Here is a 57,671-nt window from a genome sequence, read left to right on the forward strand (position 1 = left end):
AAGAGAATTTATATCATATTTGGGTTTATGCTAATTTCATACATTTGTTTGACTTAAAAATAATTTAAAGAACAAAAAATGAAACATACTGCCTTTTATGAATTACATAAAAATCTTAATGCTAAAATTGTACCCTTTGCTGGCTATGAAATGCCCGTAGAATATAGTGGTATAACAAACGAGCACCTCCAGGTGAGAAATAGCGTGGGCGTTTTTGATGTTTCGCACATGGGGGAGTTTTGGGTGAAAGGCCCCAAAGCTTTGGATCTTATCCAAAAAATCACTTCAAACGACGCCTCCACACTCACTATCGGAAAAGCTCAATACAGTTGTTTCCCCAACGGCAAAGGGGGAATTATTGACGACCTTTTGGTATATAAATATGAGGAAGAAAAATACATGTTGGTTGTTAATGCAGCAAACATTGAAAAAGATTGGAAATGGTGTGTTGAAAACAACACCATCGGTGCAGAACTTGAAAATGCATCCGACAACATTTCCCAACTTGCAATCCAGGGACCTAAAGCAATAGAAACACTGCAAAAATTAACAGAAATAAACTTATCTGAAATTCCTTATTACAGCTTTGTAACAGGAAAAATTGCCGGCATTGATAACGTTATCATCTCAAATACCGGATATACCGGATCAGGAGGCTTTGAGTTATATATGTACAACAAGGACGCGATAAAAATTTGGGAGGCTGTTTTTAAAGCAGGTGAAGAATTCGGTATATTGCCAATTGGGCTTGGTGCCAGAGATACACTTAGATTAGAGAAAGGCTTTTGCCTTTATGGTAACGACATAGACGATACCACATCTCCTATAGAAGCCGGCCTTGGATGGATTACAAAATTTACTGAATCAAAAAGTTTTATTGACAAAGACTTTTTATTAAATCAAAAGACAGAAGGTGTTAACAAAAAACTAAAAGGCTTTAAGATGATTGACAAGGGGATTCCCCGCCATGATTACGAAGTTATTAATGAACAGGATCAAGTAATTGGTAAAGTAACATCAGGTACCCACTCCCCTATTTTAAAACAAGGAATTGGGATGGCGTATATTAATACAGAATATACAAAAATAGGAACAGAAATATTCATTAAGGTTAGAAACAGAAAACTTAAAGCAGAAATTGTTAAGGTACCATTTGTATAGAATATACTAAAAATGACATTTATCAGAATTTTTACGATATTTTTATGATTGTAATCAGCTTTTGGTCACAACAACTCAAATGCACTATTTAACTATACTGCAGCACATTACTGCTTATACAAATATAGTTTATGCCCCAAATAGATAACCTATAGTTATAATGCATAACTATGTTTTATAAGATTTACTGTGTTTTAGTTGCATATTTTTCTAATTTTGCGAGTGTAAAACAAACAGTTCCGCTATTTAGCTATAGAATCACGGAATAACCATTGTTTACATGAATAATTATTAACGCATTATTAATAAAAATTCATTTTAAAAATTAGTAACCATTAACAATAAATTATCCTATTGGAAATGGCAATTATAAGTGTAAAAAATTTAATTATCTAACAAATGAAAAAGCATAATTTTTACGCCGGACCATCTATTTTACCGGAATACACAATTAAAAATACGGCAGAAGCTGTTGTGAATTTTGCAGGAACAGGTTTGTCTGTTATGGAAGTATCACATCGCTCCAAAGAGTTTGTAGCGGTAATGGATGAAGCTATTTCTTTAGTTAAAGAGTTACTTGATGTTCCAGCTGGTTATGAGGTAATTTTTGTTGGTGGTGGAGCCAGTACACAGTTTTGCATGGTTCCATTTAATTTATTAAAAACAAAAGCCGCATATTTAAATACTGGTGCATGGTCAACTAAAGCTATTAAAGAAGCTAAATTCTTTGGCGAAGTAGTTGAGGTTGCTTCTTCTAAAGATAAAAACTTCAACTATATACCTAAAGGATTTGATGTTCCTGCAGATGCTGATTATTTACATATTACTTCTAACAACACCATTTATGGTACTGAAATTAAAACAGATCTAGACCTGGGTGTTCGTTTGGTAGCAGATATGTCATCTGATATTTTCTCTCGTCCTATTGATGTTTCAAAATATGACGTGATTTATGGTGGAGCTCAAAAGAACCTGGCTCCTGCCGGAGTTACTTTTGTTATTGTTAAACAAGATGCCTTAGGAAAAGTGGATCGTGCTATTCCTACAATGTTAGATTACAGAACTCACATTGATAAGGAATCAATGTTCAACACACCTCCAGCTCTGCCTGTTTTTGCTGCTCTACAGACGTTAAAATGGTTAAAGAATATGGGTGGTGTTGCTGAAATGCAAAAGAAAAACATTGAAAAAGCTGCCCTTCTTTACGATGAGATAGATAGCAACAAATTCTTTAAAGCAACTGTTGAAGCAGAAGAAGACCGTTCATTAATGAATATTTGCTTTGTTATGAATGACGAGTACGTTGAACTTGAAAAGGACTTTATGGAATTAGCAACATCTAAAGGGTGTGTCGGCATTAAAGGTCACCGTTCTGTTGGCGGATTCCGTGCTTCTACTTACAATGCACTTCCAAAAGAAAGCGTTGAAGTATTAGTAGCTGCAATGAAAGAATTTGCTTCTAAACACTAAGATTTTTCTTTCTTTACAATAATGGCCGGAGCCTTTATGGCTTCGGCTTCACTTTCTATTCCTAAATATAACAAAATCAATTTATTATATCATGACTAAAGTATTAGTTGCCACAGAAAAGCCTTTTGCAAAGGCTGCTGTTGACCAGATTGAAGCAATTGTTAAAAACGCAGGTTTTGAATTTGCAAAACTTGAAAAATATACCGATACGGCAGATCTACTAGAGGCGGTAAAAGATGCGAGTGCGTTAATTGTACGCTCAGACCAAGTTACTGCAGAAGTTGTTGATGCCGCTAAAGATTTAAAAATTGTAGTAAGGGCTGGTGCCGGATATGACAATTTAGACCTGGAAGCATGTTCTGCTAAAAACATTGTTGCCATGAATACTCCCGGCCAAAACTCTAACGCTGTTGCCGAATTGGCTTTCGGAATGATGATTTCTATGGCAAGAAATGCATATAACGGAACTGCTGGTACAGAATTGAGAGGAAAAAAGATTGGCATCCATGCATACGGAAACGTGGGCTTATACGTAGCTAAAATTGCACAAGGAATAGGAATGGAAGTTTATGCTTTTGATCCTTTTGTAGATGCTGAAAAAATCAAAGCAGACGGAGTAACTCCTGTTGGTTCTGTTGAAGAATTATACTCAACCTGTCAGTATATTTCATTACATATTCCTGCTACTCCGCAAACCAAAGAATCAATTAACTTTGATTTATTATCAAAAATGCCAGCTAACGCTGTTTTGGTTAACACTGCTCGTAAAGAGGTTATCCACGAAGCTGACATGATCAAGCTAATGAACGAAAGAGCTGATTTCTCATATATTTCAGATATTGCTCCTGATAACAAAGATGAATACGCAGCGTTTGAAGGAAGATACTTCTTTACACCTAAAAAAATGGGTGCTCAAACTGCTGAAGCTAACATCAATGCCGGTGTAGCAGCTGCAAACCAAATTGTTGGATTTATTAAAGAAGGAAATGCTACTTTCCAGGTTAATAAATAAAAACTGTTTTAAGATACGTTAAGCTATTTTACAGATAGCTATAAAATATAAAAGGGAAACCCTGATGAGTTTCCCTTTTTTTATGCTCTTACACTCCTTTATAAATTCTTATATCAATCTACACTAAAACTATAAATCCGATTTTTCCTTGAAGCATCCAGCTCCTTCAAACCACATAATTCATATTCCGGATTTCTTTTCAACGTTTTATCTTTTATAATTACATAAAAAGAATCCTTTAAAGTCATTTTATCCCTTAACTCGTCATAAGTTATATTTTGCACTTTTCCATTACTATAAAACTGACTAGAGTAGCTCTTTTTACCCAGATAATAAAGCGGTCTATCCAACTCCCCTTGCGATTCTATAATATATTTATCAGTGTTACTGAATTGCTCTAAATTATTATTAACCATACCTAACACCAAAGCCAATGAAGCAAGAACCGGAACAATCAGGCTAATAATTATATTTGTTTTCTTTCTTCTAATCTCATTCCAATAATGGACTACCAACAATGCTATAGGAGGCATAACTGGCAATACATAAGTATGTATCAAACTTTTTGAAACCGTAAAGAACAACGGAGTAAACAACAACCATCCCGTTAAAAAGAAAACCCATCTATCCTTAATAGCAACCTTCCTGTTAATCCAAAGTTTTGAAATTACTATCTGTACCCAAGGAAAAGCCATTCCCAAAAGAAACAACCAAACTATCCCCAACGGCTGTTGCTTTGGAAAACCATATTTATCTCCTGTCCACGACGAATCAAAAAAGCGTTTAAAGTGCTCGCCTACTATAAAATAATCAATAAAACCCTCACTATGTTTTTCTGCCAAAATATACCATGGAACAGCTATCAATGCAGCAAGAGGCAATCCCAACACCCAAGGGATTCTTGAAAAAAGGTTTTTCCATTCCTTAAACCACAATACCCATACAAATATTGGTGGAACTGTTAATATCAACACAATAGGCCCTTTTGCCAACAATCCTAACCCTACCCCTGCAAACATCAAGTATCCCCACACATTAGTCTTTTCACTAATTATTTGTTTCCAAAAGCCTATCATTACTAATGTTATGGCCAGCAACAAACTTGTATCTGTTGAAACCACACCGGCATGAAGCATGAACTGGGGAAGTGTAAACATTACAAATGCAGAAACCAATAGACTCATCCCCTTATCCTTAACTGCTTTTCCTATTATTAAAACGATAAGAACACATAAGATAAATGCAGGAAAACGAACTGCAAATTCATTCACCCCAAATAATTTCATACTTAAAGCTGACAACCATGTATTTAAAGGAGGCTTGGCCCAAAAAGGAACACCATAATCAATCTGGGGAGTAATCCAATTATTTGTTTCATACATCAACCTTGCTATTTCTCCGTATCTTGCCTCTGTTTTATCCATTAATGGCAATATGGCATTAAGCAGTAAACGCAACAATAGTATACCAATAAGGCTGTTGCGGTAAAACTTCTTATCGTTTATCATTTGAGATAGTTTTTGCATTATATTTTTTGTTTATCTTATATAAATCATACCACAATTTTATTGAATAGGAAAATTTAACCTTGGACTCATCCTTATCAATCCACGCCTTCAATGGAATTTCCCGGGCGATTTTTCTCATTTTTTTTCCTTTATAATGATGCTTTATCCTAAAAAACAACTCAACATCAAACAACCACCTGGAAATAAAACTATCTTTAAAAATAAACTGAGCCAAATCTCGTCTAAACACCTTACATCCACATTGGGTATCATAAACATTCATATCAAGAATTATTGATATTACAGTTGCTATGCCTCTGCCTATTATGTGTCTATACAATTTTCTATCAATACGATTATCAATCTTTTGAATTCTTGAACCAAAAGAAAAAACAATGTTCTTTTTTATTCGCTTGCTTACTTTAAGGCATTCTTTTAAAGATGTTGCCAAATCAGAATCCAAAAAGGCAATTTTTTCAAAGTCAAGGTTTTGGTTGTAACAATACAATACTCCATCACGAACAGCAGCAGCTTTGCCTCCATTTTTCTTCAGGCAATTTATATACACCCTATTAGGGGCTGTCTCTTTAATTTCTTCCAGTACCTTAAGCGTATTATCCCTTGATCCATCATCAGAGAACACAATTTTACACTGACTTGTTTCATTTAAAAACCTGATAAAATCATTTTTGGGAAGTCTGGTTTCTTCATTATAACACGGAACAACTATCGCGATATTTTCATCCATAGTGTAATATTTATTCTCCTTAACTTTTAAAACCCTGCAAAAATACTAAATCATTTTAATTCCATAGGTGATTTTTCGCCAAATGACAGCATATGTAATTCTATCAGATAAAAGCCGAAATAAAACGCTTGCAATGACAAAAACATTTTATCCTTCAATTCAATAACCCATAAATTCAAAAGCACTCCGATAGGCATTTTTTTCATTCACATAATCCAAAAATGAGCTATAAAACGGATGCTGGCCAATTGTAGCACTATCTCCAATTACCACCAGTTTCTTTTTTGCCCGTGTTATGGCAACATTCATTCTTCGAATATCAGATAAAAACCCTATATCACCCTTTTCATTACAACGCACCAAACTAATATAAACAACATCCCTTTCCTGTCCTTGAAATGAATCGATCGTATTTACAGAAAGATTTAAATCCAGATACTCAAACTCTCCTTCTATATCTTTAAAACAATCCTGCATTAATACAACCTGAGCTTTATAAGGCGAGATCACTCCTACTGATATTCCTTTGCTAACACCCATATGTTCTAACGAATTAAAATAAATTCTGAAATGTTTCATCAGCACCTCGCACTCTTCCTGGTTAAAAGAGCTTTTGGTTTCAGAATCCATCTCCTCAAAATATCCACATCCAGCAGTATCTATAAACTCCATAGCCAAATCCTCTTCAAAAAGCTTCCAATCACCAACACAATCACTGGCAATCAATTTATCATCATAAAAATATCGACTGGAAAACATCATAATATCTTCGTTCATCCGATATTGTTCCCGAAGCATAACTCCTACATTGTTACGCTTTATAACCTTTTCAAAAAGGGTTTCTGCTAATCCGGATTGTGCAGCCTCATATGATTTTATGGTAGGAGGCAATTGAAAATGATCACCTGCAAAAACAACCCTTTGCGCCTTGGTTATAGGTATCCATGTAGCTGGTTCCAATCCCTGAGCCGCTTCATCAATAAAAACAGTTTTGAACTTCCTGTCGCGGATTTGATAATTTGAAGCTCCAACCATGGTAGATGCAATCACCTGTGCATTTGACAATATATCATTTATAATATAAAACTCAAGATGCTCAGCTTCTTTCTTTAGTTTTCCTGATTCTTGAAGCAACAGCCTTCTTTGATTCCTTTCCTCATATCCAAAATTCCGTTTGTATTTTATGGCCAATTGATAACATTCCTCGGCCTGCTTTTTTACAGCTTTTAAGTCCTTAAAATTATTATGATGTGCAATTTTAGCATCCAGTGTTTTTAAAAGATTTTCTTCGGTTACTCTTGCTGGATGACCAATCCGAACCACATTCAACCCTCGTTCACCGAGTTTTTCAGACAAAAGATCAACAGCTGCATTACTAGGAGCACAAACCAAAACCTGTCCTTCTTCTCTAACAGTATGACATACCCCCTCTACTAATGTTGTTGTTTTACCTGTTCCTGGAGGCCCATGAACAACAGCTACATCCCTGGCATTGACTATACTATTCAGAGCTTCATTTTGGCTGATATTTAATCCGGAAACAACAATTTTCTCCCTCACCAAAATCAAGCCCTCTTCCTCTCCTAACAAAATCCCTCTTAAATATTCCAGGCGTTCATCCTGTGGCTGCATTACTATCTTCAATGCACGCTCCATTTCTATATAGGAATTCTCGTCAAACAACAATTGAACACCAATATTGCCATTCCTCAACCATTTGGGTTCTTCATCCACATTTAGGGTTATCATCATCCAATGATCACGCACCTGATTTACAACCCCGTTAACTGCGTGTTGGTGCTCATTATTATTACCTGCATTAGAAAACAACGAAACCAACTTTCCAGACTGGAAAAGATGAGCTTGATGATGCTCTTTAGAACGCAAAACCTTAACCAACAACCTCTCACCTGTGTCAAATTTTGTACGTTCCACTTGTAATGGATACCAGCACACCCCTTCTTTCCTGCGCTCTACAATACTAGCGCCTGACATTTTAAGTTTATATTGGTTTAAGTCTTCCTGTTTTTCCAACTGAAGTAATGACAGTGTTTTTTTAAGACCCTCTATTATATGTCTCATTTAATATTTTTTTTGCGAATATAGGATTTTGATAATGAATATTGTAATTAATACAAATACATCCCTTCCGCAATAGAACATAGTCTTATTTTTAAATAAAAAAATATGAATACCCCCATTATACATTACCGTGTACTTTAACGCTATTTTCACTTTTATATGATTAAACATTGATATAAGACCATTACAAAACAATACAATGCAAAATATCTCATACCTGATATTCCATACATTCAAAATACATTACAATCTAACAATGTGCATCTTACACCCATTCTCAAAGCAACTACAATCTTTATATCAGCCAAAGTAAATGTTAAAAAATTTGCTATTAAAAAAATGTTATGTAATTTCGTGTTCGTTAACGGTAATATAACATACATATTTAATGATGGAATCAAAAAACTTTATTAATCCAAATTTTGTATTAGAAAGCAAAACTGCTCAGGAAATCTACCACAAATATTCTGCAGACAAACCAATCATTGACTACCACTGTCATCTTGATCCCAAAATAATAGCTGAAAATAAAAGCTTTCCCAATCTGGGAGATATGTGGCTCGGAGGCGACCATTATAAGTGGAGAGCAATGAGGATTAATGGAGTTGAAGAAAAGTTTTGTACTGGAAATGTTACAGATAAAGAGAAATTTTTAAAATGGGCAGAAACGGTGCCTTACACAGTTGGAAATCCTCTATACCATTGGACTCATTTGGAACTGGCCCGGTATTTTGATATATATGAACTTTTATCTCCCAAAAACGCAGATAAAATATACAACCAAACTCAGGAAATGCTTCAGACTCCCGAGTACAGCACCAGGAGTTTAATGAAAAAGATGAATGTTGAAATGGTTGGAACCACTGATGATCCGGCTGATTCTCTTGAATATCACCTCCAATTAAAAAAAGAAGGATTTGAAATTAAGGTATTACCTTCATTCAGGGCTGACAACGTACTAAAAACAGAAGATGCGGAAGCATTTAAATTGTATGTTGAAAAACTTGGTAAAGCAGCAGATATTTCAATTACAACATATGCAGAATTAATTGATGCTCTGGATAAGAGACATGAATTCTTTCATGAAGTGGGATGCCGTGTTTCCGACAGTGGGCCGGATCGCTTTTTCTTTGCACCATACACAAATGACGAGGCAAGCACTATCTTTAAAAAAGCCTTAGATGGTAAATCATTAACGATAGAAGAAAAAGAAAAATACTGCACAGCAGTAATGGCCGAACTAAGCAAAATGAACCATAAGCGAGGGTGGGTTCAACAATTCCATGTGGGTGCACTTAGAAACAATAATACCAGGATGTTTAATAGTCTCGGGGCTGATACAGGTTTTGATTCAATCAATGATCCACAGCCCGCTTTAAAGATGTCACAATTTCTGAATCACCTTGACAGCACAGATCAATTGGCAAAGACAATCCTATATAACTTAAACCCTGCCGATAATGAGATGCTATTGACTATGTGTGGAAACTTCAGCGATGGCACTACGTTTGGAAAAGTAACCTATGGGGCTGCATGGTGGTTCCTTGATCAAAAGACAGGAATGGAACGCCATCTGGAAGATCTTTCCGTATTAAGCTTAATAAGTCGCTTTATTGGAATGGTAACTGATTCAAGAAGTTTCCTTTCATACCCACGTCATGAATATTTCAGACGAATAGCTTGTAATTTTATCGGAAACCAGGTAGAAAAAGGATTAATACCTAATGATGAAGAAATCTTGAAAACAGTAGTGGAAGGGTTCTCATACAACAATGCAAAAGCATATTTTAATTTTTAATAATTATATAATAAATAAACAATGGCAAAAAAAGTAGTAACCTTTGGAGAAATCATGCTTCGCTTTGCAACTCCGGGGTACCAACGTTTTTCTCAGGCTACATCGTTTAACGCCTCTTTTGGTGGTGGTGAGGCCAATGTAGCAGTATCACTGGCTAATTACGGAGTAGATGTTTCATTTGTAACCCGTTTACCAGAAAACGATATAGCTAAAGCGTGCAAAATGGATATGCTTAAGCATTCCGTTAATATGGATAACGTTGTTTATGGGGGTGATAGATTAGGTACGTACTATTTAGAAACCGGAGCTGTAGCACGTGCAAGTAAAGTTGTTTATGATAGAGCTTATTCTGCTTTTTCTCAGATTAAACCGGGAATGGTAAACTGGGAAGAAGTGCTAAAAGATGCTGATTTCTTTCATTGGACAGGGATTACGCCTGCCGTATCTCAAGGTGCAGCAGACGCTTGTCTTGAAGCCATTCAGGTTGCAAACCGTTTAGGTGTTACTGTATCAACAGACCTTAACTACCGTAAGAACCTTTGGAAATACGGTAAAACAGCTAATGAGGTAATGCCTGAATTAGTTGCAGGATGTGATATTGTACTTGGAAATGAAGAAGATGCAGAAATGGTTTTAGGTATCAAACCTGAAGGCGTGGACGTTACCGGAGGTCATGTCGAAGCTGAAGCATACAGAAGTGTTTCTCAACAAATAATGGCTAAATACCCAAGAGTTAAAAAAGTAATCACAACGCTTCGTGGTTCAGTAAATGCCAACCATAATACCTGGTCGGGAGTGCTTTATGATGGCAAAACACTTTTTAAAGCCGCTGATTACAACATCACTCATATAGTTGACAGAGTGGGTGGTGGTGACTCGTTTATGGGTGGATTAATCTATGGATTATTAACCTATGAAGGTGACGACCAAAAAGCTTTGGAATTTGCAACTGCTGCATCATGCTTAAAACATACCATTTACGGTGACTACAACCTGGCAACAGTGGAAGAAGTAGAGAAGTTAATGGGTGGAGATGCATCAGGAAGAGTATCAAGATAAAAAATAAAAGCTGTTCAGAAACAAGGTTGAGTCAAGGTATATCCAAATATGTGTCTTATAAAAGTTTTTGAAAAATTTAACCGATTTTAATAGCGTAAACGTACCTTTTAAAATCAAATATATATTTGAAGCAACTTTTGTTTTTGAACGCTTTAATGATATTTCATTTTTTCTTTGATGGTAGATTGTTAGATATAATGTATTGGTGAAGTTTTCCGGGCACAAAAAAACTTTTTCATCAACACCTCTGGATTTAGATCTTCAATCTGCCATCTTTTATATTTTTAAAATAAACACATGGTAAATGGTAAGGGGAATAGATATTTCAATCATTCAGTTACCCAAACCTTTTATTTAAAAACCTAAATAAAATGGCTAAATATTCAAAATTAGAAGTATTTCAGGCTATGAAAGAAACAGGTGTGGTTCCTGTTTTCTTTGACAAAGATATCGATGTATGCAAAGCGGTGCTTAAATCATGTTATGATGGCGGTATCCGCGTTTTTGAGTTTGTAAACCGAGGTGATTTTGCACATGAAGTTTTTGGCGAATTAAACAAATATGCGCTTGAAAACCTACCTGGCATGATCTTAGGTGCAGGATCGATTGTAGAAGAAGCAACCACTGCCTTATACATCCAGTTGGGTGCAAACTTCATTGTTTCTCCCCTACTGAATGAAAACATGGCTAAAATCTGTAACCGCAGAAAGGTAATGTGGTCACCAGGATGTGGAACTATATCCGAAATCAACAAAGCACAGGAATTAGGATCTGATTTGGTTAAATGTTTCCCTGCTTCTGAGGTTGGAGGTCCGTCGTTTGTTAAAGCCGTTAAAGCTCCAATGCCATGGACGGATATTATGCCTACCGGAGGAGTGGATACTTCGAAAGAAAACCTGGAAAAATGGTTTGATGCAGGTGTTACCTGTGTAGGCATGGGATCCAAATTATTCCCTAAAGAAGTTATGGCAAATAAAGACTGGAATGCCCTAACTGAAGTTGTTAAGGAACTTATGGCTAATGTAGAAGCAGCCAGAAAATAAACTACTATAGATAAGAGATAATAAGCAAATGATCTTTGTTAAAACTCTTATCTATTGCATATAAAACTTATAACTATAAAACTACAAATAGCATAATATTGAATACCAAATCAATACAATGCTGTTTATTCATCGTAACAATATGATTCCCTTAAATTTAAAAGACAAAGTAGCTGTAATTACCGGAGGCGGTGGAGTACTATGCTCAACTATGGCAAAAAGCCTGGCTTCTCAAGGTGTAAAAACAGCAATTCTAGACTTGAACCTGGAAGCGGCTGAAAAAGTTGCATCAGAAATAACTCAAGAATTTGGAACAAAGTCAATAGGTCTTTCTGCCAATGTATTGGATAAAGCTTCATTAGAAAATGCAAAAGAAGAAATCAATAAAACATTAGGTCCTGTCGACTATTTGGTTAACGGTGCTGGAGGTAATGCAGCTTCTGCTACCACAAAAGCAGAGTTTTTAACAGAAGATCTATTTGACAAACTTGAAGACACCTTCTTTGGTCTACAGATGGAAGGTTTTGATAAAGTTTTTGCTCTAAATTTCCAGGGAACTTTACTTCCTTCAATGGTTTTTGCCAAAGACATGTTAGAGAAAAAAGCTGGATCGATAATAAACGTATCCTCTATGAATTCTTACACGCCTCTAACAAAAATCCCGGCATATTCAGCTGCAAAAGCAGCAATAAACAACTTTACTCAATGGTTGGCCGTTCATTTTGCCAAAACCGGAATAAGGGTTAATGCTATAGCTCCAGGATTCCTTTTGACAAACCAAAACCGCTTTTTGCTAATTGACGAAAAAACTGGTGAAGCGACCCCTCGTGGAGAAAAAATCATAAGAAACACTCCAATGGAACGATATGGAGAGCCTGAAGAATTATGTGGAACATTGATGTACCTTCTTTCTGATTGGTCTAATTTCATTACTGGTGTTGTAGTACCTGTAGATGGTGGATTTAGTGCATATTCCGGAGTATAATCATAAATGAAATAAGCATAAAAGCTGAAATAAGTGTTTTTTTTCTATTTTTATTGCCTTTGGTTATTATTATAGACAATCAAACTCTTGAAATCATAGATAACATTAAACAAATCAGTAGTTTCGACTATTGAATTAAGCTTAAAAACATGGCTATAGAACAAACGTGGCGTTGGTACGGTCCTAATGATCGTATCACGTTAAATGATATAAAACAGACTGGTGCAACGGGAATTGTAACAGCTCTTCACCATATTAAAAATGGTGAGATATGGACAAAAGAAGAGATTCTTGCCAGAAAAAAAATGATCGAAGAAGCAGGGCTTAGCTGGTCGGTTGTTGAAAGTGTACCTGTGCACGAAGACATAAAGAAACAGACTGGCGACTGGCAATTGTATATTGAAAACTATAAAGAATCAATTAAAAACCTTGGTGAGCTAGGCATTAAAACCATATGCTACAATTTTATGCCTGTCTTAGATTGGTCACGTACCAACCTTAATCATAGCACCCAGGACGGATCACTTGCCTTAATATATCAACAGAAAGTATTTGCTGCCTTTGATATCTATTTATTAAAAAGACCAAATGCAGCAAACGACTACACAGAAAAAATCCAAAAAGAAGCAAAAGAATACTTTGAGAACCTTGATGATGCAGGCAAAGAAGTATTAACAAATAATGTTATCAAAGGTCTTCCTGGCGCAGAAGAAAGCTACACTCTAGAACAATTTCAATCGGTTTTGGATGCATATGCTGATATTGATGATGCAAAGTTAAAAAAACACCTGGAAGATTTTCTTAAAGCAATTATTCCTGTTGCAGAGGAGGCTGGAGTTAGAATGGCGATCCATCCTGATGATCCACCATGGGGATTATTAGGTTTACCTCGTGTAGTTAGTACTTTAGACGATGCAAAAAATATTATCAACACGGTTGACTCTATTTCAAATGGAGTTACTCTTTGTACTGGTTCATGGGGTGCCGGATATTTTAATGATTTATCGGTTATGGCAAAAGAACTGGCTCCCAGAATAAATTTTGCCCACCTGCGTAACGTTAGCCGTGATACAGACCATAATTTTAACGAAGACCTTTTATTTGATGGTGATGTTGATATTTATGAAGTATTAAAAACAATTGTACTCGAAGAAGACAGAAGGAAAGCTGAAGGCAGAGGAGATTTCTCTATCCCTGTTCGTCCTGACCATGGTAACCAAATGTTAGGGGATATTGGTCAGCAAAACAATCCAGGATACTCCTTATACGGAAGGATGAAAGGGTTGGCGGAGATCAGAGGTTTGGAATTAGGAATTAGAAGAAGCTTAAAATAACAATCTGAATTAATTATTAATTTAACAAAACACAAATTGATGTCTACAAAACAAATTAAGGAGAATATGACGAAGTACAGATGGGCTATCTGTTCGTTATTATTCTTTGCAACAACTGTAAACTACATGGATCGCCAGGTGCTTTCGCTGACCTGGAAGGATTTTATAGCCCCTGAGTTTCATTGGACAAACAGTGACTATGGAAACATCACAGCTCTTTTTTCTGTATTTTATGCCATCGGCCTTCTGGTAGCAGGTAGGTTCGTTGACTGGTTGGATACAAAAAAAGGATTTATGTGGGCCATTGGCGTATGGTCAGTTGGTGCTGTATTACATGCCTTTTGTGGTATTGCCACTTCCGGAATTGTTGCAGGACAATGGTTCGTTGGATTTGAAGGAGCAAAAGAAGCCATTGAACACGTTGGCAACATATCCAAAGTAATAAACGTAAGTGTTGTGTTGTTTATATTCGCTCGTTTGGTATTAGCCATTGGTGAGGCAGGTAACTTCCCAGCAGCAATTAAAACAACAGCAGAATACTTCCCAAAGAAGGACAGGGCATATGCTACAAGTATCTTTAATGCGGGGGCAACTGTAGGTGCATTAGCCGCACCCATAACAATCCCGTTAATTGCATCAAAATTTGGATGGGAAATGGCATTTATCATCATAGGTGCATTGGGCTTCATCTGGATGGGATTTTGGCAGTTTATGTATAAAAAGCCACACGAACATCCAAAAGTAAATAAGGCAGAGCTTGATTATATTAATCAGGATCAAGCAGAAGAAAACAGCCATGTTGAATCAGCAAACGAAGATCTAAAATTATCTTTCCTTGACAATTTTAAATACAAACAAACCTGGTCATTTATCATGGGTAAATTTATGACTGATGGAGTTTGGTGGTTCTTCTTATTTTGGACACCTGCATACTTAAGTGATGTGTACGGTTTAACATCTGATAGTGGCATGGCTCAGCTTTTGTTATTTGCCCTTTATGCCATTACATTATTATCCATAATTGGAGGCTGGTTGCCAACATATTTTGTAGAGAAAAAGGGTATGAATCCTTATGCTGGTAGGATGAAAGCTATGCTTATATTTGCTTTCTTCCCATTATTGGCATTATTAGCACAACCTCTTGGTTCATATTCATACTGGTTCCCAATCATTATTATTGGTATTGCCGGAGCTGCTCACCAGGCATGGTCTGCAAATATTTTCTCCACAACAGGAGATATGTTCCCAAGATCATCCATTGCTACAATTACTGGTATTGGTGGTATGGCAGGAGGTTTAGGGTCATTCTGTATCAATAAGGGCTCGGGTGTTTTATTTGATTTTGCTGCAAATACCAATATGAAATTCATGGGTTTCCAAGGAATTGAAGCCGGTTATTTCATTATTTTCTCAATTTGTGCCGTTGCATATTTAATTGGGTGGGCTATAATGAAAGCTTTGGTTCCTCATTATAAACCTATCACAGCATAAAACATTATTTTTGCACGCCTGGCAAGAAAAATCTTGCCAGGCAATTATATTTCTTTACAAAAGTCACCAACAGAAAATGCCGACAAAAAAAACCAGGATAAAGGATATAGCAGAAAAAGCAGGTGTTTCAATTGGCACAATTGATCGCGTACTCCATAACAGAGGAGAGGTTAAAGCTGAAACAAGAGAAAAGGTGCTGAAAATTGCCAAGCAAATGAACTATCAGCCCAATATAGCTGCCCGTGCTTTAAAATCTCCAACCTCATATAAAATTGCCGTGATGATTCCTCAAAGCTCCGGAAATAACCATTTCTGGAATATGCATCCTCTTGGCATTGAACAGGCTCTTGAAACTGTAGCTCCTTTTATAGTTAAGGTAAACTATTTCAACTACGAGATGCACAGTGCTATGGATTTTATGAAGAATGCATCTCAATTGGTAGAATGGAAGCCTGATGGCGTTATATTGGCACCAATATTAAAAAACGAAACATTGGAATTGTGTCACAAACTAGACGACATGAATATCCCCTATGCATTTATTGATACGAATATTCAAAACACAAATGCACTTACTTTTATTGGTGAGGACGGCAGAAAAGGAGGTCGTGTTGCTGCAAGCATTATGGATGTTGGCGTAGATACGGAAAAGGATATTTTGATTGTTAACATTGCAAAAGACCTTGATAACGTAATCCACCTTAACCTAAGAAACCAGGGTTTTATGAGTTACTTCATGGATTCTGGTAAAAACAAAGGGCTAAAGATATCGGTTGAAGTACCCAGTGGCGATAAAAAAGGGATTTACAGCAAGCTTGACACCGTTTTCAACAACAACAAAAACATAGGTGGAATAATGGTTTCCAGTGCCCGAACTTTTGTTATTGCTGAATACTTAAAAGACAGAAAGCTTGAAGATAAATTTTTAATTGGATACGAAGTATTCGAAAAAAACGCACAGTATTTAGAAGATGGGATTATTGATTTCTTAATTAGCCAGCGCCCTATTGATCAAGCTGAGAAAACCTTTAAGAGATTATTCAGTTATCTGGTTCACCACACTGTTCCCGAAAAAATGGAATTTCAACCCATTGATATTATTAATAGGGAAAATCTTTTTATATAGTATTAACCATGTCAATATTTTTTTTTGCAGGGCGACCAATACTTTTTACCTAACCTTCATTCTATTTTAAGAAGTTTTCATCCAAGAATTTTTGAAAAGTATCTTTATACTGATCACTAATTGGTATATAAACTTTATCATCAAATATAATCCGGGCTCTTTCAATTGTGGTGATCTTTTTAAGGTTGACAATATAGGAACGGTGAACCCTCATAAAATCATCGGCAGGCAAAAACTTTTCCATTTTTTTCATTCCCATTAAAGCCATTACAGGACTTTGATTTTCAAGGTGGATCCTCACATAATCCCTCATCCCTTCGATGTACTTAATTAAGCGAAACTCTATTTTAACTATTTTGTACTCTGATTTTATAAAAAGGAACTGATCATTATTTTCAATGGTTTCCACCGCTTTCTTCGATGTAAAATACCTATCGCGAGTTTTATCTACCGATTTTAAGAAATCAGAATAACTAATAGGCTTTACCAGATAGTCAGCTGCGTCTACCTTAAAACCCTCGAATGCATATTCTCGATAGGCTGTAGTAAAAATCACCTTTGGAGGATTGGATAAGGACTCAACAAATTCCAGCCCGGTTAAATCAGGCATGTTAATATCCACAAACATCAAATCCACCGAATTATCCTGAAGAAATTCTAATGCTTTAATGGCGTTCGAAAACTTATCTACTAACTGCAGATAAGGAGTTTTTTCTATATATCCTTCTATTTGTCTTAAAGCCAATGGCTCATCATCAATGGCAATACATGTAATCATAATGGTACATTTAAATTAACCGCAAATAAGTTTTCATCAGGCAATTTACCTATTTCCAGTTTGTAGTTATTTCCATATATCAAATCCAACCTGTTTTTTGTATTTTCCACTCCTACACCTGAGTTGCCGACGTTTCCTTTACGCTCATATATTTTATTAATAATATCAAAAACCATCCTCCCTTTGTCAAACGAAAAGGAAATGCGTATAAAACAATTTTCATTATAACTAATTCCATGCTTAAATGCATTTTCAATATATGAAATGGTTAACAATGGTGGTATATTAACTGCAGGAAGTTTATCAGGAACATCTAATATAATTTCAACAGTATCTGTAAAACGGATTTTCATTAACTCAATATAGCTTTTTATAAAATCCATTTCCTTTTGCAAAGGTATTTTTTCAGTTTTTGATTCATAAAGCATATACCCCATCATCCTGGAAAGCTTAATTATGGACTCCTTAGCTTCTTCTGTATCTATATCTACCAATGCATGAATATTATTAAGGGTATTCATAAAAAAATGTGGACTAATCTGATTTTGCAGAAACGCCATTTTATTTTCTATGTTTTCTTTTTCGAGCAAGGCTTTGTTTTTTTCTGATATGATCCATTTTTGAGAAAAAACCAGTCCGGTATCAAAACCCAAAATAAGAATTGACAATATCAGAATGTTAGCAAATGGAAAGGCAAAATTCCTATGCCCATCTTTTTCATGATGTAAAGGTGGCATAATTGATTTACCGTCAAAAACAGGTGGTTCCCTGTATTCAAGAGGGGGTCCTTGTTGCGGGATTTCCCTGCGCACTTCTTTAAAATGCTTAAAGTTTGAAGAACTAACCAAATATAACGTATAGCTCCCACAAAGAAAAACAAGTGCCAATGCCAATGCATAAAAAAGTCTTTTACCTTTAAACAACAGTTTTGGCAACAGCAAAAAACGGTTAACTAAAAACATGACAAAAACCAATGCATGCTCTTTCCACATTTTAAATATAAGATCCCAGTTTGTTTTGTCCTCAAAATCACCTGCTAACACAGGAACCAGTATTACAAGTAGCCACATGCATACCACAATAACTAGTTGTACATTCCATGAGCGGTTTTTGATTTTCTTTTTTATTTTAAATATCATAACTGAATCTTATAGTCTAAACTTTGTTTGATGTATAAAAACCAACACAATGCATTAAAAATGCATTGTGAAGTATAATTTATAAAAACTCCGAAATATATTAATGAAAATTGGATTAATAAATACTGGTTACAATATTTGATATTGTAAATTCTGTATAAACCGATCCCGGAGTATAGTTTCCACCCTCGTACAAGCCATCTGTCTCTGTTCCGGTTGAACTTCCACCTGTATAAAGTTTATACTGTACTCCTTTTTCGAGTTTGGGTGATGAAAATACAATAGATTGAAACGACTTGGCTGATTTATATGTAAAGATACCTTCGCCAGACTCATCCTCTATATGAAATACAGTTCTGGCTGACTGCGTATTCCTGAAATTGACTTTTACACTATACTGCGACGATGACGAACCAGGTGCTTGAGCCATACCTGATGAACCAATAGCCAAAAGTGTACCACCACTAACCTCACAGGTACGGTCATAATCCAATGCCCCATTTCCATTTGAAGTTGGTCCATTAACCAAAACTGTACCACCTGTAATATAAATATTTCCGTTTGAATCCAATCCATCTCCACTAGCATTTACATAAACATAGGCCTCATTATTTATATTTAAAGCATACTCACTTTCTGTAACACTTGTACTTTTGCGTCCTCCAAAGCCCGAATCGCCTCCTGCCGAAACATTGATACCATCATCACTGGATACCACGTTAATATTACCTCCATTTAAAGTGATACTACCAAGGGAACTTTCAAGTCCTTCATACGATTTTGTAATAAATATATCGCCATCCTCAATATCCAAATCATAATCAGAATGAATACCATCATCACCGGAGGCTATTTCAAATACGCCGGCATATATTTTATGGAAACCATTAGAATGCATACCATCATCGGCAGCATTTATTGATAAAACGCCATCATAAACCAATGTGCTTACTCCTGATTTTATCCCTTTAGCAGATTCATCATATCCAAGAGAAGCACTGCTCCCTCCACCTGTGGTTATATTAATTTCTCCTCCAAAAACCAAAACATCTGTTTGGGCCTGGATACCATCCCCACCAGCTTCTATTTCAACCGTTCCACTTTCGATTGAAATATAACCTTTGGCCAGGCTGTTTTCATTATCTGACTTTATTCCATCTCCCTGCGAATTAATATTTATATCCCCTCCTTTTATTATAAGATAATCCTTTCCCCGAATCCCATCATCAACTGAATTAACCGTTATATTACCATTACCAATAATCAACCCATCTTTACTTGTAATACCATCATTATACTTCCCATTTACCACAAGGGCACCATTCCCATAAATAGATAAGTCACTCTTACTAAAAACTGCTGCATTAGCATCTTCTTCCGCAGAACTATAAGAACTGCCATCTGTAATATAGTTTGTCGTTTCTTCAGCCAGAATTATTACAGTTTTTTCTGATTTTTGCACATAAAGCGCTGCATTGTTTGAACAAGTTATGTCAACGCTGTTTAGTATTAAACGAACAGTAGATTCATCCTCTGTATTTACTATAACCTGTCCGTTATCCAGATCTCCGGAAATATCATATGTACCTGCAGAAATAATAGTTACCACACTACCATTAACTTCAGCTCCTTCCCCGGTTACTGTAATGGTACTCCCATTTAACACAATAGAATTTACATCGTTGATATCCCAGGTATAATCCGCCTCATCTTCATGCCCCTCCATATTTCCAAGATCATCCAATACCAGATTGCTATCATCTTCATCCTCGTCATCGTCATTATCAATATCATCATCATCGTCAATTGATTCAATATTACCGCTTATTGAATCGGCATCTCTATGGCAACTATTTAAAACCAGGGCCAAAGCAATAATAAGGCCTATTAAAAAATTATACTGTTTCATAATTGTAGATTTTATTTTTTTAAAACTTTAGTTTATATCCTATACTAACTATGTGTTTGTTCAGATATTCATTGTTGTAATAATCAAACTTATAATCAATTCCCACAGAGTTCTTTTTAAATAACTTATAATCAAACCCTAAAGCAAAGCGATTTTTATACATTTCAGAATTTGAAAGCTGCTGAAATACCTCCCAGGCTACAAAAGGAGTTACCTTACATTTTGGAATATCATATTTCAAGGAAAGTTTGTATCTCATAAAATCATTTTCCTCCCCATCATCATCCGAATAGTTGCTATAGCGCAAACGAAATGACGTCTCAAACTTTTTGATTTTCTTCTCCAGAGAAGCACCCAATGCATACCTGTTAAGATACTCGGTATCTTTAGTTTCGCGCTGATTGGCTATAAACCGGTAAGAACCGGAAAAAGTAAGCATTTTCATAGCTTTGTAACTTGCTTCTCCTTCAATCAACGATTTATCTAAGGCATAATTCTCGTCAAAACGAAATTCGGGAGTTATACTAAGCTTTACTCTCTTTACAGGTTTAAATGCAAGTTCAAACGCAGTACGTGTTTGATATTCATTCTCTACATCCTGTGCAAAAGCAATCACATTAATGAATAGAATAGCTATTAAAAATAGCATCCTTATTTTTTTATGAACTTTATCCATTTGTTTCTATAATTTAGTCTTAATACCCTGTTCTACTCAGATAACTTCTTATCTTTTCCATTTACATTAAAATACAGTATGATTTCGGCCACATCCTTTAAGAAGTCAATCTTTTGTATTTCGTAACGCTTAATATTAATTCCGGTTCTTTCTTTAAGGTCAAAAAGCAGCTCTTCACTTTTTAGTGCATGGATGTTTTCAATCTTTTCATAGATCAACCGTATAGAGCCTTCTTGTTTTAACATCAACCGTTTTTCAAGAATCCATAAGCCAAAAATGATTACCGAATTGGTTATTATTAATTCGGCATAACTAACTTTTTTATTTGCCAGTGCGTTAATTACAGAAATACCAATAACAATAAACAAATAGGTCATTTCCTTTATAGGAATAGCATCTGTTCGGTAACGAATAATGCCGAAAATGGCAAAAAGGCCTAATGCAAAACCCAATTCAAGTTTTACACTATTGAGCAGGAAACTGAGCAAAAATACAATAACACCAATTGATAGATAACTAAAATAAAAGTCCTTTCTTCTACTATTTTTGGCATACATAAAGTGCACCACTACAAATATCAATAGGGTATTGAATACAAAACGCACCAACAATTCTGTAAAATCTACCACATTAATAACTTTTATGTCTAAAAACCGGAAGCCATCTTCCCAAAGTTCTAGTCTGGTTGGCACTGGCTGGTTTACAATGCTATCTTGCAAACTACTTGTTATCAAATTAAATCCCTTCATTTCTTATGGTTTTAAAGTTTAGAAATGCCTGGTTATTATTATTACCATTGGTATAAAACACGACACTCCCAAATACTCCTGTTAATTATATAGATTATTAGCATTTAACACTTTCTCGATCTGCCTTACCTTTCCTTTAAAGGCATTCCTCTTTAAATCGTTATCTGTAACTGTTCTACCAATACAGTATTTGCTGAAACCTGACGTTTTTATTCGCTGCGAACGTAAAGCCTTTTGCAAAGGAGAGAGTTTTGACCGGCCATCTGACTTAATTTCTACAATAACTAAGTTATTTAATACCACATTTGTGTCTTCACTTTTAAAACTCAGGTTCACATCTATAGTACACCGCTCTTTAAAGTTTTTATTAACCAGGGTAAGCCGGTAAAAATTGTTGGCAAGAGAACTTTGCAGATCGTGATGAGAGTATGGGGTACTTTCGTTTATAAAATCCTTGTCGCGATCAGAAAAACTATTGACCCCGAATTCTGAGGACACACGCTTTTTTATAGTCCGCCCTTTATTATTTTTGAATTTTACTTCAAAAAAACTTTTACCTGATGAAACATAACTACGCCTTCTGATTTTATATCGATTTAACTTACCATTATGATGTGCTGTGTACATCTCGTTTTCTATAGTATCATAATACACAGTGGAATATGGCAGTAAACTTTTACCATTAATATTTAGCAAATAATATTTATTGGCAACAGATTCAATTGTAGAGGAAAGCTGTTTCGAATGAAACCAGTATTTTTTGTCTATGCGGTTCATAAGCTTTACCTGATCCATATCTTCCAGGCCAATCGACTCAAATAAGTTAGTATTAAACGCTCCCATGTATTTATAAATTGATTATTAAAAGGCTAAGCATAACTTGCCTATACTATTTTTCCTGTATATTATCTGTAACCCATCGTTTGTTTACATGTTAAAAATATATGTATTGCTTGCGGTAAATAAACAGAATCGACAAATGAGAAGGTTTTATAGACAAACCCAAATATTTTACATATTTGGTTCAATTGGTAAAAATGCTCAGCGCATAAAAAAAGGTAGCTATAAAGCAAAAAACTACTATAGCTACCTTTTACAACATATTTAATTTAAACCTCTGTCCATATATTCTATTCAAAAAAAGGAGTTTTGCCTTATATATAAAGCTTTCTATCTCCTTGGAGGACCTTTTCTTTGGTGCTCTTTTAAAAATACATCATATTTAGCCATTTGTTCTTCTGACAAAACAGATTTAACTTTCTTTTCAAAATCTGATTTTTGTTGCTCCATATCCTCCCTTGATGGTCGCTCTCCTTCTTCCATTTGAGTTTTTACATCCTCAAAATGCGCCAAATATAATTCCTCTACCCTACTTGTCTGTTCTTCGTTTAAACCAACCTCTTCAGCAAGTTTACTAACCATTTCTTTAATTTCCTTTTGATCCGGAAATCGGGGTGGCCCATGCTGTTCTCTATGCTGATCATCCCCTAATGGCTGCGCTTTTATATTTATACCAAATGCAGTAACAACTGCTAACATCAATAAATTCAATAATGTTTGTCTTGTTAATTTTATCATAATGACGAATTTAAAATTAGATTTTAATATTGTACAAATGCGTAATTGACTACATTAAAATATTGTTTTATTATTACGCTATACAAACATAGGGTTGTACAAACTATTATTTAAATCCAATCGACAAACGGAATAAATCTATCGACAAAAACCTGATTAAACAATCATTCCCGACAGGTAAGAAAACAACACGATCACCAAATAAACTGTAAGAACCAAAACTGTGGTTAATCTCTTTCCTAAAAACTTAAACAGCATAATAATCGATGTGGTGCAAATAGCAGTAGCAGAAAGGGAAAACCCAATAGACACGCCTAAACCTAAATCAGTAAACCTGAGAAGTGGAGCCAGAAATAAAACATCTGCCCCATTGCACATATAAATAAATGTGCCTATCAGTGTAAAAATAAGCAGCGATACAAAATGATCATTAAGTGGCAATTGCTCTATCACTTTTAAAGGCCCGGAAATTTCAAGTATTAAACCTAAAAAGCCGGCAATAAAAACATACGGTGCAATTTCAAAAACCATTTTCCATGTTTTCATATACACATCCTCTCCCCTTATAGCACTACACACTTTTGGGCGACAACTGTTATATACACCAATTGCATTATTTCCCATTTTCTTATGGGCAATCTCCATAACAATACCTGTAATTATAGAAACAACAAAGGCGCCCAAAATCCTTAATACACCATATTTAAATCCTATAACTGAAAATGACAGATAGATTACATATGGATTTAAGATAGGCGCTGACATAACAAAACTTATAATAGTGCGCATTTTCAAACGCCGTTTCATCGACTCTATTAATGGGATGGCACTACAAGAGCAAACAGGTATTAACGAAGCATAAAAAAAGGCCGTCACCTGATTTTGGGGAATAAGCTTTTTATATCGTTTAAAATATTTTTCTGTAACACTACCCGCAAAGGCTCCTGCTATTACAACCATAAACAATTCAAATAGATATTCATAAGTCATAAACAACCACCTGGGCATAAATTTATAAATAACACACTTTTCCCTGGTTTGGAGGTTTATACCATACCAGGTAGAATAGATTGTATCAGCCACCAAAACCAATAATACAAACCAAATAGCCAATTTACCTATATTGATATCACTATTTTGTTTCTTTGAAACACTTGCTATATTACCACTTATCATTCTATAAGTATTTAAAAAATCACTTTGCAGGCTTTAATCATTTGCTTTTAAAAACCGCTGTTTCAACAACTTCACCTTTATCTGTTTTGCGATAAGCAGTAAGCTGAACAGAGCCGCTCTTCTTCGCTTTTAAACCAAGGCAAACTTGTCTATGCCATTCCGAAGCCGATGTTTGTTTCCAGAGTCCTTTTTCCAGGATATTTAAACCTTTTACATAGAGTTTAACCTTATGAACACCCTCTGCACAATACTTTCCTTTTTGAATTACAATCAATGTGCATTTTAATACATCACCTACCACATAACCATCCTTTACACCTTCCGAAAACTCAAATTTCAGTGTAATATTATCGGGAGTCACAGCATAGCAATTCAACTCATTAACAAATACAAATGCCATCAACAAGCTCAAAACAATCCGCCACATTCTATTCTTTATAACAGTTATATCACCCTCTACTTATAGCTCCATAAGTACATACCTCTTCACATTTACCACATAACATACAATTAGTAGTATTAATATTTGCAGGCTCAAAATCTACATTTATAGCTGCCTGAACATCGCATTCCACAACACAATCGCCACAAGAAGTACAAACACTATTATCAATGCTTGGATTTATAGCTGTTTCTTCATTCACTATTATTGCATCATCATTACAAACATTAAAACAATCACCACATTCGGTACACTTATCCTGGGATATATAGGCTACCAATTCACTAGTAGTGCCTGATGACGATTTTAATACGGCATTCTCAGTACATACGCTATAGCATTCTCCACAACTTGTACATGATGCTGCATCAATTTTTACATAGGCATTAGATATGGCATTATGCCTGCATGCTGATAAACATTTACCACACTTTTTACATTTACTCGTATTAATACTGGCCTTACCATTTACAGAAGAAATTGCTCCATAACTACAAACTGAAGAACAATGAGAAGTACAACCATGACATCTTGAAGTATTCACGCTATAGCTGGAAACAACATATGAAATAGCCTTACCTTCATTTTCACATTGACTGATACAATCACCACATCCAACACAATTGCTTGCCGAAATAGAATATGAATTTGTTTGTATTGATGAAGGCGTGATGGTTATTGCTTGCTCAGGACAAGCCGTTTCGCACTCTTCACAGGCAGAACAATTATCTTTGTCAATGGTATATGATATTCCGGGAATGGTTATTGCGTTTACATCGCAAACATTTAAGCACGATTTACATTCATCACATTTATCAATATCGATGCTGTATTCAGCTAAACTATCCAGCTCTATAGCAGAATAATAACAAACATCAAGACAATCTCCACAAGCTGTGCAACGAGATCGGTCGACTGAAAACTGATGATTGGAGATATCTGAGCATGATTGAAAAACATGTGTACTTAAACCATATCCTGCAACAAACAATAATGTTTTTTTTATAAACTTTCTTCTGTTCGATTTATCCATCTTGTATATTTTTTAAAAGAAAACCCTCAACTCCAAACGGGCAAGTTTGGCATATTCTTCCATATTATCAGACTTCATTAACCCAGATAAAACAGTTGTTCGCAGCTTCTTATTAAAAAAGTATTTCCCAACAGACATATCAAATTCGTGCATATGTTTGCCTTTTATCTGGCGTGAATATTGTATTTTAAGACTTAACTTCTTATCTACAATTTGATGTTTAGCTATTAGATTCACCAAGGGCATGTCTACTACATCCATTCTAAAAACCTCACCTAAAAACAAATTTGAAAAACGAGGACTAGCCAGTGCGCCATCATCCAGATCAAGTTTTCCAATATACCCCAAATGAAGTGTGGATAAATTTCCTGTTTGCCACTCTATCACTTTTTCTGCATCAACTGAATACAAAACCGCACTATTCTCTTTAACTCCCTGGTACACTGTCTGTACAGACAAGAGGGCATTATTGAACAGTAAGAAATTGGCATGAAGTCCCAGATATATATCCGGGTTATCATAATACCCCCCAAATTCTGAATAAATTACCCCACCATATGATTCGAGAGAAGGATAGGTAGCTTGAGAGACACTTTCAAAATCGTTAAACTCATCATATTCATTATCACTTGCTGATTCCTTTTCTCCTTTAGCCTTTTCAAAAGAAACAAATGCAAAATTGGTATCTCCAAAACTATTGCCTAAAGGTTGATTCCGAACAGGGGTTATATCATAAAGAAAACAATTTGCACAAAAACTGCCATTTCTGGCAACATCTTTTGTTACTGAAGCCATAGCCCCTGAAAACCGATATAATCCGGACTCCTTGTTAAAACTTACCCCCCAGCCTCTCTCATTCAACAAAAAGGAATTTGGCAACTTAACCTGTTGTAATCCAATGCCAAGACTAAAATCCGGGGTAAAATAATTATAAGATACTTCACGAAGGCCTGTTTTCCATTTTGAAAAGTTTATATTAAGATCGTAATCATATTTATTCCAGGCCTTTATTCCCCCTTCAAAATAAAACTGATGGTTGTTATGCGAGTAATCCAATCCCAAAAATGCCATTCCATTTGAAATATTAGTATTTGATAAGTAGCCGGATGAACCAACTATTTCTCCAGCCCAGTTTATTGCTGACGTAGCGTATACTGGTTTCAGATGTCCTGACAAATTACTTCTACACTCCCATTGTGCAAAAACCATCATATTGAGTAATAACATGACTCCAAGCAATACAATTCTTAACCTTATAGTTGTCATTACCTTTGATAAAAGACCTTTCTTTTTTGCCATATTTATTAAATCTACTTTCATTTGTTGATTGCCTTAAATGAGCATACATCCAAACAGTCGCCGCACTGAATACACTCCTCATTAATCACAAAGCGTTTATTAACATTCGACACAGCCCCGTAAGCACAGTCTTTTTCGCAGCGGCTGCAAGACTTGCAATTTTGATTCACAGTTAGTTTATATGCACCTGGAATTCTTGAAACCCATCCAAGGATCAACCCTACCGGACATAAGGTTTTACAAAATGGACGATAAATAAATAGCGAACTCAACAGTAAAATGCCGAGAAGTATATAACCTGTAACATTGGAAGAAAACAAGTTAAACACTACCCTAAATGGATCAATTTTTATATACAAATTGGTTCTGGTAAACACTATTTGCATTACCAATGCAATGATTGCTACCACCCTTATAACTTTTAAAACCTTTTGCACTTGAGGTTTCAAGCCTTTCTTTGCTCTTTTACTCCTATATATGAATTCCTGAAGTGCCCCAAGGTGACATACCCAGCCACACCATATTTTTCCAAAAAAATAAGTAAGAAGCAAAAGCCCAAATATCCAAATTAAGTTTAGCCTATTTACACTATCACCTAACAGCAACAATATGAGGTTTTGAAAGCTGGATATCATACAAGGACACCCTCCACTAATAAACCCCAAATAAACTAATGAACTTAAAAGCAATAAAGAACGAATGGCATATATTCTTTTATAGCGGAACAGCAAACCGGCGAAAAAGGTGGCCATCAATGCTATGCATGTTCTCAATAAATTATGTTTATCCCCTTCTGAAAAACCTCCTTCAACTGTAGGGCTAACTCCTTCATCAAAGGTTTCAAATTCTTCCAGCTCTGAAAAATCATCAATTTCTGAAGCGTTTTTTAATGATAAATCTGTATCCACTTCATATAAAGAAGTTACTATGCTATCATTGTCACGAATGGTTACATAGTTAGAATCACTTGTAGTAACAAACTCACCAGTACCATAAAAATCCTCACCTCTATAATCAGATTCCTGTGCTACTTTGAATATTATTCCTGCAAACAACAATACGCCCAGAACCCAAAAAAGAATAATCTTCCTCTTTCTTTTAAATACCAATAAAATAATTATAGCTATAGAAATTAATACAAAAGGGAATTCATTAAATGGTAAAGAAAACAACATTCCTTCTCCGGAACATTCATTGCAGTTACTACACATATAACTTGACTCAGCATCACCCACTGCATCATTAATTATCAACTCTTCAGTCAAGGGTTCAAACACATCTTTTTGCCCAAAAGAAATTATACTCACGAACAATATCCCAAGTATAACCCATAACCGTATTATCCATCCCATGTTTATCACCCTTTTTTCAGAGTTATTTTAGCTACCCCTCCTTCTTTTTCACAAACCCGCTGACAAATAATTTCTATGTCATTTTTATTATCATTCGTAACCTCAATTTTCAATTTTCTACTGTAAGTATTAGGTTGTTTTTTCTCCCATTTTGTTGCACCCACAATTTTTGCCCCAATTGCTTTAAACTTTGTTTTTGTTATGTCAACATGACAATTTCTATGATTTAAAATAACAGAAACTTCAACAACAAGCTCATCTCCTATACGATAGCTTTCTTTCTTAAATTGATCACTAACTTTTAGATCAATCTCACAAGCCATACCTAGGGTGGTAAACAAAAATAAAAACGTAAGGAGTCCGGATCTAACAACAGATTTTTTATTCATCACAAAATATTATTGTATTTATTATATGTTTTTACAGTTTAACGAAACTAATTACAATCCACATTAACCATAAATCCAATCGACAAACAATCCTATTTTATCGGCAAATGGCAATAAAAGCATATACAAGTTCTCAAAGCTGACAACAACAACCTGTTTCTACATACCATACCCATAATCAAAACACCTGGAAACCTCTTTTTCTGAACGTTAACAACAGTAAACAAAGACGCAACAATTATACATTCCTGTTTGCAGACAAAAAACTGAGGTTTGTCGAAATAAGTTTATCAACAAAACTTAATACGTCAATTTTGAACCAGAAATTACAGGAAAAACACCTTCCCGACTATGCTCACACATTATTAATAATTACTAACAATTAAAAAACGGACCATGAAGAAACTATTACTAATTGCATTGGCTTTACTGCTGTACCAGCAGGTTCCTGCTCAGAACTACAAATTCCAGGCACTGTTCATTTTTAACATTGCACAGCGCATTGAATGGCCTTCAATTGCAAATGAATTCATTATTGGTGTTGCTGGATCCAATGAAATAATGCAAGAGCTGGAAAATATCTCAACAAAACGCCAGCTGTTTGGGCATAAAATTAAAATTGTGCAATTATCAACATCTAACCCCAAAGTGGACCATTGTCACCTGGTATACCTTGGCAGATCATCCTCGTCTAAAATTGATAACATGATCCCAGTCATTAAAAACCGGCCTATATTATTAGTGGGTGATAAAAAAGGCCTAAAGGGTGCCCATATCAACTTTCTTGACACGCCGGGCAAAATTGAGTTTGAGGTATATCCTAACTCCATTAAATCACAAAAATTAAAAGTTGCCAATTCGTTGTACGAACTCGGAATTGTAAGACACTAAAAAACACTAAAACATAAAAAAGAACTAATGAAAAACGTATTATTCAAGTATATGGTAGCAGTTATGGCGCTTGGAATATTTTCAAACCACATAAATGCACAACAAGAAAAACCAATCATTAATATAAACGAACTCACACTGGAACAAATGAAGAATTATACGCAAGATGATTTACTTCAGTTGCCGTTTGAGGATTTGATAGCTTTGGTTAAGAAATTCAAATTATCATCTGTACAGGAATTATATAATTTATTGCTAAATCCAACGCAGTCAACCGCATCAAAAATGGAAGAAGATGTATTCCAATCTCCCTTAGCAACAACTGTGATAACTGCTGATGAATTAAAAAAATCAGGGGCCCGTTCAATTCCAGAAGCACTTAAATTGGCTCCAGGCTTTATTGTAAGGGAAAAAACAAATGGGAATTACGATGTTCATATCAGAGGAAATGATTTTATTGCTCCAGGATCTGACTTGTCAAACTCTGTAAATTCTACCACATTAGTAATGATAGATAACAGACCCGTATATAACAGTTTTTTGGGGGCTACATTTTGGGAAAACCTTCCAATTTCGGTTAATGACATTGATAAGATAGAAATTATATATGGCCCCTCCGCTGCATTATACGGTCCTAACGCAGTTTCAGGTGTGATACACCTGATCACAAAAAAAGCAGATAAGGATGGTTTCCAAACCGATTTTGATATACAGGCAGGAAATAACAATACGAAAATTGCCAGTGGAGCTTTTAACTACAAAAATGAAAATTGGGCCTTTAACCTTTCTGGTAATTACACCAATTCAGATCGTTTTCAAGATACTTATTATATTCCCCAGCTTAATGAAGAGGTTAGCGGAGAAGAAGTAGGTGCTCAAAACGCCATAAAGGACACCAATTATATTGCATCAGAGTTTACAAATGACTATTCCCTTGCCAAGGATCAGGGAGCTTTTAATATTGGTATAAGCTACCACCCTTCCGATAATATAGAGTTAACTTATAGGGGATCATATCAGGCTTCAACAATTCAAACTGCCTATATGGATGTAGGTTCAGTTATTTCAACACGAAAATCGTCTTCATTCAGCAACAGTTTGAACCTTAACATTGGAAATTTCGATGGTCATTTCTCGTTACTTTCAGGAAATCTTAATGCTATAAAAGGAATGCCTGGATATGAGTACGACTACAAAGAAGCAATAGGTAAAATGGGTTATAACTTCAAATACAAGAACCTTGTGGTAAGGCCTGGAGTTACAGCGAACTATGCGTATTACTCTGATGAAGATTACGTTGATGTAGAAGCCAACACTGGTTTATTGAATGGTTCAGCAGAGCTGGGAACAATACAAGGTAGCCTTCGCCTTGATTATACTGCCTTTGAAAGACTAAGGATTGTGGGAGCCTGGTTACAGGGATATTTTTATAAGCCGGAACGCAGCTACAACTCATACCAGTTTGCATCTTCTTATAAGGCAAGTGACAAAACTTTAATACGTATGGTTGCTTCTAAATCAAATTCAAGTCCTTTCGTGCTGAATACTTATATGGATAAGTCAATACAAATGTTTATGCCAGCAAATGAAACCAATGAAGAGGGCACAAGCCTATCATTAAACATGGTTGGAAATGAAAATCTAAAACCACAGGAAATGAACATGTTGGAATTAGGGGTGCGTCATAACTTCATGAAAAACCTTCATGCAGATGTTTCAGTATTCTACAACAAATCTAAAAACTATTCACAACTGGTTTCTGAGCAAAGAAATCCCGGGGAACAAGAAACTGGAAGTGCACCTGAAGAAGAAATAAATCAGGAACCAGGCAGCTCAATTACAATAACAGAATCGATGCAGAACATGGATCTGAAATCATCGCAGTTTGGGGTTACAGCCAGCTTGAAGTATGTTATGAGCCATAAATTTAACGCAGCTATTTTTGCCACATACCAAAAAACCGACCTTGACGATTTTAAAATCAGCGATGCAACCGTTTACCAGGAATTAACAGGAGAAGCCATTGATCCTATGACCTTAAACCAGGATCCGGCATATATTTCCATGGAACACCAATATACGCCAAGTTTTTTTGGAGGAGCATCTTTTAATTATGCCCCCTCTAAGAAATGGAATATTAATACTTCTGTGTATGGTTATAGCAAACAAAAATCGTTTTACACCGAAGGAAGGTCATTTATGAATGTAGAGATTGATCCAAAAATTTCTTTTAACTTAAAAACATCATACCAGGTAAACAATTGGATGCAGATATATGTCAATGCCCGTAATTTAACAAACAATACCAACCGGGAATTTATGTTTACTGATAAAACAGGTGGAATATATATGGGAGGTGTTAATATAAAACTATAATACGTTTTTTAATTTAGATAAAGAGTCCGGCAAGTTAATGGCCGGGCTCTTTTGATTTTAATTCTTAAATAAATACTAACAATAGTTCGTTAGTTTTTAGTCATTGGTCATTAGTTTATTTGTCAATAGCTTGGATTCCAATATCTTATATAAAATTCTTTATTAATATTAAAATCCTAAAGATTAAACACTTACAAAAACTTAACGCATTAATGTACTAAATAACCCCTACCCTATTACAATTTAATCTCAAATAAAACCCTGATCCCAAAATCTGGAACTCCCTGAATGGATTTAGGAGTAACCCTCCATACACCTTCTACCCTGAAGAAACGAAAAACATTTTCTAAGCCCGCCCCTACTTCTAAATAAGTACCGTCTGCAGACCCGGCTCCAAGGGGTAAGGCAATCCCTTTTAATTGTTCACTGCTTAATGTCCCAAACATTCCTTTAGCAGAAACCACTTCTCTTAGTCCTAAACGTTTTAATAATGGCAAGCGATTAAAAAAGAAACCATTCATATGATAATCCAAATACGTATGAACATAGGAATCGTGGATAAATTCAAGATAATTGATTAAGTTAAAATCATATCGGTAATAGCCATAAGTTTCATTACCCCTAGGTATTTCAAGCATGGTATAAGGTAGCTTGCCAAATATCTTACCGGCCTCAACCGCATAATTAAAATAAGTCATACCAAAATACTTGCGGGCTTTAATGGTTGCATGAATCTTAGCATACCAATCACTAACATTTCCGTACTCTACCCTGCCCACATTGGCTGCCATATTAATTATCGGATAATCTGTTGACACATAGAACCTCATAAAACCATCATCAATAAACGATTCCTTCCATGATAATCTCAAGTTAAGACCAGCTTCATATGCTTTTACAGAACTTACAGGTTCACCATCCATAACAAATGGATAAAACTCCGGTGAGTGTTGTTTTTTGTAATCCAAATTGAATCCGGTACTAATTCCGGTACGCCACTCATGATCATATGACAAATGAATCCCTTGCTGGCGATATAGTTCATCAAACTTGTCCCTGGACAAAATACTGGATACCAGATTCGTTTCCGAAGGGCTAAGCATATTTTCGTACAGATACAGAATTTTCCTGTTTTCTCCCATACGAATATACCTATCGTCATATTCTACTTTAAAAACCCGTCTATTGGCTGTTTTAAACCTATAGCCAACGCCACCTCTTCCCGATATCTGTTTGGTTTTTGTACCATACCCCATACCCCCAAACAACATCCAGTTTTCACTAATTTCAGAACTTGTCCTTCCTCCAAAATAAAAACGATACCCCTCAATTTCATTCGACTGAACAAAGTCAGTATAAGGGCCTATTTCATATTTACCAATATCCAGATAACCATTCAAACCCATCTCAACCAAATCATTTGCTAATTTAACCTGGGGTATCTGATTCACTGAATCAATTATCGCATATTTATTCAGATCTTCTTCCGAAAGTTTATTATGCCTGTATTTATCCCAATAAGATGCATCGCGCTTACGGTAATCCATCTGTTTTACAGATTCATAATTGATACTCTTAGTTGTTAATACGATCTCTTCCTTTGGCTCTATAGTAACCTTATCATATGACGAAGACTCACTAAAAATCAATTCAAGGCGCTGCTTTGTGGAATCCCCCTGAACCGGTAAATAATCGAACTCAGCCTGTAGTTTATTGCTTTTATAAAACACTATGGTATCATTAATTACCTGATAATCGCTGACAACACTCATATTCTTGATGAAGTTAAGCTGGTTCCCTCCCGACAACCTGGCCTCAACCCTTTGAATAGCAAATCTTTTGTCGTCAACAACCATATATCCTTCAAAAACATTTTCACCCTTTCTACGTGGATAAAACAACACTTTGTAGTGTTTTATTCCATTAACCAAGGTGCTATCACCTAAATAGTAGCGGTAATAAAACCAACCATTGTTTGCTGCGGGACTTACAAAATTTTGCTCGTAATACTTAATATAATTATCGTAAAAATTATGGCTTACATTTAATCCACTGGTGTATCCACTAAACTCATAACTGTTTAAAACTCCTAAACCTGAAGTTTTGTCGGCCAATACGGTAGATTTTTGCTTTTCTGGTTTTCTCTGAAATTCATTATAAACTAATTGCTCAGAGAAATATACAGGCAAATACAAACTTCCATCGCCAGCTTTCTGGAATAAATGTTGATGATTTTTAAAAACGTTTGAATTAAGCAAACCCTTTTGGACATTGTTTAACACATAATCCCACTTGGTATATTTTTCATATGAGTAGCGGTTGTATTTCTCTGGGTTATTGCGCTCTTTATTTGCCGTTAAGTTTTTAAGCAACCAACGAACACGCTCATCAGATGGCTTTACATTTACCTCATTAAGTTCCACTGTTTCAGGCGCAAGACCGATATTAAAACCGCGCTTGTTTCCATCTATTCTAAGTGTTTGTTTTACATACCCTACAGCAGATACTGTAATTGAATCACCAATAAAGGCAAACATAAACAAACCCGTAGTATCAGTCATGGTACCCTGAGTTGTCCCCTTTACATATATGTTAGCAAAAGGAATTGGTTCCTTTGTTTCTATATCTTTAACAGTACCTCCGATGGATTTCTCCTGAGCTACAGCGAGACTGGTAAAAACAAAGAAATATATAACAATTAATAAATTTCTCATATATTTTATAAGGTATAAAACCCTGGCACAATTAATAAAAGCAATCAATTATTAATACCACGGTATAACACCTGTTAGTTCAAATTTGTTTCACTTTCTTTCATGACAAAGAAAACACATTCAACACTTACTTTTATTTTTATTTTGCTGAAGAATGAATTATTATTATTCAATTAGCAAAAATAAAGTATTAACATGATGTTCTGTTATTTTTTTGATCCCCACTAAAAAACGAACTGTTGTAAGCACTAAAACGCCTTCAATAAACAAATATTGACAAATATCATATTTTACCCCTAGTTTTATAGGGGCATTTATGATTTTAATATATATTTGCAACCGCATTACCATAATATTTACCACCTATGTTGCAATTTTTATACACTATTTCATTGGGATTAGTATGTTTTGTTATATGGTTAGTTTTAAAAAACAAAAAACTAAAAGAGCAAAACAATGTACTTGAGAATTCAAAAGAAAATGATGAAAAAGAAGATCTGAATCCCACATTTGTACAGCAAAATACCAAACAAGCTGAAATGGAACGCCTATCCATTGTGGCAAAACAAACTGACAACGCCATTATGATAATGGACCCGGAAGGGAACATACAATGGCTCAATGATGGTTTTACCCGTATGTATGAGTATACATTTGACCAGTTTATTAAGATAAGGGGAAACAACATTCTTCAAACAAGCTTTAACCCTTTGGTTCAAAAGTGTATTGAACAATGCCTGGAGACCAAAAAACCTTCTTCCTATGAGGCCATTAACGTTACACCTTCAGGCAGGGAAATATGGACACACACTTCATTGTCACCTGTTTTAGACGAGAATGGAGAAATTATCCATCTTGTTACTGTCGACTCAGATATCAGCAGGAGAAAAGAAGCTGGTGATGCTTTGATACAACGTGTTGATAAATTAACCAGAAAAATATCTGATCTTTCGCAACAGCAGATGGATCTTACTAATTTTACCAACAGATTAATGCATGAAGTAGGCCGGTCCAACGAAAAAATTGGAGAAACAGACCAAATTGTAAACTTCATTCAGGAAATGTCGGACAAGATTAAGATAATGGGTATCAATGCATCTATCGAAGCCCAATATGTTGGTGAAAAAGGGAGTGGCTTTAAAGTAATATCAAGCGAGATTGTGCAGATGTCGGATGAAACGAAAAGATACTCAAAGGAAATTTCCAATATCGTAAGGCATATCCAAAATTCATCGGAACAGTTAAATTCAGGTAAAGAATTAGTAGAGGAAGCTTCGGTAAAATACCAGCAGGCAGTTGATGCCCTAAAACTTGAGGTCAGACTAGTTGAAGATGTTGTTGAACGGCTAAATTAGCATTAGAGTTTCAATGTTTAAAGCATAAAGCAGGATAAACCCAGGTTAATACTACATAAAAAAGAGATTACCCGTATGGATAATCTCTTTTTTATGCAGTAAACTCAAATTTTAGAAAGCACCTCGTTGCACCCCTAAAAATCTGCAGGTTAATATCTCCTGTATATGGGTTCCGTTCCTTTTTTTGTTTCAACTACAAGAACCCCATTTTGTGCCTCATCACCATATAACTCAACTGCTTTCGAGCCCTTTATTACCCTGATAGATTTTATATTAAAGTATTCCAAAGTAGTAACCCCTGTCACTTTTTTCTTATCAATAACAAATAAGGGTGCCCTATCATTTAAATAAAAAGGCTTAATCTGTTGTGCTATCAACCGGCTTTCGTCAGAGATATAAAAATGTACAGGTAAAGTAACTTTTGTATGAACCACTTCTCCATTAACCACTCCAGGCTTCCATTTATCTAAAGAATGTATTACCCTCAGCGCTTCCTTATCAATGCTTTCATAAAGTCCCTTAACCAATTCTACATTAGCTAACTCTCCATCCTTGGTAACCACAAACGAAACCAATACTTTTCCTTCAATTTCTTTCGCCAAGGCATCCACCGGATACTTCAACTGTTTTGCAAGATATTTCTGTATATTTCCGCGGCTCTTTTTATAAACCGGCACTTTATCAACGGTTTCATAGATACTATCGTTCTCAAACAATAAGTTATTAGTATCAGAACTATTTACTTTATTATTTGCACAAATATTTATTGCAATTAATAAAGTAAATACTGCTAAAAATGATTGAATTCTTGTTTTCATAGTCAGACAATTTACAGGTATACAACCACATACCCAACAAATACCATGCCCAATCAACAAATTATCAGCTCCTACCCCTTAACTTATCAATTTTCTCCATTGCCTTCCTGATATCTTCTAATGATTTCCTTCTGTTTTCTACTGAATTAATCTTCTCTTCCATAGCTTTTGAAGAACTCATTCCCCTTCTGGATCTTGCTCCTATAAAAGGAGGTTCTTCTTCAAAGCTTTTCACTTCTTTAAATTCAACAAACTCAAGACTATTGAGCAATTCTTTAAAAAACCTGGCTTTTTCCTTAGCAACCTTTACCTTAAAATACTTCATTTTTAATTAATTAATTACAACATAGAATGTAGCTCATATTTTTTGTGTTCATAAGGTTTTGTTTCAATTGATATACCTATGATTCTATAATATTAAATAGGTCAGAATCCAAATATACTGGAAATTCATCTTTAAATGAATTTTTCTTGTTTATGTCGATAGAAATTTTTTCGGAGATCATCATGCTCTCATCCATATCCAAACACACATCACCCTTGAAATCAATCAATTTAGACCCTCCTGAATAAAAGATCCCTCCACCAGTACCGATCCGGTTAACTCCTATAACATAACTCTGGTTTTCTATAGCCCTGGCCCTTAACAGAACATCCCACACTTCATGCCGTGATCTGGGCCAGTTAGCCATATAAATAATCACATCATAATCATTCTGATTACGGCTCCAAACCGGGAATCTTAAATCATAACATATCAAAGGTAATATTTTTACGCCTTTATATTCAATAACCACACGTTTATCTCCTTTTGAAAATCTTTTGGATTCACCCCCCATCCTGAACAGGTGCCGCTTATTATAGGTAAAAACTTCTCCCAGAGGATTCACAAACAATGCGCTGTTATATACTTCATCTCCTGTTTTAACAGCCAGACTACCCATTATGGCCACACCTTTTTTTCGGGCACATTTCTTAAGCCACCTTACCTCATCTCCATCTTCTTTTACGGCAATACGGTTTACATCCATTGAAAAACCACTCAAAAACATTTCGGGTAATAAAACCAGATCCACACCCTCTTCACAATCGTTTATTAGTGATTCAACTTTTCGCTGGTTAGCATCAAAATCTTCCCAATCAATGTCTAACTGAATAATGACTATATCAAGTTTCATCTCATTGTAATTTATAACTCCAAAGGTATTCTATGTTTAAAAAGTAGTATCAAGGCAAACTTACCTGGTTTGATGAATTAAATTTTGAACAAATAAGCTTTTATAATATAATCTAAAATTAATTATTGTGCTAATATAAATTCAGCAGTACCCATTCCTGTCCACCGACCAATTCCCCCATTAATATTTGAACTGGTACTTTTATTTATAAACGAAAATGGGTTAGATGAATTTTGTTGGTCCATATAAATATCCGACAATACGTTAAATGAAGCCTGATCCAAAGCTGATATCCTCAACCCTATTGTATCTGTATCATAAAACTCATATACAGGAAGGTTTCTGGAAGAATCAGAGCTATTAAGCCCTAAAGGATCCGGCTCTACACTCCGGTATATATTTTTAGTAAATACTTCCCCGTTTTTCCCAACATCATTAAACAAAGGAAATGCAGAAGAATGGAAATTTCTATCCACACCAATAATTTTTATTTGCGAATAATAATAATCCACTCCACCACCATCATCTTCCAGGTCGGCTGATATGTACATAGTTGTATCTGAACTCTGGTGCATATTAACCTTTAATATTTTTGGCGGATCGGGTATTGAAGTGTTGCTCTCTATCCTGTTACCTTCCACCTCAATGGTTAATTGATATTCTAATCCTGCTTCACCTTTCATTTGAACAGACCTATAAACAAAAGGAGGAAAAAATTCTTCCCTTCTGAACAAAGTCAAAATTTCTGACTCCCCTTTAGAAGAAGTTAAGGTAACCTTGGCATAATTTAAAAACGTATTTCTAATGGCAGCAGAATCGTAATTCGTTAAAAATGGAGAACTCTTAGTCAGTATAACATAGGCATAATTATCACTGGATATCCATCCATCAACCACAACTTTAGACTCATACCCGGGTTGTTCAATACTAATTTCCTTTGAGCAGGATATTAACAAAAGCAAAAAACCAAATACTATAATACTTCTACCCATTGCTAAAATTTAAATTTCCAACTTATTGAAGGTAAGATAGGGAATAACGACACCTGACGGGCACTGATATCAAGATCATAACTCCCTTCGCCAGCTAAAACATCATAATATATAAAATAAGGATTACTCCTGTTAAACACATTAATTACAGAAAAATTTAACACTGACTCCTTAAACACATCTGATTTAAGCTTATAATTTACAGACAAATCAAATCTTTGATATCCAGGCATCCTATAATTGTTGATACCTTCATAATCATTGGCAATATCCCCCATCATCCAATATCTACCAACCGGTAAGGTTGTTTTATTACCTGAAGCATAAACAAACACGCCGCCTAAATCAATCCGGTCATTTATCCTGTAACTACACAGCACATTCAGGTCGTGCCTCCTGTCATACTTAGCATCATGCCACTTCCCGTCATTAAGTTCATCAAACCGCTGCTGCACCCAGCCCAGGGTATATGATATATTTGAATTAAATTTACCGTATGATTTTTTTGCATAAACCTCGATCCCATATGCCTTACTTTCCCCTTTAAAGAAATTATCCTCAAAGTCCACTATTTCATCGCCCTGAAAATTCACGTTCAACATCAATTGGTTCTCCTGCCACCTTGAATAACCCTCTATTCCCATTTCAACATCCCACTTATCTATTTCTTTAAAATATCCTAAAGTCAGTTGTTTCCCGTTTTCCTCAGGCACTTTACCTGTAGCCGGCATCCAAACATCAGATGGCAACGGTATAGAAGCAATTGAAGTTAAATGAATGTTTTGGGGCACATACCCTACAGATCCTTTAATTGACGAATGTGATGTAAGCAGGTAAGTAAAGTTAACTATGCCTTTAAACATAAACCTTGCTTTATCCAAAGCCTGACTATAGGCCTTGTCATCAGAAAAGCCATTGGTCAATTTATCTGCATGTTGATACAACTGCACTCCTCCACCAAAATACACATCTAACCGAGGTAAAACACGATATTCGTCGCCCGCATAAACCTCAAAAATACGATGCAGGTACTCAATACGGGCATCATCAACACCGCTCCCCAAAGACAGATCCAGACTATGCGGCATTATTTGCCGGCACTGGGCAGCTAATCCAAATCTCACTACATGCTTATCAGCATCGTAAACAAAACCGGTTTGTGCTTTAACATGACTATATCTATTATTAAAAGAAAGCTTTTGTTCGAGTATACCCAAATTCAAGTCACTTTTATAACCAGAGTAGGCCAGACTAGAATTCATTGAAAACCGGGATCCAAACAAATGCTTAATTAGAACCACAGCACCCTGGTTTCCCCATTTATTATCCAAAGCAATTTTGTTTCTATTTTGGGCAAATTCAAAAACATCACCACCCGAATACCATGCCAATGTAACACTACTCTGTTTTCCCTGATACTTTATCTTTCCATTAAAATCGTAGAAATTAAATTTATTACTGGTGAAATAATTTTCTTCATCCTCAATAAACTGTTCTGCCACAAATCGGATGCCTTCAAGGTAACTCCTCCTGAAACCCGCATGAAAAAACCACTTATTATTCCGGGTTTTACCCTGATAACAAATATTCGATGTCAGATTACCTATGTTTGCAACCCAATTATAATCGCCTTTTTTATTATCAATAGAATTAACAACAATGGAAGATGCCAGCCTATTATTATAATCAACCGGGGCATTACCCTTATAAAAGGCAACATTATCGACTAAATAAGGGTTAAATACCGAGTAAATCCCCATCAGGTGAGATGGGTTCATTAACTCAATCCCATCAAATAAAATATAATTCTGGCCTGGAGACCCACCTCGCACATAAATACCAGAATTGCCTTCATTAACTGACTGGATACCTGGAAGCAATTGCAATGATCTGACTATATCCGGTTCTCCCAGCAAAGCAGGGGTTATTAGTATTTCTTTTTGCTTAAGCACCATTTTTCCGGGAACACTTCCCCGCACCAACGATTCATTAGTGGCACGGATCACAATTTCCTGTGTTTGATACTGTTTCTCTTGTAAAAACACCTTGATCAAGTCTCTGTCAGCTGCATCCAAACCCATTTCCAGCATTTCAAAGGCTGTATGAAAAAAACGCAACCTCACTCCTTCCCTATCGATAAGATCTATCTCAAATTTCCCTTCCGCATCCGTAATAGTTCCAATATTTGTACCCACAACCAAAACATGTACATTCACTACAGGCTCAAGCAACTCTTTATCAAGCACCTGACCAAACAAACGATAGGAACGATCCTGCCCAAACACAGCAATATGAACAATCGACAAAAGAAGTAAAATATTGATTTTTATATAGCTCATCAAAGTATTTTCCCTAAAAAACACAAATAACAGAATAATAAACTTCTTATACAATCCCCTGTAAATAAATTACTCCGCCTTACAAACAAACATTCCTCTCTATTATTTAAAAAATATTATCTACATCCACCCTATAACCTTTACAAACCTCTTCCGTAACAAAGCACTAAAACACAATTTAAATAGTATTAGGCCACTATTTACACACAATTAAATTTACTAACAAATGAAAAATTTTTTGAATTTAAACATTTGGGTTGCTGCATTTGCAGTACTATTTTTTGCCAGTTGTGAAGATGAAACCACAACTGATGAGCTGCAAGATGTTTTTGAATCAGAGTATTCGGAGCTAACTGCTGAAGATTCGAAACAAGATGTTGAAGATGCAGGTATTGCCCTGGTTCAAAACATTGACCAGCTTGAAGACGAAGAAGCTATTGATGTTTTAATGGAAATGGCTAACCTTTTTGGCGGATCAGCGGACGCTCCTGCCGGTACTTACAATGTACCTTTAAAGGCTGCATCTATTATTGCCAACGACTCAAAAAGCTCAGCTGAAGTATTTGGTTTATTAAAAGCTACTACAGAACAAGGGTTAGCGCTTAGTGATTCTTTTGCAGCTCAATGTGCTACTTACGCATATGATTTGACTTCCGGGGAATTTATTAAAAGCGAAAATGCAGATGCCATTGTTATCCAATTCCCAGGAAAAGAAGGTGATTTATCAAACACTGCTGAAATTACCATTGGTAGTTTTACCGTTAAAGAAATTACTTCACCAAGAGAAGAATTTTCAATGTTTACTTCTATAGAAGTTCCTACTGGTTTAAAAGCTACATTAAAGTATGAGGGCAGCGAGATAATGGCCTATACTTTAACAGCCGACTATGCCGCTGACGGGACTCCTACTTTGCTTGAAAACGTATTAGAAATTGGAAGCTTTTCTTTTAACCAATCTCTTACTCATTCTATTAACAAGAGTGCAAGTTTTGATTACAGCTTTAAAAATGGCAGCACTATCCTAATTGCTTTCGGAGCAGAAGCCAATGGCGACTGGTCATCGGAAAATATTGCTGACAATACTTATGTAAATGAATACTTAGATAACGAAACAGACGTTGAAGAGATTATCAACAACTCAAATGCTTATATTCAGTTTATGAATTTAAAAGCTGTTGGTGAAGTTGATATCAAGGCCATTGTGGATGCAGAACAAGCGTTTGAGAAAGCTCATGAAGCTGACGAAGATGAGTGGGGTAATTATCCTGATGAAATCAATAAATTAGAAACAGAAACCCTTGTTGAAGCAGTAAAAGAAAACGCCAGGTTTGTTCTTGTTTACACAGCAGACAACACAATGATTGCATCTCTTGAACCATACACTGTTGAAGATCCTTACAGCTATACAAGGGATGGAGTTACTTATACAGAAAATGACTACTATCTTGATTTCAGGATGATTTTTAAAGATGGCTCACCTGTTTCTATGGAAACATTTGTTGAAGATGAGTTAACAGGTTTCTTTGATGCCTTAAATGACTTCATTATAACAATCAATGGAAATTACAACACCACTATTGAACCAATAGATCTTTCTGACGAGGAACCTGTTCTGTAAATTAACATTTCAAGACATTAATAATATCAAGAGGCTGTTCATTTGAGCAGCCTTTTTTTATGACTAAACCCTCCTCGCTACAAATATTTTAGTCAATAATTTTTTAGTGTTTGTAACACAAGCTGGCAGAAAGTAATGACATCGCTACAACAACAGCAAAAACTCACTCATCACATACCCAAGATAGGTACCAATAGCATAACCAATAACCCCAACTGTTATTCCGTGCACAACAATCTCTTTATTTTTGATTGCCCCGGCTACTACCGGCACAAAAGGAGGACTACAAATTAATGACACCGAAGTAACCATAACTGTATCAACATCTACATGAAATAATTTAGAAAATGCTATATGTAAGAGGGTTGAACCAAAAACAGCAAACCCCACATAGGAAAACAAAGTTAAATCAATATTGCTCAGTTCCGAAATATTAAGCTTTGATGCTACAACAACACTAAAAACCAAAATAAAATACATGCCCAAATCATAGGTTTTAGGAATGTCACGCACCTTATTATTAAAAGACAGCATTATGGCCAATGTAGTAATTGTAAGTATAAAAACAGCCATTTGCGACTTTTCTGCAACCAGCATCATTAAAACGCCCCCAATTGCAACAATAACAAAAGTAAAGCCAAGGGCCATCAGCAGTCTCTTTCTATATTCATTTTTTAAAATACCCCCAAATAATTCTTTTCGCTCTTCTATTTGATGAGCCACTGGTACATTTAAGCCAGATTTAAAAGCCGGTAAAACATAACCCAACATCTTTTTTCCAACAGCAATAATAAATAACAAGTGCAAAGTAGAAAACAACATATCATAAGTGTGTACCGATATATAGGTTGGGGCATCAATATCCAAAGCCATCTTTAAGGCAGCCAGATTCGGAGTTCCACCTGTATATACACCACATAACAAACCAGCTACTTTATGCAAAGATTCCACTCTACTGCCACCAAACAAAAAATAGCCACCAACAATAACAATCAACAAAGCCAATAGGGCAGCCACCAATGAATAGAATGTATTACGCGCCAGCAAAAGTGATTTTTTAAAATCATTTGAAAACAATAACAAAGGTATTGCCAATGGAATACATAAGGACATCATAAATTCCTGAAGCCGCTCAATTTCTTCTCCTACCAACAAACCTGAAGAAGCCATTAAAATACCCAACACATAGGCTATCAGAACCGATCCTGCCTTATTTACCGATTTATATTTAAAACACAGCCACAGTATCCCCAATGGTGCAAAAAAATATACTAATCCCAACACAATAATCCACATCATCTTTTTTCTCTATCTAAATACTACGTTCTTCCTTTATTTTATCAATATCCTTGTAACCAGGTCATCCAATTCTCCCCTTATAATTTTTGTTTCAACCAGATAATTATTTGCTAATACACAAAAGGAACATACTTCGTCGGAAGCCAATGTTGCGTAGCCACAATACCCCAATACACCTTCCATCGAACCACTCTTTCCAATGATTTTACCTTGTAAATCAGGGTGTTTAAATACACTTTTTAAAGTGCCATTTACACCACCTACGGCAAGGGATGCTTTAAACACTTCAAAACAAACACTTTCCCTTTTCATCCAGGAAAGCAATTGTACCATGCCCTTTGGTGAAATTAAATTTTTCGGAGTCAGACCACTACCATCGCGTAATCTAAAATACTGATCGAACTCTATTTTATCTTTCCAAAACCCACGGATGGCAAGAATCCCGTTATCCCAACTTGCTTTGCCGGTATACTCTTTTGCCAGGACTAAAAACAAGGCATCTGCAAACAGGTTATTACTTTTTTGATTTGTAATTCGAATGATTTCAGAAAGATCTGGTGAGAAATAACTGAATAAGTCAGTTTCCTCTTCCTGGGCTTTAAAATCCACCAACATCTCATTTGCTATTTCAATTCCATGATGAATTAAGTATTCCGAGAATTCCCGGGCAAATACCCTTTGCGGATCGGGCATCGCTGCCTTAATTTTAAAGGCTGATCTATGGGACGGGATAGATCCTTCTATCCACCATTTATTGATTTCCGGAACTCCATAAACATAGGCACTATCTTTACTATGAGAGGCTGCAACAACATCACATTGCAAGGCATAAGGATAAATATCCGGATCAACAGATTTAACCACGCAAGTTTCTCCAACTGCGGATGAACTTAATACCACATTCACCGTATTGTCGCGCCAGTTAAAACCATGAGGAAAACCACCATAGTAATTACCAATATCTTCCCAAAGCCTTGGCGAAGAATACCCGGGCGAACTGGATTCAACCCTTATGATTCCTTCAATTCTGGTTATCCCTTCCTTTTGGAGCCCTTTACTCAGGGCTTCAAAAAAGCATGAAGGCTTTGTTTCTTCAAAATATTTAGAACCCAAAGTAGGGTCTCCACAAGCTTTTATTACAATATCTCCGTATAAAACATGATTAGATACGGTTCCTGAATAACACACCTTTGTTTCAAACTGAAAATCAGCTCCAAGAACTTCAAGAGCCGTAGCTGTAGTTACAATTTTAGTTAAAGAGGCTGGGATCAACTTCTTTTCTTCATGATATGCAAAAACGGTATCTGTATTTGACAGATTATATACTAAACCGGAAAACAAAGCCCCTGAATCAGAGATGTATTGGGCTTTTATATATGTACTAAAAAGAATAATAGAGAACGTAAAGATATATCTCATACCACAATGTTTTAACCTAACCAGGACCAGTCCATTTCATCTGTTCATTTTTTTGTTTTTTAAAAAAAATAAAATCTCTACTAACCCCAAACAATCAACAAATAACTAATGAATAATAACTAGTTCCTGTAAGAAAACTCATGATTCCTACGCTCACCCTTTGATTCCCTAAAGGGGAAAACTCCAACGCACTGTGCGGAAGCAACTTCCCCCTTAGAGCCTGTTCCGAACTTGTATTCGGGAGACTGAGGGGTGTGGGTGGGCTAACAAAAATTTCAGCAGTTTTCTTGCAAGCACTAACTAATGACTATTGACTAATATTTACTCACCATCCCCAACTTGAATTTTTAGTTCATCCAATACTTTTAATCTTTGGGTCATATAAACAGAATATAGCTTCAGCCGTTTTTTCTCTACATTAACCTGTCCACCAGACGAACCCGACAAAGAACCAAGACCTTCATTTATCCAGTAATTAGCCGATTCATAATCACCAAGTATTTCAGAGGCCAAAGCTAAATTATATGCAGCACGGGATTTAACCTTTGTTTTGGCATGGTCGAATACATATTTCCATACTTTAATGGCTTCCCCCCAATTTTCTGAACGAACATATTCTGTCGCCTGCATAAACTGAATATTTCCGGAATTGTAGAATCCCCTCTTTTGTTCCTGCCAGTATGGTGCAATATCATCAGCAGCCTTTTCGCCCATATAATTTGCCAGATCAGCCAAAGCGCTTTTAAGAGGCGGCAACTGGGCCGCAATATAGGCCATTGAGCCACCGTAAGCATCCCACGAAATAGTATCCCTGTGAATCTCTTTATATTCCACCGTACGGTTCAAACTATTATAAGTCCTTAAAAGCACTGCGGCGCTGGCATCCATCAATGCAAAGAGGTTACCATCATGTACTTTTTTTACTTCAATTTTTGTATGGTACAAATAATCGTCAACAGACACAACTGCTTCGGCATTGTATTTTTTACAGATGGCATCAATAATTTCCCAGGTAATATGCCCCTTAACCAAACCACTCCTTTTTAACGGATCCGGATGAACATATACAGAATCGAAAAAACTCCTCTGTTCCAGCTCATATTTCAAACCATCCAACGCTATCTGAGCAAAGTCATCTTTCCAAATGGTATCTACTTCATACGATTCTGATGGTAATATGATTTCATGGATTTTCTCCCCCCTGAACAAAAGCGAATTATCTATCAGCACCACCGATTTTATTTCCGGTTGAAGGGAATGTTTTGCCGGAATCAACACATCAATACTCAGAGGTTCATATGTTGAACAGGACACAAAAACTGCCACTGCTGAAATTATAAATAGATACGCTCGTTTCATCAATAAAAGTTTGAAAGTAGCAGCTTAAAGGAAAAACATAACAGTAATTCCCTTTAAGCCATAGTATTTTATGATATTTTTAACAACAAAAATCCTGCCTAAGGCTATTTTGCCATTTTCAAAATTTGAGTCACCATTTCGTGGTTCAACCTTTTAAAATAACCTATCGGCCCAAACTTACAGGCTTTTTCTCCCATTACCTTAAAATGTTCATCTGAAATATCAACTTGCGACAAAGAGGAAGGCATATCCAGAGAATTAAAAAATGACCTGATGGCATCAATTGTTGCTTTGGCAATTTCCAAATCATCAGAACCCTCAATTCCAAAAACATTTTTTCCTAAACGGGCAAATTTAAAGGCAGTTTTATCATTTAAAACAAACTGCATCCAATAAGGGAACAAAATTGCCAGTCCAGCCCCGTGTGTCAAATCATATATGGCACTTACCTCATGCTCTATCATATGGGTAGCCCAATCGCCCATCATTTTACCGGTACCTGTTAAACCGTTCAGTGCCAAACTGGATGCCCACATTAAATTAGCACGGGCTTCATAGTTTTCCGGATCCTGGAGAACCACCGGACCATATTTAATACATGTTTTTAAAATGGATTCAGCAATACCATCCTGAATATCCGTTCCCGGGTCAGGTGTAAAATACTGCTCAAAAATGTGGCTCATTATGTCGACCGTACCTGCTGCCGATTGCCATTTGTTAACCGTAAAAGTATAGGTAGGATCAAGCATTGAAACTTTAGGGCGCAAACAATCATTACCCGTAGCCAATTTTTCCTGTGTTTCATCATTTGAAACCACCGTACTCCCGTTCATTTCCGAACCGGTAGCTGCTAATGTAAGCGCACAACCTAGTGGCAAAGCTTTATCCGGCGCTGCTTTTCGCAAATAAAAATCCCAGGGATCACCCTCATATAACACACCCGCTGCCATGGCCTTTGACGCATCTATAACACTCCCCCCTCCTAAAGCCAGGATAAAACCTAAATCATTCTCACGGCATATCTTTATTCCTTCTTTTACACTTGACAAGCGTGGATTGGGCAAGATGCCACTTAATTCCTTGTAAAATGCGCCTTTTTCGTTTAAAGCTGTTTTTACCTTATCCAATAATCCGCTTTTTATAACAGAACCCTTTCCGTAAGTAATTAAAATCCTGTCTGAGAAGCACAATACTTCATCAATAAGGTTATTGACCTGGTTTTTACCAAAAATAATTTTGGTTCCTGCCTGATATGTAAAATTTTTCATTAGTTATATATGTATTAAGATAGAACACCAATATTACAAAATAGATTATTGACTAACAAAAAAAGGGTACCCAAACGGATACCCTTTTATATGTTTTGTATGTAAAATATTACATATTCATACCACCACAAACATTAATTACTTGTCCTGATACGTAAGCTGAAAGATCAGACCCTAAGTATACACATGTATTAGCTACATCCTCAGGAGTACCACCTCTTCTCAATGGAATCTTTTGTTCCCACTCTTTTTTAACGTTTTCTGGTAATACACCTGTCATTTCAGTAATAATAAAACCAGGAGCAATTGCATTATGACGAATACCTCTTGTACCCATTTCTTTTGCTGCTGATTTTGTAAAACCGATAATACCTGCTTTAGAAGCAGAATAGTTACATTGGTTTGCATTTCCCGAAACACCAACCACTGAGCTCATATTGATAACACTACCGCCTGCCTGTTTCCACATAATAGGCTGAACTGCTTGTGTAAAGTTGAAAACAGATTTCAGGTTTACAGCAATTACCATATCCCACTGTTGTTCTGTCATTCTTTTTAAAGCACCATCTTTGGTAATTCCTGCATTGTTCACCAAAATATCTACACGCCCAAACTCTGCAACAATTTCTTTTACTACACGTTGAGTATCTTCATAATTACTTGCATCAGAAGCATAAGCTTTAGCTTTTACTCCAAAGGCAGCTAACTCTTTTTCAGTTTCCTGAGCCGCTTCATTTATTACTAAGTCAGTAAATGCAACGTTACATCCGTGTTTTGCATAGGTTAAAGCAATTTCTTTACCGATACCTCTTGCAGCACCAGTTACAATTGCTGTTTTTCCTTCTAATAATTTCATTTTAAAAGTTTTTATATTAGAACTTAAAATCTGCGCAAATGTAATAATTTATGTGGATATTTTACTAACAAAGGTGTAATAGTAGGTTTTTGGTAGTGGATAGCGAGTAGGTTATAGCGGATAGCGAGTACCAAATAGCGGATGACTGATAGCGAGTAGCGGATAGCTGGTGGCGGATGGCTGATAGCTAACAATGCTGCAATGATAAATGTCTAATAACTAATGACCAATAACTAATGACTAATGTCTATTGACTAATATCTAATGACCAATAACCAATTCTCCAATACACCTCATAGCTTCACCCGCATTCATCTTAATATGTACATCTGTAATTTGATGGGTAAAGTTGGATTCTCCTGGGTTTACTTCAATAATAACAGCTCCATTTCTTTTCGCTTCAAAAGGAACATTACAGGCAGGCATCACCTCCCCTGTTGAACCAATTACTATAACTACATCTGCTTTTCTTGCAGCATCAAAACTTTTTGAATAAGCAACAGGAGGTATCTCCTCTCCAAAAAATATAAAATCAGGTTTTAGCACCCCTCCACACTTTTTACATTTGGGAGGAATCATTTTCAGATTTACTTCTTTTGCAGGATACATACTCCCACATTTTATACACTTTAATTGCTGAGAGTTTCCATGAAATTCGTAAACCTCCTTACTGCCTGCCTCAAAATGAAGGTTGTCGATATTTTGAGTAACCACAGCCTTTAAAACCCCTTTCTCTTCCAGTTTTGCCAATACCAAATGGGCATCATTAGGTCTGGCCTCCGTAAAAAAGTCGTAAAATATTTCACGTATTGCTTCCCACGATTTGGCTGGCCGGCTATGAAAATATCCCAAATCCAACAACTCAGGATCGTACCTGTTCCAGATACCCGACTCTCCCCTAAACGGCGGTATCCCAGATTCAACTGAAATCCCAGCCCCTGTAAAAGCAATACAATTGCTTGAATTCTTTATTATATCTGCAGCTTTTTTTATCATCTGTTTATACTACTTAATAGATCGTTAGGATTTTTTTATAAGTGTAAGATTATGAGATATTTAATAAATCAACTTAAGTTAGATAAAAATCTGATTTTAAGAATCTTGCAAATAAGTCTCTTATCTAAAGTCTAACGATCTGTTAGTATTATTGTATGGTAAAATTAAAAAAACTTATAATGCGCAACTCCACTGAGTTGAATAAAATTCCCCAACCACAAGATAAAGCATTGTAAAATACATCCCAGGTGATACCTTGGACCAGGGTGAACGGTGCTTTCTGTACGATTTGATTCCGGTCTGTTCTGCTACTATCACAACAAAAATATCTTTTCGAACACTTGAGGATTTCATACTAAGATGATGATAATTCCCATCTCGCTTTGGTTCACCATGTATAGAGCCTATGTCTCTACAATAGGTATTATAAAACCTTAGCCTGACGGCTATGCCCTAAAGAAGTAAGCAAAAACGCTATTAAAACGCTTTACCAACAATATCCGTTACTTGGTAATTGATCATTGTTTATTATCTTCACACCTGATCTAAACTCATCATAAAAAATGAATTTGTTATTAATTGCTATTGCCCCTGTCTTTATTATCCTGATATATGTTTACTATCGAGACAAATATGAAAAAGAACCTGTTTCATTATTGATAAAAGGATTAATTGGAGGGATGGTTATTGTTATACCAATCATCTTTGCTGAAGAATTTATAAGTGCTCATCTCCCCCTTATCTTTCACGAAAGAATCGGAATAGCTTTTGGTAATGCGTTTTTGGTTGCTGCTTTATGCGAGGAAGCCTTTAAACTCCTTGCTGTTTATATACTCATATGGAAAAACCCTAATTTTAACGAGCGCTTTGACGGTATTGTATACGCTGTATTTGTTTCCCTTGGCTTTGCTTTGGTAGAAAACATTATGTATGTATTCTCTAATGGCATGGGGACGGGTATATCACGTGCTTTTACTGCAGTACCGGCACACGCCATGTTTGGTATTATGATGGGCTATTATCTGGGTATGGCAAGGTTTATCGTTGCTAAACGTATGCCTTATTTAGCTTTGTCATTTTTTGTCCCTTTCTTTTTCCATGGGCTGTATGATTTTATTTTAATGGTAAAAATTAACTGGGTATTGTTTTTCTTTTTCCCATTATTAATATTAATGATGTACCGTACCAACATGAGAATGAAGCAACACAGCGCCAATTCTGTATTTAAAGCATAAACATATGCAAGACTTTAGTTCCGAAATAAAATTTTCAACTGCAAGGAGTTCAGGACCGGGAGGACAAAATGTAAATAAGGTAAATACCAAAGTTATCCTGCATTTTGATATTATGAACTCTGCCTTGTTAACCCTGCCCCAAAAAATACATCTTTCAGAAAAACTGGCATCGAAAATAAACAATGATGGCATCCTGATTTTAAGTTGCGAACAAACCCGTTCGCAACTTAAAAACAAAGAGATTGCTATTTCTTTATTGAACAACATGGTGCATCAGGCTCTTATACCACCCAAAAAACGCAAAGCAACAAAACCCACTAAAAGTTCAAAACTAAAAAGATTGCAAAACAAAAAGCTACACTCTTTGAAAAAAGCCAACAGAAAGGGTCCAGTGTTATAGGTAGTAATGAGCTTGTAAAGTGAACAGTTCTTAAAGTTCTTAAAGTTTGTAAAGTATAAAGTTGAATCGCTATTAAAGTAGTGCGTTCAAAGGAATAAGAATTTCAGAACTATTACGATGTTCATTGATATCAAAAAACACAAAGAGCAATAATGGAACAGATTGTATTATAAAACAAGCATACTTTTTTAACTAAAATTTTAACAACCAAATATATAAAAAACATATATTTGTTCGTTAAATCAATTAGTTACAGAGGTTATCGACCTGAAATATAATATATATAAAACCAATGTGTTTAGCGATTTGTTGTGTTTCATGGTAAAACCGTAGTGTAAAATAATACCTTTGAAAATTTAGAATTCAAATATTTTTATACAGAAATGCTGACTCAATGCCAAGACTAGATAAAGAAACAAAGGAAAGAATTAGGAAACTAGATTACAAAGAACTCCAAGACATTGTAATTAAAATTGCGTCGAAAGAGAAATCAGTATATGATTTTATTTTAGTTAACTACCTTGATAAAAAAATTGGAGAAAAAGAATTATATGAGGCAACTAAAGTTGATTTAGAAATTTTATTACAAAAAAGGTATAAAGGATTTTCAGAACAACTACGAAATGCAAATATGTTAGCTGCATGTATAAAAAGAATAAATGAATTTACAAAAATTTCAAAAAATAAATTATACGAAGCAGACCTATTATTATATATTCTTAGTATCCCTTTTTCATTGAATGCTAATATGTTTGGAACTTGTTTTACTCAATATGATACGAAAGTTGCTATAATTGTGAAACGATTAGTTAACGTTGTTACAAAGAAACTTCATGAAGATTATAAAATAGAATATGAGGAAACCATAAATGATTATCTTAAGAAACTTCATCAGATGTCGAATCATATTGATACTGTATATAATTTACCTGAAACTATTTAAAGAAAAAATAAAAAGAAGCACGAAAACACAATCGTAGATCTCCGATAAGCTAAAAGCCTACCGGAGGACCTCTCACACCTACGTACACACGGGTCTTCCCGACAATATCGGGACAGGCAGTATCTTGCGGTTCCATACATCATAACAAACAGCGAATTAGTATTTGAAGTTAAAGATGAGTGCAGCTGATTATACATATCAGCTAAAGGATCTTCACTGCTACCGTCACCGACAACCACTACGTTTTTGCAGTAGCAAAAGCATCACCTGCTAATGGCTCGAAGCCTTACCTCCGCCCATTCGGGACTTCCTGCCTATGGATAAAAATGACCCAACAGTTTCACATAGCGCAAAACCACTATGGGCAAGTAACTTCAAATAAAGGAACAGCTCATTTAAAGTTAAATATTACAATAAGTTCTGAAATTACCCGAACAATATTTCGTATCTTTGATGAGAAATAAATGTATTGATTTGGAAATAGTAAACAAGAACATTTTAATAAAACTCATTCGGAAGAATAAGGGGAATACCAAGTTAGTAAAAGCAATCCTGCAATTAATTGATGATATTGAAGAAAATGCTTGGGAAACTCCTCTTGCTCTTATTGCAAGCCGTCCAGATGCAGATTGTATTTATGGAGGCGAATTTTACTTTTTTAATATCAATATACATCGTACAATGATTATGATTGAATTTGAAGAAGATGGTGAAGCTACTATCGTGTGGGCCGGAAATCATCATGAATACGACCAGACGTTTAAGAATAATAAAAATGTCATTAAGAAATGGCTAAAAGATAATAGTTGGATTTAATTAATTTCGTTATGAAGGATATTGTAAATATAAAAGAGATAGCAGGGATTGAAAGTCTTGAGAATGAATATGATTTGCAAAAAGCTTCAATGATGGAGCGAAAGTTGCGCCTCATGATCAAAGAGAGTCCAGAATTAAAACCTTTAAGAAAAAAGCTTAGAGATCTAATAAAAGAATATGAATCAAGAGAATGGTCTGATTTTGAAAAAGTAGATGATGTCCAAATTGCATCATCTGATAAAGCAGAAGAGATTGTAAATCATGAGGAAAAATTTATAAAGAAGCGCAAAGAAAGCATAAAAAAGAAATTAAAAGAGTTTGATATGACTCAGCAAGATTTAGGAATTCTTCTGGGGCATCCTAAATCATATATGAGTGAATTAATAAATGGAATATCTCAATTTACGATGAAGGATTTGGTGATAATCCATAGGGTTTTTGGGATTACTCTAAAAACCTTAATTCCAACCTATTTACAAAGCGAGACAAGGGACAAAGTGCGTGATTCTATTAGACTTTTGAATAAACCAAAGCTAAAGCTAAGAAAGACAGAACCAGCTTAATATAGAAGAAAATAACAGTAATTTTACTGTAACTTTTTTCAACTGTAATATATTGGTAATTAATAGTTAGTGATTTGCGGGTGTTTTGGTTTTGATTTCTTTATACCCCCATAATGGCTTAGAATTCCACTTTTTGCTAAAAATGACCATTTTGGATTCCAACTTTAGTGCTTTTTGCACTTTTTGTGTGTTTTCTTCGCACCCTCTTCGCATTTCCTCGCATGTTCTTCGCATTTCTTCGCATAACCTATGCAAATGCTATGCACTTTCAATGCATCAACAATAGGAATGCTACGGACTACGTTCGCCCTTTTACACGGGAGTAACACAGATTCATCGCAGGCTCTTTGCCATAAGGGTGCGAAGAACCTGCATTAAACCTGTGATAAAAATGTGGCGAATGGCAGACGTGTATCAGAGTTGAATAGGAGAAGGGTAGGTAAAGGGTGCTAGAATATGCTTTAAAAATCCCACCCCCAAAAAAAGTACGTTGTCATACGCTTGTTATACCATACCATAGCAAGACAGAGCAAACAGAAATAATTACATAACAGACTATGTACAGGCAGTTCTATGCATACATTATTTATAAAATCAATTTAAGAAAACCCAAATAATCTATTCTTAATAATTAAACCCAATTAAATTATAATACTGTAACCAGGGAATAAAAAGCACAACCGCAATAGTTATAAGTGATTGATAAACCAAGTTCAAAGTCCTCAGTTCTTTATATCTAATAACTTTTATCAAAGAATAAATGGTAACACACTCCAATGGGATAATGATAAAAGGTATTACCAAGGTCATTTTAAGGAGCAAAGGGACACCAAAGAAAAACTCGTTAAGCTCTGTTTTTGTTAAAGTATAAGCAAGTAGTGCCATAAAAAGAACAATGAGTAAGGACAAAGAGACGTTAAGTTTTTTAATAAGATGACTTTTTTTGTTGCGATTAAATAGTTTACGTACAGCACTCGCAATAATGTATATCAATAAAATATGTATAATACTTCCCATCCAATACATCTGAAATGTAACGGATTCGTACCATTTTAATTTTTCGTACGAATAGATTTGAGTAAAGAAATAAAAAACATCTCCTTTAGCATCTCTATCAAAAGCAAAGTGGCCGTATTTTGTATGGAAGGTTAAATCGGATACAGGTTGCAATTCAAGGTTCCATTCCGGTATTTTAAGTATGCTATCTTGTGAAGCAATGGTAATTTCATTAGCCAACCCAATTAAAGTAGCTAATTTACCTAAAGTTTTATGTGAATAGTCTGTTGATCTATACCTACCTTTAAACTTCCCCAATGGTTCATCAACAGAACCCTGCTTAGGGGTAACTTCTGCCTTTTGTTTTTCAATAATGCTTTGGGGCATCATTCTTTCTACAAAGCTATCCGTAAAATTTTGAATAAACTTTCGACTGTTACCAATGGTACTCTCAGAATTAACATCAATAAAAAAACCGATGTTTTTATCGGGAAACAGTGCCAGCCTGCTTTGAAACCCCTGCCATGAGCCGTCATGTCCATAATATTTAATTTTTTGGGATTGAAATTCGTAAAAGCCAAGCAACCATCCGTATTCAGCCATTTCGTATTGCTTAACTGGAGAGTAGAACATTTTATCCACAGATGTCGGGTCTAAAATTTGCCTACCTTTAAAACTACCATTATTTAAAAACATAGAAATATAGTTTCCCATATCTGAAGCTGTTGCACCTAATCCACCTGCCGGGTAACCAAGTATGAAATCCGGCTTGAACGGAGTAAACTGTTCGCCTTTCAGCTCGTAACTTGTAGCGTAGTTTTCTTCGAACTTAGTTTCTCGTTTATAACTACTGGAATTCATTTCCAATGGATTCAAAATATTTTGTCTCACATAATCATAAAATGTTAAGCCTGATACTTCTTCAACAATAAGCCCCAATAAAGCATACCCCTGATTGGAATACGTTATCACCTTTCCGGAAGGTCTTATTTGCGGTGGTAATTGTGTTTGTAAGTATTGGGTCAGAGGAATGATATCACTTTTGGACGGAACTGACATACCAATAATATTATAATCAAAACCAGCTGTGTGCGTTAAAAGATTCCTTATAGTTATAGAATCATTGAATTTATACTCCAATTGAAAACTTGTGAGGTAATTATTTACATCCCGATCAAGCTCTAACTTACCTTTTTCATATAATTGCATAACAGCTGTACCTACAAATGTTTTGGAAATAGAAGCTATTCCAAAAATTGAAGTATTAGCATTCACCGGCGTATTGGATTCGACATTAGCCATGCCATATCCGTTCATATGAAGAACAGAATCACCTTGCATGACTATTATGGTAGCTCCTGCAATACTGTACGTATCAAGGTCTTTTGTAAATGATGAATCTATCCAGGCTGATAAATCCGGATTTAAGGAATCCGTGTTTTGCGAATACATTATATTCCTGGGTAAGAAAATAAATGATAGAAATATAAATATGGTGATTTTGGGTTTCATACTATTTGATTTTAGACAATACAATTTTTGAACCACTGTAACAACAGAAGTACTTTTTAAAAATAATGAGGTTACACCCTGTTGTTACAGAGAAGGAGAGTAAATGTAAACTGAATTATTATTGCTAATAATAGCCTCTTAATGATTTTTAAACTCTGTTTTGGAGGGGTATTTTTTTAAATTACGGAGAACAAACCAGGTAATAGCAGATAATATCAGAAATGTGATACCAAAAAGCGGGGCAATAAAAGTTACTTTTAAACCACCAGCCAGCATTCCCGGTTTAATACTGGCAGCTTCCATACATTGAACAGCATCAAAAGCTGCTATAAGACCCATCATTTGTCCGGTTATCCCAAATAGAAACGATAAACTGCCAAAAAACAAAATA

Annotated in this window: 49 protein-coding genes (1 of these 49 only partly in view); 19 read left to right on the forward strand and 30 right to left on the reverse strand. The window is 35.5% G+C overall.

Translation table 11 applies throughout. The features are described 5' to 3' along the window. The first annotated feature begins 78 nt into the window (after nucleotides 1-78). From gcvT to OM074_RS04575, 3 genes are all read left to right on the forward strand, one after another. Nucleotides 79-1,161 carry a glycine cleavage system aminomethyltransferase GcvT gene (gene gcvT, locus OM074_RS04565; protein ID WP_301198109.1) on the forward strand — a complete coding sequence of 361 codons (1,083 nt, stop codon included), beginning with the start codon at nucleotides 79-81 and terminating at the stop codon, nucleotides 1,159-1,161. A 399-nt stretch (nucleotides 1,162-1,560) separates the two neighbouring features. Further along, complete coding sequence (gene serC, locus OM074_RS04570; RefSeq protein WP_301198110.1) at nucleotides 1,561-2,631, forward strand: 3-phosphoserine/phosphohydroxythreonine transaminase; 1,071 nt, start codon at nucleotides 1,561-1,563, stop codon at nucleotides 2,629-2,631. A gap of 91 nt (nucleotides 2,632-2,722) precedes the next feature. Further along, the gene (locus tag OM074_RS04575; RefSeq protein WP_301198111.1) at nucleotides 2,723-3,643 is read left to right on the forward strand and encodes a 3-phosphoglycerate dehydrogenase; all 921 of its coding nucleotides are present in this window, start codon (nucleotides 2,723-2,725) and stop codon (nucleotides 3,641-3,643) included. Between the two features lie 113 nt (nucleotides 3,644-3,756). On the opposite strand, the gene OM074_RS04580 is transcribed toward OM074_RS04575, so the two are convergent. The 3 genes from OM074_RS04580 to OM074_RS04590 all read right to left on the reverse strand — a co-directional run bounded on the left by OM074_RS04580 (nucleotide 3,757) and on the right by OM074_RS04590 (nucleotide 7,981). After that, on the reverse strand, nucleotides 3,757-5,151 hold the full coding sequence (locus OM074_RS04580; protein ID WP_301198112.1) for an ArnT family glycosyltransferase: 1,395 nt from the start codon (nucleotides 5,149-5,151) through the stop codon (nucleotides 3,757-3,759). Next, nucleotides 5,138-5,899 (reverse strand): glycosyltransferase, encoded by a 762-nt coding sequence (locus OM074_RS04585; protein ID WP_301198113.1) that lies wholly within the window; start codon nucleotides 5,897-5,899, stop codon nucleotides 5,138-5,140. Before OM074_RS04585 ends, OM074_RS04580 begins: the two co-directional genes overlap by 14 nt. 159 nt (nucleotides 5,900-6,058) lie before the next feature. Further along, nucleotides 6,059-7,981 (reverse strand): AAA domain-containing protein, encoded by a 1,923-nt coding sequence (locus OM074_RS04590; protein ID WP_301198114.1) that lies wholly within the window; start codon nucleotides 7,979-7,981, stop codon nucleotides 6,059-6,061. A gap of 388 nt (nucleotides 7,982-8,369) precedes the next feature. Here OM074_RS04590 and uxaC point away from each other — a divergent pair, with 388 nt between their 5' ends. The 7 genes from uxaC (at nucleotide 8,370) to OM074_RS04625 (ending at nucleotide 16,817) form a co-directional block, all read left to right on the forward strand. After that, nucleotides 8,370-9,779, forward strand: a complete 1,410-nt coding sequence (gene uxaC, locus OM074_RS04595; RefSeq protein ID WP_301198115.1) for a glucuronate isomerase — start codon at nucleotides 8,370-8,372, stop codon at nucleotides 9,777-9,779. Between the two features lie 21 nt (nucleotides 9,780-9,800). Then, nucleotides 9,801-10,838 carry a sugar kinase gene (locus tag OM074_RS04600; protein ID WP_301198116.1) on the forward strand — a complete coding sequence of 346 codons (1,038 nt, stop codon included), beginning with the start codon at nucleotides 9,801-9,803 and terminating at the stop codon, nucleotides 10,836-10,838. A gap of 371 nt (nucleotides 10,839-11,209) precedes the next feature. Continuing rightward, nucleotides 11,210-11,881, forward strand: a complete 672-nt coding sequence (locus tag OM074_RS04605; RefSeq protein WP_301198117.1) for a bifunctional 4-hydroxy-2-oxoglutarate aldolase/2-dehydro-3-deoxy-phosphogluconate aldolase — start codon at nucleotides 11,210-11,212, stop codon at nucleotides 11,879-11,881. Between the two features lie 142 nt (nucleotides 11,882-12,023). Next, nucleotides 12,024-12,866: an SDR family oxidoreductase gene (locus OM074_RS04610; protein WP_301198118.1), complete on the forward strand. Its 843-nt coding sequence runs from the start codon at nucleotides 12,024-12,026 to the stop codon at nucleotides 12,864-12,866. 149 nt (nucleotides 12,867-13,015) lie between these two features. Further along, nucleotides 13,016-14,200 carry a mannonate dehydratase gene (uxuA, locus tag OM074_RS04615; protein WP_301198119.1) on the forward strand — a complete coding sequence of 395 codons (1,185 nt, stop codon included), beginning with the start codon at nucleotides 13,016-13,018 and terminating at the stop codon, nucleotides 14,198-14,200. Nucleotides 14,201-14,239: 39 nt separating this feature from the next. Further along, a complete protein-coding gene (locus OM074_RS04620; RefSeq protein WP_301198120.1) occupies nucleotides 14,240-15,691 on the forward strand; it encodes an MFS transporter in 1,452 nt (483 codons plus the stop codon). A 76-nt stretch (nucleotides 15,692-15,767) separates the two neighbouring features. After that, entirely contained in the window at nucleotides 15,768-16,817 is a 1,050-nt protein-coding gene (locus tag OM074_RS04625; protein ID WP_301198121.1) for a LacI family DNA-binding transcriptional regulator, read from the forward strand. A gap of 61 nt (nucleotides 16,818-16,878) precedes the next feature. On the opposite strand, the gene OM074_RS04630 is transcribed toward OM074_RS04625, so the two are convergent. The 13 genes from OM074_RS04630 to OM074_RS04690 form a co-directional block, all read right to left on the reverse strand. Beyond that, entirely contained in the window at nucleotides 16,879-17,595 is a 717-nt protein-coding gene (locus OM074_RS04630) for a LytR/AlgR family response regulator transcription factor (RefSeq protein WP_301198122.1), read from the reverse strand. Beyond that, nucleotides 17,592-18,734, reverse strand: a complete 1,143-nt coding sequence (locus OM074_RS04635; protein ID WP_301198123.1) for a sensor histidine kinase — start codon at nucleotides 18,732-18,734, stop codon at nucleotides 17,592-17,594. Before OM074_RS04635 ends, OM074_RS04630 begins: the two co-directional genes overlap by 4 nt. Before the next feature lie 115 nt (nucleotides 18,735-18,849). Further along, a complete protein-coding gene (locus OM074_RS04640; protein WP_301198124.1) occupies nucleotides 18,850-20,643 on the reverse strand; it encodes a carbohydrate-binding domain-containing protein in 1,794 nt (597 codons plus the stop codon). A 19-nt stretch (nucleotides 20,644-20,662) separates the two neighbouring features. Further along, nucleotides 20,663-21,292 (reverse strand): DUF2490 domain-containing protein, encoded by a 630-nt coding sequence (locus OM074_RS04645; protein ID WP_301198125.1) that lies wholly within the window; start codon nucleotides 21,290-21,292, stop codon nucleotides 20,663-20,665. Nucleotides 21,293-21,351: 59 nt separating this feature from the next. Beyond that, nucleotides 21,352-22,068 carry a DUF4956 domain-containing protein gene (locus OM074_RS04650; RefSeq protein WP_301198126.1) on the reverse strand — a complete coding sequence of 239 codons (717 nt, stop codon included), beginning with the start codon at nucleotides 22,066-22,068 and terminating at the stop codon, nucleotides 21,352-21,354. Nucleotides 22,069-22,149: 81 nt separating this feature from the next. Next, nucleotides 22,150-22,911 carry a polyphosphate polymerase domain-containing protein gene (locus tag OM074_RS04655; protein WP_301198127.1) on the reverse strand — a complete coding sequence of 254 codons (762 nt, stop codon included), beginning with the start codon at nucleotides 22,909-22,911 and terminating at the stop codon, nucleotides 22,150-22,152. 327 nt (nucleotides 22,912-23,238) lie between these two features. Beyond that, nucleotides 23,239-23,646: a DUF4890 domain-containing protein gene (locus tag OM074_RS04660; RefSeq protein WP_301198128.1), complete on the reverse strand. Its 408-nt coding sequence runs from the start codon at nucleotides 23,644-23,646 to the stop codon at nucleotides 23,239-23,241. Nucleotides 23,647-23,802: 156 nt separating this feature from the next. Then, nucleotides 23,803-24,822 (reverse strand): permease, encoded by a 1,020-nt coding sequence (locus OM074_RS04665; RefSeq protein WP_301198129.1) that lies wholly within the window; start codon nucleotides 24,820-24,822, stop codon nucleotides 23,803-23,805. Nucleotides 24,823-24,859: 37 nt separating this feature from the next. Further along, nucleotides 24,860-25,249 (reverse strand): hypothetical protein, encoded by a 390-nt coding sequence (locus OM074_RS04670; protein ID WP_301198130.1) that lies wholly within the window; start codon nucleotides 25,247-25,249, stop codon nucleotides 24,860-24,862. 22 nt (nucleotides 25,250-25,271) lie between these two features. Then, nucleotides 25,272-26,297: a 4Fe-4S binding protein gene (locus OM074_RS04675; protein ID WP_301198131.1), complete on the reverse strand. Its 1,026-nt coding sequence runs from the start codon at nucleotides 26,295-26,297 to the stop codon at nucleotides 25,272-25,274. Between the two features lie 12 nt (nucleotides 26,298-26,309). Beyond that, complete coding sequence (locus OM074_RS04680) at nucleotides 26,310-27,617, reverse strand: hypothetical protein (protein ID WP_301198132.1); 1,308 nt, start codon at nucleotides 27,615-27,617, stop codon at nucleotides 26,310-26,312. Further along, a complete protein-coding gene (locus tag OM074_RS04685; protein ID WP_301198133.1) occupies nucleotides 27,614-28,948 on the reverse strand; it encodes a 4Fe-4S binding protein in 1,335 nt (444 codons plus the stop codon). The genes OM074_RS04680 and OM074_RS04685 overlap by 4 nt, the downstream gene beginning before the upstream one ends. Before the next feature lie 5 nt (nucleotides 28,949-28,953). Further along, entirely contained in the window at nucleotides 28,954-29,340 is a 387-nt protein-coding gene (locus OM074_RS04690; RefSeq protein WP_301198134.1) for a hypothetical protein, read from the reverse strand. A gap of 393 nt (nucleotides 29,341-29,733) precedes the next feature. On the opposite strand from OM074_RS04690, the gene OM074_RS04695 reads away from it, so the two are divergent. Together OM074_RS04695 and OM074_RS04700 are read left to right on the forward strand one after the other, a co-directional pair. After that, nucleotides 29,734-30,228, forward strand: coding sequence for a YfiR family protein (locus tag OM074_RS04695; protein ID WP_301198135.1), 495 nt, complete (start codon nucleotides 29,734-29,736; stop codon nucleotides 30,226-30,228). Between the two features lie 27 nt (nucleotides 30,229-30,255). Next, the gene (locus OM074_RS04700) at nucleotides 30,256-32,604 is read left to right on the forward strand and encodes a TonB-dependent receptor plug domain-containing protein (protein WP_301198136.1); all 2,349 of its coding nucleotides are present in this window, start codon (nucleotides 30,256-30,258) and stop codon (nucleotides 32,602-32,604) included. A gap of 236 nt (nucleotides 32,605-32,840) precedes the next feature. Here the strand turns inward: OM074_RS04700 and OM074_RS04705 are convergent, their stop codons facing one another. Next, the gene (locus OM074_RS04705) at nucleotides 32,841-35,318 is read right to left on the reverse strand and encodes a DUF5686 family protein (protein ID WP_301198137.1); all 2,478 of its coding nucleotides are present in this window, start codon (nucleotides 35,316-35,318) and stop codon (nucleotides 32,841-32,843) included. A gap of 365 nt (nucleotides 35,319-35,683) precedes the next feature. On the opposite strand from OM074_RS04705, the gene OM074_RS04710 reads away from it, so the two are divergent. Next, the gene (locus OM074_RS04710) at nucleotides 35,684-36,673 is read left to right on the forward strand and encodes a methyl-accepting chemotaxis protein (RefSeq protein WP_301198138.1); all 990 of its coding nucleotides are present in this window, start codon (nucleotides 35,684-35,686) and stop codon (nucleotides 36,671-36,673) included. 149 nt (nucleotides 36,674-36,822) lie between these two features. Here OM074_RS04710 and OM074_RS04715 read toward each other — a convergent pair whose 3' ends face one another. The 5 genes from OM074_RS04715 to OM074_RS04735 form a co-directional block, all read right to left on the reverse strand. Next, complete coding sequence (locus OM074_RS04715) at nucleotides 36,823-37,491, reverse strand: energy transducer TonB (protein ID WP_301198139.1); 669 nt, start codon at nucleotides 37,489-37,491, stop codon at nucleotides 36,823-36,825. A gap of 64 nt (nucleotides 37,492-37,555) precedes the next feature. Beyond that, nucleotides 37,556-37,816, reverse strand: a complete 261-nt coding sequence (locus tag OM074_RS04720) for a hypothetical protein (RefSeq protein WP_301198140.1) — start codon at nucleotides 37,814-37,816, stop codon at nucleotides 37,556-37,558. Between the two features lie 76 nt (nucleotides 37,817-37,892). After that, nucleotides 37,893-38,669 (reverse strand): amidohydrolase, encoded by a 777-nt coding sequence (locus tag OM074_RS04725; protein ID WP_301198141.1) that lies wholly within the window; start codon nucleotides 38,667-38,669, stop codon nucleotides 37,893-37,895. Between the two features lie 122 nt (nucleotides 38,670-38,791). Next, nucleotides 38,792-39,661, reverse strand: a complete 870-nt coding sequence (locus OM074_RS04730; protein WP_301198142.1) for a DUF4249 domain-containing protein — start codon at nucleotides 39,659-39,661, stop codon at nucleotides 38,792-38,794. 2 nt (nucleotides 39,662-39,663) lie between these two features. Next, on the reverse strand, nucleotides 39,664-42,000 hold the full coding sequence (locus OM074_RS04735; RefSeq protein WP_301198143.1) for a TonB-dependent receptor: 2,337 nt from the start codon (nucleotides 41,998-42,000) through the stop codon (nucleotides 39,664-39,666). Between the two features lie 226 nt (nucleotides 42,001-42,226). Here OM074_RS04735 and OM074_RS04740 point away from each other — a divergent pair, with 226 nt between their 5' ends. Then, the gene (locus OM074_RS04740) at nucleotides 42,227-43,618 is read left to right on the forward strand and encodes a hypothetical protein (RefSeq protein WP_301198144.1); all 1,392 of its coding nucleotides are present in this window, start codon (nucleotides 42,227-42,229) and stop codon (nucleotides 43,616-43,618) included. Between the two features lie 144 nt (nucleotides 43,619-43,762). Here the strand turns inward: OM074_RS04740 and OM074_RS04745 are convergent, their stop codons facing one another. From OM074_RS04745 to OM074_RS04770, 6 genes are all read right to left on the reverse strand, one after another. After that, complete coding sequence (locus OM074_RS04745; protein WP_301198145.1) at nucleotides 43,763-44,917, reverse strand: DUF819 family protein; 1,155 nt, start codon at nucleotides 44,915-44,917, stop codon at nucleotides 43,763-43,765. A 33-nt stretch (nucleotides 44,918-44,950) separates the two neighbouring features. Beyond that, the gene (gene dacB / locus OM074_RS04750; RefSeq protein ID WP_301198146.1) at nucleotides 44,951-46,336 is read right to left on the reverse strand and encodes a D-alanyl-D-alanine carboxypeptidase/D-alanyl-D-alanine endopeptidase; all 1,386 of its coding nucleotides are present in this window, start codon (nucleotides 46,334-46,336) and stop codon (nucleotides 44,951-44,953) included. 321 nt (nucleotides 46,337-46,657) lie between these two features. Continuing rightward, on the reverse strand, nucleotides 46,658-47,695 hold the full coding sequence (locus OM074_RS04755) for a DUF6340 family protein (RefSeq protein WP_301198147.1): 1,038 nt from the start codon (nucleotides 47,693-47,695) through the stop codon (nucleotides 46,658-46,660). A 104-nt stretch (nucleotides 47,696-47,799) separates the two neighbouring features. Next, a complete protein-coding gene (locus OM074_RS04760) occupies nucleotides 47,800-48,963 on the reverse strand; it encodes an iron-containing alcohol dehydrogenase (RefSeq protein ID WP_301198148.1) in 1,164 nt (387 codons plus the stop codon). A 109-nt stretch (nucleotides 48,964-49,072) separates the two neighbouring features. After that, nucleotides 49,073-49,819, reverse strand: coding sequence for a 3-oxoacyl-[acyl-carrier-protein] reductase (gene fabG, locus OM074_RS04765; protein WP_301198149.1), 747 nt, complete (start codon nucleotides 49,817-49,819; stop codon nucleotides 49,073-49,075). A gap of 261 nt (nucleotides 49,820-50,080) precedes the next feature. Further along, on the reverse strand, nucleotides 50,081-50,815 hold the full coding sequence (locus tag OM074_RS04770; RefSeq protein ID WP_301198150.1) for an SIR2 family NAD-dependent protein deacylase: 735 nt from the start codon (nucleotides 50,813-50,815) through the stop codon (nucleotides 50,081-50,083). A 563-nt stretch (nucleotides 50,816-51,378) separates the two neighbouring features. Between OM074_RS04770 and OM074_RS04775 the strand changes: the two genes are divergently transcribed. The 5 genes from OM074_RS04775 to OM074_RS04795 all read left to right on the forward strand — a co-directional run bounded on the left by OM074_RS04775 (nucleotide 51,379) and on the right by OM074_RS04795 (nucleotide 54,772). After that, a complete protein-coding gene (locus tag OM074_RS04775) occupies nucleotides 51,379-52,050 on the forward strand; it encodes a PrsW family glutamic-type intramembrane protease (protein ID WP_301198151.1) in 672 nt (223 codons plus the stop codon). 4 nt (nucleotides 52,051-52,054) lie between these two features. Next, nucleotides 52,055-52,450, forward strand: coding sequence for an alternative ribosome rescue aminoacyl-tRNA hydrolase ArfB (arfB, locus tag OM074_RS04780; protein WP_301198152.1), 396 nt, complete (start codon nucleotides 52,055-52,057; stop codon nucleotides 52,448-52,450). Nucleotides 52,451-52,844: 394 nt separating this feature from the next. Then, the gene (locus OM074_RS04785; RefSeq protein ID WP_301198153.1) at nucleotides 52,845-53,393 is read left to right on the forward strand and encodes a hypothetical protein; all 549 of its coding nucleotides are present in this window, start codon (nucleotides 52,845-52,847) and stop codon (nucleotides 53,391-53,393) included. Between the two features lie 453 nt (nucleotides 53,394-53,846). Continuing rightward, nucleotides 53,847-54,209, forward strand: a complete 363-nt coding sequence (locus OM074_RS04790) for a type II toxin-antitoxin system HigB family toxin (RefSeq protein ID WP_301198154.1) — start codon at nucleotides 53,847-53,849, stop codon at nucleotides 54,207-54,209. Between the two features lie 11 nt (nucleotides 54,210-54,220). Continuing rightward, nucleotides 54,221-54,772 carry a helix-turn-helix domain-containing protein gene (locus OM074_RS04795; protein WP_301198155.1) on the forward strand — a complete coding sequence of 184 codons (552 nt, stop codon included), beginning with the start codon at nucleotides 54,221-54,223 and terminating at the stop codon, nucleotides 54,770-54,772. A 624-nt stretch (nucleotides 54,773-55,396) separates the two neighbouring features. On the opposite strand, the gene OM074_RS04800 is transcribed toward OM074_RS04795, so the two are convergent. Both OM074_RS04800 and OM074_RS04805 read right to left on the reverse strand, forming a co-directional pair. Further along, nucleotides 55,397-57,280, reverse strand: coding sequence for a serine hydrolase domain-containing protein (locus tag OM074_RS04800; protein WP_301198156.1), 1,884 nt, complete (start codon nucleotides 57,278-57,280; stop codon nucleotides 55,397-55,399). 138 nt (nucleotides 57,281-57,418) lie between these two features. After that, on the reverse strand, nucleotides 57,419-57,671 hold the 3' portion of the coding sequence (locus OM074_RS04805) for a MotA/TolQ/ExbB proton channel family protein (protein WP_301198157.1). The gene runs 149 nt beyond the window's last position; the window shows 253 of its 402 coding nt (coding positions 150-402); the start codon falls outside the window, past its right edge; it ends in the stop codon at nucleotides 57,419-57,421.

Source organism: Plebeiibacterium marinum (assembly GCF_026013615.1).
Lineage (GTDB): Bacteria > Bacteroidota > Bacteroidia > Bacteroidales > Marinilabiliaceae > Saccharicrinis > Saccharicrinis marinus_A.

What these genes read in the sequence shown, in the direction of transcription:
- OM074_RS04620 (WP_301198120.1), top strand. Translation starts at nt 14,240, where the DNA reads ATGTCTACAAAACAAATTAAGGAGAATATGACGAAGTACAGATGGGCT.
- OM074_RS04735 (WP_301198143.1), bottom strand. Translation starts at nt 42,000, where the DNA reads ATGAGCTATATAAAAATCAATATTTTACTTCTTTTGTCGATTGTTCAT.
- OM074_RS04715 (WP_301198139.1), bottom strand. Translation starts at nt 37,491, where the DNA reads ATGAAAACAAGAATTCAATCATTTTTAGCAGTATTTACTTTATTAATT.
- uxaC (WP_301198115.1), top strand. Translation starts at nt 8,370, where the DNA reads ATGATGGAATCAAAAAACTTTATTAATCCAAATTTTGTATTAGAAAGC.
- OM074_RS04755 (WP_301198147.1), bottom strand. Translation starts at nt 47,695, where the DNA reads ATGAAACGAGCGTATCTATTTATAATTTCAGCAGTGGCAGTTTTTGTG.
- OM074_RS04745 (WP_301198145.1), bottom strand. Translation starts at nt 44,917, where the DNA reads ATGATGTGGATTATTGTGTTGGGATTAGTATATTTTTTTGCACCATTG.
- arfB (WP_301198152.1), top strand. Translation starts at nt 52,055, where the DNA reads ATGCAAGACTTTAGTTCCGAAATAAAATTTTCAACTGCAAGGAGTTCA.
- OM074_RS04660 (WP_301198128.1), bottom strand. Translation starts at nt 23,646, where the DNA reads ATGATAAAATTAACAAGACAAACATTATTGAATTTATTGATGTTAGCA.
- uxuA (WP_301198119.1), top strand. Translation starts at nt 13,016, where the DNA reads ATGGCTATAGAACAAACGTGGCGTTGGTACGGTCCTAATGATCGTATC.
- OM074_RS04645 (WP_301198125.1), bottom strand. Translation starts at nt 21,292, where the DNA reads ATGCTATTTTTAATAGCTATTCTATTCATTAATGTGATTGCTTTTGCA.
- OM074_RS04600 (WP_301198116.1), top strand. Translation starts at nt 9,801, where the DNA reads ATGGCAAAAAAAGTAGTAACCTTTGGAGAAATCATGCTTCGCTTTGCA.
- OM074_RS04695 (WP_301198135.1), top strand. Translation starts at nt 29,734, where the DNA reads ATGAAGAAACTATTACTAATTGCATTGGCTTTACTGCTGTACCAGCAG.
- OM074_RS04770 (WP_301198150.1), bottom strand. Translation starts at nt 50,815, where the DNA reads ATGATAAAAAAAGCTGCAGATATAATAAAGAATTCAAGCAATTGTATT.
- OM074_RS04795 (WP_301198155.1), top strand. Translation starts at nt 54,221, where the DNA reads ATGAAGGATATTGTAAATATAAAAGAGATAGCAGGGATTGAAAGTCTT.
- OM074_RS04655 (WP_301198127.1), bottom strand. Translation starts at nt 22,911, where the DNA reads ATGGGAGCGTTTAATACTAACTTATTTGAGTCGATTGGCCTGGAAGAT.
- OM074_RS04740 (WP_301198144.1), top strand. Translation starts at nt 42,227, where the DNA reads ATGAAAAATTTTTTGAATTTAAACATTTGGGTTGCTGCATTTGCAGTA.
- OM074_RS04790 (WP_301198154.1), top strand. Translation starts at nt 53,847, where the DNA reads ATGAGAAATAAATGTATTGATTTGGAAATAGTAAACAAGAACATTTTA.
- OM074_RS04605 (WP_301198117.1), top strand. Translation starts at nt 11,210, where the DNA reads ATGGCTAAATATTCAAAATTAGAAGTATTTCAGGCTATGAAAGAAACA.
- OM074_RS04650 (WP_301198126.1), bottom strand. Translation starts at nt 22,068, where the DNA reads ATGAAGGGATTTAATTTGATAACAAGTAGTTTGCAAGATAGCATTGTA.
- OM074_RS04630 (WP_301198122.1), bottom strand. Translation starts at nt 17,595, where the DNA reads ATGATTACATGTATTGCCATTGATGATGAGCCATTGGCTTTAAGACAA.
- serC (WP_301198110.1), top strand. Translation starts at nt 1,561, where the DNA reads ATGAAAAAGCATAATTTTTACGCCGGACCATCTATTTTACCGGAATAC.
- OM074_RS04705 (WP_301198137.1), bottom strand. Translation starts at nt 35,318, where the DNA reads ATGAGAAATTTATTAATTGTTATATATTTCTTTGTTTTTACCAGTCTC.
- OM074_RS04775 (WP_301198151.1), top strand. Translation starts at nt 51,379, where the DNA reads ATGAATTTGTTATTAATTGCTATTGCCCCTGTCTTTATTATCCTGATA.
- OM074_RS04670 (WP_301198130.1), bottom strand. Translation starts at nt 25,249, where the DNA reads ATGTGGCGGATTGTTTTGAGCTTGTTGATGGCATTTGTATTTGTTAAT.
- OM074_RS04720 (WP_301198140.1), bottom strand. Translation starts at nt 37,816, where the DNA reads ATGAAGTATTTTAAGGTAAAGGTTGCTAAGGAAAAAGCCAGGTTTTTT.
- OM074_RS04710 (WP_301198138.1), top strand. Translation starts at nt 35,684, where the DNA reads ATGTTGCAATTTTTATACACTATTTCATTGGGATTAGTATGTTTTGTT.
- OM074_RS04575 (WP_301198111.1), top strand. Translation starts at nt 2,723, where the DNA reads ATGACTAAAGTATTAGTTGCCACAGAAAAGCCTTTTGCAAAGGCTGCT.
- OM074_RS04585 (WP_301198113.1), bottom strand. Translation starts at nt 5,899, where the DNA reads ATGGATGAAAATATCGCGATAGTTGTTCCGTGTTATAATGAAGAAACC.
- OM074_RS04610 (WP_301198118.1), top strand. Translation starts at nt 12,024, where the DNA reads ATGATTCCCTTAAATTTAAAAGACAAAGTAGCTGTAATTACCGGAGGC.
- OM074_RS04730 (WP_301198142.1), bottom strand. Translation starts at nt 39,661, where the DNA reads ATGGGTAGAAGTATTATAGTATTTGGTTTTTTGCTTTTGTTAATATCC.
- OM074_RS04625 (WP_301198121.1), top strand. Translation starts at nt 15,768, where the DNA reads ATGCCGACAAAAAAAACCAGGATAAAGGATATAGCAGAAAAAGCAGGT.
- OM074_RS04635 (WP_301198123.1), bottom strand. Translation starts at nt 18,734, where the DNA reads ATGATATTTAAAATAAAAAAGAAAATCAAAAACCGCTCATGGAATGTA.
- OM074_RS04800 (WP_301198156.1), bottom strand. Translation starts at nt 57,280, where the DNA reads ATGAAACCCAAAATCACCATATTTATATTTCTATCATTTATTTTCTTA.
- OM074_RS04665 (WP_301198129.1), bottom strand. Translation starts at nt 24,822, where the DNA reads ATGATAAGTGGTAATATAGCAAGTGTTTCAAAGAAACAAAATAGTGAT.
- OM074_RS04590 (WP_301198114.1), bottom strand. Translation starts at nt 7,981, where the DNA reads ATGAGACATATAATAGAGGGTCTTAAAAAAACACTGTCATTACTTCAG.
- OM074_RS04675 (WP_301198131.1), bottom strand. Translation starts at nt 26,297, where the DNA reads ATGGATAAATCGAACAGAAGAAAGTTTATAAAAAAAACATTATTGTTT.
- OM074_RS04700 (WP_301198136.1), top strand. Translation starts at nt 30,256, where the DNA reads ATGAAAAACGTATTATTCAAGTATATGGTAGCAGTTATGGCGCTTGGA.
- OM074_RS04725 (WP_301198141.1), bottom strand. Translation starts at nt 38,669, where the DNA reads ATGAAACTTGATATAGTCATTATTCAGTTAGACATTGATTGGGAAGAT.
- gcvT (WP_301198109.1), top strand. Translation starts at nt 79, where the DNA reads ATGAAACATACTGCCTTTTATGAATTACATAAAAATCTTAATGCTAAA.
- fabG (WP_301198149.1), bottom strand. Translation starts at nt 49,819, where the DNA reads ATGAAATTATTAGAAGGAAAAACAGCAATTGTAACTGGTGCTGCAAGA.
- OM074_RS04760 (WP_301198148.1), bottom strand. Translation starts at nt 48,963, where the DNA reads ATGAAAAATTTTACATATCAGGCAGGAACCAAAATTATTTTTGGTAAA.
- dacB (WP_301198146.1), bottom strand. Translation starts at nt 46,336, where the DNA reads ATGAGATATATCTTTACGTTCTCTATTATTCTTTTTAGTACATATATA.
- OM074_RS04640 (WP_301198124.1), bottom strand. Translation starts at nt 20,643, where the DNA reads ATGAAACAGTATAATTTTTTAATAGGCCTTATTATTGCTTTGGCCCTG.
- OM074_RS04680 (WP_301198132.1), bottom strand. Translation starts at nt 27,617, where the DNA reads ATGAAAGTAGATTTAATAAATATGGCAAAAAAGAAAGGTCTTTTATCA.
- OM074_RS04785 (WP_301198153.1), top strand. Translation starts at nt 52,845, where the DNA reads ATGCCAAGACTAGATAAAGAAACAAAGGAAAGAATTAGGAAACTAGAT.
- OM074_RS04580 (WP_301198112.1), bottom strand. Translation starts at nt 5,151, where the DNA reads ATGATAAACGATAAGAAGTTTTACCGCAACAGCCTTATTGGTATACTA.
- OM074_RS04685 (WP_301198133.1), bottom strand. Translation starts at nt 28,948, where the DNA reads ATGGGATGGATAATACGGTTATGGGTTATACTTGGGATATTGTTCGTG.